Here is a 57,671-nt window from a genome sequence, read left to right on the forward strand (position 1 = left end):
CAACCTGTACCGTGATGGCGTGAAGCTGAACAGCACGCCAATTACAGGCAGCACGAACTATGCGGATGCGAGCGGAAGCAGCAGCTCCACGTATTATGTGAGGGCCATTACAGGTGGAGTGGAGCAGCCGCAATCGGAATCGGTTGACGTATGGGATACGAACTATTTGAATATTCCGCTTGAGAGGCCGGAAGGCGGCGTAACGCCAGATGGCGTAGCTTATACGTATTCGGCGAATGATGCTTCCGTTGGCGATTTGGACGGAGACGGGCAATACGAAATAATTATGAGCTGGATGCCAAGCAATGCGAAGGACAATTCGCAGGCTGGGTATACAGGCAATGTGTATGTTGATGCTTATAAGCTTGACGGCACACGTCTGTGGCGAATGGATTTAGGCAAAAATATGCGCGCAGGCGCCCACTATCTCGATATAATGGTCTACGATCTGGATGGTGACGGCAAAGCCGAGGTGACGTTCCGCACGGCGGATGGCACGATTGATGGAAGCGGCGTTGTCATTGGCGATGCCAATGCGGATCACCGCAACGCCAGCGGATATATTTTGACCGGACCGGAGTTCCATACGGTGTTTGAAGGCGCGACAGGCAAAGCGCTGGCAACGGATGCTTATGAGCCGGAGCGAGGCAATGTTGCGGATTGGGGCGATGCTTACGGCAATCGCGTTGACCGTTTCCTAGCGGCGATTGCCTATCTCGATGGCGAGCGTCCAAGCATCGTCATGCAGCGTGGTTATTACACGCGGATGGTGCTTGTCGCGTACAACTATCGCGATGGTGAGCTGACGAAGGTGTGGACGTTCGATTCCAAAACGCCAGGCAATGAAGATTATTACGGCCAAGGCAATCACCAGCTAAGCGTTGCTGATGTGGATAATGATGGCCGGGATGAAATTATTACAGGCGCGGCAGCCATTGACGATAATGGAAAGGGGCTGTGGAGCTCCAAGCTCGGCCATGGCGATGCGATGCATCTGAGCAATCTTAATCCGGATCGACTGGGACTGGAATTGTTTGCGGTGCAAGAGGATACCGCCGTTAAATATTCCTACGATATGAAGGATGCGCGAACAGGCCGTGTATTATGGGGACAGCTGCAGCTCGGCATAGATGCTGGACGCGGTTTGTCAGCCGACATTGACCCAAGGCATAAAGGCGCGGAATCATGGGCAATCGATGGCGCATGGAACAGCTCGACAGGCGGCCTGTTTAATGCGAAAGGGGAAAAGCTGTCCGCGAGCATTCCAACGTCCAACTTTGCGATTTGGTGGGATGGCGACCTCAGCCGCGAGCTGCTTGATCATAATTGGCTCGGCGATCCTCGCGTAGGCGTGCCAAAAATCGACAAGTGGGATTATGAGAACGAGACGCTCGTTAACCTGGAAACATTTACAGGCACTTATTCCAATAATGATACGAAAGGCAATCCGAACCTGCAGGCTGATCTACTTGGAGACTGGCGCGAGGAGGTGGTGCTGCGGACGGAAGACAGCAACGCGCTGCGCATTTATACAACAACTGCTGTAACGGAGCATCGGATTCATACGCTTATGCATGATCCGGTGTACAGACTCGGCATCGCCTGGCAAAATACGGGCTACAACCAGCCGCCGCATACAAGCTTCTATCTAGGCACAGATATGGAGATGCCAGCAAGACCGAATATTCGTACGAACGCGATTGCAGCAACTGGTCTTAGCATTTCCGCTCCTTCGCAGGAGGTAACGGCTGGCCAGCAGCTGCAGCTTAGCCCGGTATTCTCGCCTGGCGGAGCGACGAACAAGTCGGTAACGTGGGCCGTTGCAAATGAAGATGGCTCAGCAACAACGCTTGCAACGATTCATGCAAATGGTTTGCTGTCGGCAGTGGCAGCAGGCAAAGTGAAGGTGACGGCGACTGCAAATGACGGCTCAGCGGTGAGCGGTGAGCTCGTTGTAACGATTAAGGCAGCCGGAACAGTAAATCCCGGATCAGGCTCCGGATCGGGCGGAGCGGGTTCAACGACTCTACCGACGTTAGCTCCGGCTCCTGCCCAGGTTGAGCTTAAGCCTGTCGTAACGGTAGATGCTGGGGGCAAAGCATCGGCAGAAGTGACTTCGGCTGAGCTGACGAAAGGACTGGACGAAGCAGCAGGCAAAAATCTTGCGATTACCGCTGTGCCAACCGGTGCAGCAAGCTCCGTTCAAGTAACGCTTCCAGCACAGGCGCTGAAAGCGGCTTCCGGCAAACAAGTGAGCCAATTAGAAGTGAATCTAGGGCTAGCGAGTTTTGTGCTGGATACAGCTTGGCTTTCCGGACAAATAGGGGCTGGTGCAGGGAAGCTGGAAATATCCGCCGCTGAGGCCGATATAAGCGATCTTTCCTCCGATGCGAAAGCTCAGCTCGGGAATGCAAAAGTGTATGATTTGACGTTGACGATTGATGGCAAAGCGATTTCTTCTTTCGGGGGCCATGTTAAAGTGGCCTTGGACTACAGCCTGAAAGCAGGAGAAAGTCCGAATAAAGTAGTCGTCTATTACATGGATGCTAATGGCGAATTGCAAATTGTGAAAAATAGCAAATATGATGCGGCGGCAGGCCACGTCACCTTTAGACCCGAGCATTTCAGCAAATATGCCGCAGCGTACGTCAACATTCAATTTAAAGATATTGACCGTGTAGCATGGGCGAAGGACAGCATTGAATCGCTTGCTGCCAGAGGCATTATTGATGGCATGGGCAATCAGGCCTTTAAGCCTGATCAGCAAGTAACGCGTGCGCAATTTCTGAAAATGCTGCTGCAAACGTTCGATTTGGAGCAGGCGGATGCAGCGAGCACGTTTAGCGATGTGCAGCCAGGCAGTTGGTATTACAGCTCCGTGGCGAGCGCGCAGGCGCTGGGAATTGTTGAAGGCAAAGCCAATGGCACCTTTGGCTTTAATGATGAGATTACGCGTGAGGATATGGCCGTTATGGCCCACCGCGTCATTCAGAAGCTTGAGCTGAAGCTGAATGCACAAGGTCAGCCAAGTGCTTTTAAAGACAGCTCGGCGATTTCCAGCTATGCGAAGCAGGCAGTAGATATGATGCAAAGCGCAGGCATCATTAAAGGAACAGGCAATGGCAGCTTGGAGCCAAAAAGTCATGCGACGAGGGCGCAAGCGGCGGTTGTCATTAACCTGCTGCTTGGGGCGAGCAATTAAGACTGCGGACAGGGAACAACAGGAAACAGGATATGGACTGTAGAAAGCAGATAAGGGGAAGAGGCGGCGCAGTGATGCGCAGCCTTTTCTCTTTATTTTCAAAATTGTTAAAATCGATTGAAGGAGAGGGGATGGGGAGATGAGCGTAGGATGCGGAACCCAACTGTTGATGGTGCTGGTTATTTTCGCTGCGCTGCTGATTTTGCTGTCTATATGAAGGCGGTGTGCGTTTATAAATGCTGACCAGCAATAGCATCGTGAACACAAAGCAGGCGCTCCATCTGACTTTACGGCCGGATGAGCGCCTGCTTTGTGTTTTTTTGGCATGTTGTTGTTATTGTTGAAGCTGCTCGTTGTGTTAGCGAATAGGTTAACGCTCCAACTGCTCGGCCTTCATGGGCAATTGCCAGTCAATTTCCTCGCTGCCGATGCTGCGAAGAAAGGCGTTGGCGCGGGAAAAGGGCTTGCTCCCGAAAAAACCACGATCCGCCGAATAAGGGCTGGGATGGGGAGAAGCAATGAGGTGATGCCGGGAACGGTCAATACGGGATGCTTTATCCTGAGCATGCTTGCCCCACAGTATAAATACGATGGGCTGCTCCCGCTCGTTCAGCACCCCAATGATTCGGTCGGTGAATCGCTCCCAGCCCATGCCTTGATGCGAGCCTGCGCTGCCGGCTCTTACGGTGAGCACGGCATTAAGCAGCAGTACACCCTGCTTGGCCCATGAGGCGAGATAGCCGTGGGCGGGAGGCGTGCAGCCAAGATCATTTGCCAGCTCCTCATAAATATTTTGCAGCGATGGGGGAATGCGCACACCGGGTTGGACGGAGAAGCTGAGGCCATGCGCCTGGTTAGTCCCATGATAAGGATCCTGTCCTAAAATGACGACCCGCGTATTTTCAAAAGAAGTATAATGAAGGGCATTAAAAATATGATGCATATTAGGATAAATGGTAGTGGTACGGTATTGCTGGGCGAGCTGTGAGCGCATTTCCCGGTAATAGGGCTCCGCAAGCTCGGCGTTCAGCAGCTCCGCCCAATCATTATGAAAAATAGTCGCCAAGGTAAAATCCTCCTTAATTGCGTATGACTCTTATTCTAGCATAAATGAATAGTTGCCTAAAAATAGCGATTAAGAGTGTGTAATTAAACCAGACCTGGCCTGATGCGCCTTACTCAGAAGTTAATTGAGGACCGTCTCATCTGATTGGAGCGGGCTCGCTTACATTTGCATACATGTCCTAACTGGGCATCTAGAAATTGGCGCATTACCTTTTTGATGATTTAGATTACTATAGTTAATTCTTTGTTGCGGAAAAATCGTCTACAATAGGTTTTGTAAGCACTTACAAAAAAGAATGGTTACAGGAGGTCAAGCATGATTAAAAACAAGATTGGTATCGTAATGGTCCTTTCCCTGTCGCTTATCTTTGGGGGATGCTCGGCAAAAGGAGGCAATGAGCAGCCGCAAGCCCAAGCAAGCACAGATAGCAGCAGCGGTAGCGGCAGCACCAGCAAGGTCGAATTGAGAATGACCTGGTGGGGCTCGCAAACCCGTCATGATTTGACCATCAAAGCGCTCGAGCTGTTCCAGCAAAAACACCCGGATATCGTCATTAAGCCGGAGTATTCCGGATGGGATGGGTATTTTGACAAGCTGTCTACGCAGGTGGCTGGAGCGAACGCGCCTGATCTCATTCAAATGGATTACGCTTTCCTGACTGATTATGCGAACCGCGATGCGCTTCTTGATTTGGATACGTATACGCAAAGCGGAGACCTGAAAATTGACAAGCATGATCCGAGCATGATTACAGCCGGTACGGTAAATGACAAGCTTTACGCAATCACGCTTGGGGTGAATGCGCCAGGTGTCGTATATAGCTCAAAGGTTTTTAAGGAACTGAATATTGCAGACCCTGATACAAGCTGGACGTGGGAGGACTTCGCGAAAATCGCACAGCAAATTAAAGACGCCAAGGGCGATGGTTACGTCGGGGCGGCTGACAATTCCGGCACTTTTAATATTTTTCAAATTATGGTTCGCCAGAACGGACGCGCTTTGTTTGAAGACGGCAAGTTCGGCGCGACGAAGGAGGATTTCACAAGCTGGTTCCAGCTATGGAACGATTTGCGGGCGGGCGGGGCTATTACTTCACCGGAAGCAACGGCAACCATGACGACGGCTTTGGAGACGCGGCCGCTGGCACTTGGCACGGGGGCAATGGATTTTACATGGTCCAATCAGTTAATCGCGTTCCAGAAAGCGATGAAGGATGCGGATGATGTGTTGAAAATTCAAGTGCTGCCGCATTTGAAGGGCGAGGTGAAAAGCGGAGAATACCTCAAGCCAGGCCAATTTATGTCCGGTTACTCCAAAACCCAGCACCCGAAAGAGGTAGCTATGGTTATTGATTTCCTGGTGAATGACCCTGAAGCGACGGCTATTCTTGGCTCGGAGCGCGGCGTTCCTGTCAACTCGGATATTCGGACACAGATGGCGTCCACGCTGTCGGAAACCGACCAAATGATTTTCAACTTCGTCGATACGGTAGCAAAGGATAAAAGCGACATTGACCCGCCTTATCCGCAAGGCTTCTCGGAAGTGGATAAAAGCTTTAGAACGCTTAGCGAGCAGATTGCCTTCGGCCAAGGCGAGCTCAGCAGCAACATCGACGAGTTTATGACCAGCTCCAATGCGGTGCTCAGCAAAGCTAAATAACAAGTAAATGAAGCGATCACGCAAAGTAGCAGCAGCCGAGAGGGCCGCCCGCAAAAGAGGCGGCCTTTCCTTGGATATAAAAGCCATTATAGGATTCATGCCCGATAAGCGGCATATCTTTCACCGCGGAACGTATGTTTGCCGCCCAGCGATGGCGATAGCCGTTTACGCATGAAGCAAGGGAAGAGGGGAAACGCGATGACAGCAACATCGATGACGAAGCCGCAAAAACGCAGCAAACGAGCTAAAAAATCGGCAGCCAGCCAAAATAACCGCGCCGCCTTATTTTTTCTCGCGCCATGGCTGATCGGCCTCATTTGTCTGACGCTCGGCCCTGTGCTGGCGTCGCTCTATTTTTCACTGACGGATTACAGCATTCTAGCAAGCCCCAATTGGGTGGGACTCAGCAATTATACGGAAATGCTTACGACTGATAAGCTGTTTGGAACGTCGCTCAAGGTTACTTTCACATATGTATTCGCATCGGTGCCGCTTAAGCTGATTTTCGCACTCGGCGTGGCGCTGCTGCTTAACAAAGGAATCAAAGGTTTGGGCATCTACCGGACCATCTATTATATCCCGTCCTTGCTGGGGGGCAGCATTGCAATTTCCATGTTATGGCGGAAAATGCTTGGCGGCGACGGCCTGGTGAATCAGGTGCTGCTTAAGGTAGGCATTCACGCACCGGATTGGGTCGCGAACCCGAAATATGCGCTTTATTCAATCGTGCTGCTCTCGGTATGGCAGTTTGGCTCCTCGATGATTATTTTTCTATCGGGACTTAAGCAAATTCCGACCGATTATTACGAGGCTTCTTCGGTCGATGGAGCGGGAAAAATCCGTCAGTTTTGGAGCATTACGCTGCCCATTTTGACGCCGGTTATTTTCTTCAATTTGGTCATGCAAATTATTACGTCGTTCCAATCGTTTACGCAGGCATTCGTCATCAGCAACGGCTCTGGCGGCCCGCTGAATTCGACGCTCATGTATTCGCTCTATTTGTACAAAAAAGGCTTCGCTTTTTTTCAAATGGGCTACGCATCGGCGATGGCCTGGGTGCTGCTGCTCATTATCGGCTGCTTCACTTTCATTATATTTCGCTCCAGCAGAGGCTGGGTGCATTACGAGGACGGGGGGAAATAAGCGATGGCAGAGACGCTGCGCAATACGGTATGGCTCAAGCATTTGGCGATTATGCTGATCGCCTTCGTCATGTTATATCCGGTATTATGGATGGTCGGCAGCTCGTTTAAGCCCAATAATGTGATTTTCACGGAAATCGGCATTTGGCCTCAGCAGTGGCAATGGAGCAATTATTTAGCGGGCTGGAGCGGCATTCAGGGCAATCCATTCTCGCGCTTTCTCGGCAACTCGATGATCGTCTCCATTGGGGCGGTTCTTGGAAATGTCCTGTCCTGCTCCATGGCGGCCTATGCGTTCGCCCGCCTAAGCTTCCGATTTAAGGCGGCCGCTTTCGGGCTGATGCTGCTGACCATTATGCTGCCGCATCATGTGACGCTCATTCCGCAATATATTTTGTTTAATCAGCTTGGCTGGGTCAACAGCTTCCTGCCGCTGATTGCGCCAAAATGGCTGGCGACCGATGGCTTCTTTATTTTTCTGACGGTGCAATTTATTCGCGGCTTGCCGAAGGAGCTCGATGAAGCGGCGACGATTGACGGCTGCGGGCTCATTCAAATTTACTGGCGCATTGTGCTGCCGCTCGCAGTACCGGCACTCATTACGACGACCATTTTCACCTTCCTTTGGACGTGGGATGACTTTTTCAGCCAATTGATTTATTTGAGTGATGTGACGAAGTTCACGGTTCCGCTCGGCCTGCGGCTGTTCCTTGATTCCAGCTCGCAATCTGACTGGGGTCCGATGTTTGCGATGTCGGTGCTGTCGCTGCTGCCTTGCTTTATCATTTTCATCATCTGTCAAAAATACTTTGTTGAAGGTATTGCCACCTCCGGCATTAAAGGGTAAGCTTCATTTACTCCAAACGGTCAGGGTGATGACATTACGATGCGTACGATAGATTTTTCATTAAGGCAATCGATTTTGCGGAGAAGCAAGCTGTCCACTTTGATGGTCGCTTGCTTCGTGCTGTTGAACCTATTGTTTTTACTTGTGATTATTTGGCTGTCCTACCGTTCCTTCTCGGATGTGACCTTTAGCGAAATTAGCAAGGCGCGGCTGGCTTTGCTTAATGAAAGCACGAATCGCGGCTTCGATTTCATGACCGATATGACGAATACGGCCTATTCCGTCGTCAGCAACAAGGATGTGAAGGAAATGCTGGAGGCTGGCGCCATATCCAAATACGATATGCTCGTCAAACGGCGGGCCATTTCGGATTTGCTGCATCATACGCTGGTCGTCAATTCCGGCATCAGCTCGATTGAAATTTACACGGATAAATTTAATGATGTTCCGTATAGCTCAACGGATTTAGTGTTTCCCGTCAGCAAAATCGCTGATCAAAACTGGTTTTCTGCCTTGGAGAAGGCGGACGCTATTTGGATTCCTGAAGAAGAAAACGCTTCCTCGAAATCATTGATCGGGTATGCCCAGCATATGTTCGACAGCAAAGGGCGGACGATGGGCTATCTGATCATCAGCATGTCGCAGCAGGATGTATTGCGTAATTTTGCCGATGTGCCGATGGTGCTGGAGGGGCAGGTGCTGGTCGTGGATACAGCGGGCAATATTATTGTGAAGGTGAACGACTCGCAGGTGAAGGGCGAGGAGGTCATCCTCGATGCCGAATGGCTGGGTGACCGCTCGAAAACGCTCAGTGATGGATATGAGCTGCTGCGCAGGGACGATCAATCGTATTTGGTCGTGTTCTCCAAGCCAAGCTCAGTACAGTGGCGGCTCGTACAGACGATCCCGACCAGAACGCTGCTGAAGGCGACCTATCAGGCGGGCTGGTATGTGCTAGGCATCGGAATATTAAGCTTATTGCTTTCCGCTATTTTGACCTATTGGTTTGTGAAAAGCATCATCAAGCCGCTGCGCCGATTGATGGCGGAGATGAAGCGGCTGGAGCGCGGCGACTTCCATGCGAAAGCGACAAGCGCCTTCACCGAGGAATATGTGCAGCTTTCCTACAGCTTCAACCATATGGTGTCGCGACTGAAAGAGTCGATGGACGATGTGAAGACGGAGAGCAAGGCGAAGCGAGATGCGCAGACAAGCTTGCTGGAAGCGCAAATTAAGCCGCATTTTCTGTATAATACGCTCGATATGATTCATTGGCGGGCGCTTGATTATAAAGCTGAGGATATCAGCTTTATGATTACCCAGCTCGGCAAGCTGCTGCGCATTGGCCTGAGCGGCGGCAAGCTGTTCATCCGCGTGCGCGATGAGCTGGAGCATGCCCGCTGCTACCTAAGCATTCAGAAGGAGCGGATGACGTTTCCCATCGCTTATACCGAGCAGATCATGGACCCGCAAATACGCGGCTATTATATTCCGAAAATTATTTTGCAGCCGCTAATTGAGAACGCGGTCATTCATGGCAGCCCAGCGGACAGCTCGTCGGAGCTGGCGCTGGCACTGGATATTCGCGAGCAGCATGTGCCCGGGCAAGCGCCTTATTTGGAGATTAGCCTGACCGACAATGGGCGGGGCTTGCCAGAGGATTGGCATATGGACAAGGCGACAGGCATCGGCATTCGCAATGTGCATACGCGCTTGCAGCTTTATTGCGGGCCATGGTATGGCTTGCAGCTCGCAAATAGCGAGCAGGGAGGCGTGAAGGTGACAGTGAAGCTGCCGATCATTGAAACGGAAGCCCAATTAAAACGGTTGCTGGACGGTGAAAAAGGATGAAATCAGTGCTTCTTGTAGACGATGAGCCGCATATTATAGCGGCGCTGACGCGGCATGTAGGCTGGGAGAAGCTGGGGCTGCGCATTGCAGGAACCGCCGCGAATGGCGTGCAGGCGCTGGCGAGCTTCCGCGAGCTTCAACCGGATCTCGTCATTACCGATGTGAATATGCCGCAGATGAACGGACTTGCGCTTGTCGAAGCGCTGCGGCAGGCGGATGCGGGCTTGCCGATCGTTATTTTGAGCGGCTTCGATGAGTTTGAAAATGCGCGGCAGGCGATGCGCTGGGGCGTGCATCATTTTTTGTTGAAGCCGGCTGCTGTGGCGGAAATCGAAGGCGTGCTCGCTGAAATTATGTGCGAGCTGGATTTGCAGGCGGAGAAGCTGCGGCTGGAGGAGCATTACAAGCTGGAGCTTGACCGGCTGCTGCCATATTTGCGCGAGCGCTTGTTCACCGAGCTGCTGACGACGCGCTATCAGCCGCATGAGCTGCATGAGGAGCGGCTTGCTTATTTGAACATTCCTTCGCCAAAGCACGTGGCGGCGGTGAGCTTGCAAATGACGCGCCCTGCGCTGCTAACGAAGCTGAAGGAGCGAGACTGGCAGCTGCTCAAATTCGGCGCGAACAACATCATTCGCGAAATGCTGGCGGGCAAATTGGGCGGCTCGTCCATCCACGGCTACGCGATTGATTATTCTGATCGGCTGTTCGTGCTCATCCTGTTATCGGAGCAAGTGCAGGAGGGGGAGCTGTACCAGGCATGTGAGGAGCTGGCTTACAGCGTGACGGAAAAAATAACAGCGCTGCTCAAGCTGGAGGCTACCGCAGGCATCGGTTCGGTACGCAGCAGCTTGCATGAGCTGATCGATTCGTATTTGGAAAGCCGCGTGGCGCTGGAGGCAGCGGAATTTCAAGGGACGAGCCAGGTGTACCCTTATGCGGAATGGGCACAGCTGGATACGACGTATGACCAATATGCACCGCTGCTCAAGCAGTGGAATGTGGCGCTGACGGACAAGGATTTGGAGCGGGCAGCCCAGCAGTGGAATGCGATTTATAATCAGCTGCAAAAGGAAGCGAGCGGCTCGCTCACGGATATTCAGACGATTTGCGTCGGCTTGTTCAGCTCGCTGACTTTTTTCTGGAATGAGGCGTTCGCCCAGCATCAGCCGCCGCGTACGCTGTCGCAATTTTTGCAGGGCATCCAGCAGCATTTGACGCTTGGCGACCTGGCGCGGTGGATGAATGAGCTGGTAGGGGAATGGCTGCAAAGCGCGGCGCAGGAAATTTCCGGCCGGAAAAGCAATCGGCTTGTCGATAGCGTGAAGCAGTATGTGGCAGCGAATTTCAGCCAGGAAATCAGCTTTGCGGCCATTGCCAAGGAGCTGTTCGTGCACCCGAAATATTTAAGCCAGCTGTTCAAGCGGGTTACGGGGCAAAACTTTGTGCATTATTTGAATGATTATCGCATTCATAAAGCGATCGACTATTTGCAGTCGGGCCATCATATGGTGTACGAGGTCAGCGAGATGGTCGGCTTCAATAATCCGACCTATTTCAGCCAAGTGTTCAAAATGAGCACGGGCAAAAGCCCTTCGGATTATTTTCGGATGTGAGGGGTTAGGGTGTGTGACCTAAAGAGAGCAGATTTTTTGATGATTCGATTGATTCGTTGAACGAATGAATAGCAGCAGTACAATGCATAAAGAGAAATTTGGCGGACACAGCAGCAGCTATTTCAACCGAATTACGGGTTAAGGGAGATGTGCGGACTCAGAAGCCGCTATTACGCTGCAATAAGCCATTTTGACGAGCTGATGAGGGAAATAACGGATTTCCTGTCCGCTTACGGCCTAAAATCGGGTAAATAGCCAGAATAGCGGAATCTCAGTCCTCAAAAAAAGAGTGAGCATCCCGAACTCCGTCGTCTGAGCCGCAGTGGTCTGTCTCGGCAACAATCACATGACGCTAGTGAGTGGGCTTCCATTCATAACGCTAAAGAGCCCTCGACAATGAATGGAAGAAATAATGGATGTAATCCTTACGTAATATTCCCCACAATGGCCTGCACCTTTATAGGCTGTGCCAAGTCCTTTTTCCCCCGAAAAAAATCATCATATTTCTTCTTTTCCCTGTTAATGCTAAACTAAGGTCTGATTAGCGGCAATCGGTTGTTGCAAAGGCCGCTCCACAACTTATGACATAGCAAAGGCGGTCTACTCATGCGCCATATTTGGCATATTTATAAAGCAGATTGGCTTCATATTTTACGTGTGCCCACCGGCATTTTTCTTATTTTAGCGATTATATTGCTCCCCGGGTTGTACGATTGGGTCAATATTAAATCGGTGTGGGACCCTTACAGCAACACGCAGGGCATTAAAATTGCCGTCACGAGTCTCGATGCGGGAGCGAGCGTTCAAGGCAAGATCGTTAATATCGGTGAGGACCTAGTGGCAAGCCTGCAAACGAACGAGAAGCTGGGCTGGACGTTTGTAAGTGGGCAGGAAGCGATGGATGGTGTTGAAAAAGGCACCTATTATGCAAGCCTGCTTATACCAGCCGACTTTTCTGCCAAAATAACCGGCATTATCGAAGGCAAAATCGAGCGGCCAGAAGTCATTTATACGGTCAATGAAAAGGTGAATGCTATTGCGCCGAAAATAACCGGCTCCGGCGTTTCCGCCATCACGAAGCAAATTAATGAAGGCTTCACAGAAGCTGTAAGCGAAGCCGTGCTGACGAAATTGAAAGAGGCGGGCGTAGAAATTGAAGCGGAGCTGCCGACCATTCGCAAAGTCGAGAACGGTATTTTCAGTTTGGAAAGCCATTTGCCTGAAATCGAAGCGGCTGGGCAGAAGGTGCTGGAAATCGAAGCCAAGCTGCCAGAAATAAATGAGAAGGCGCAAAAAATAATCGAGCTTCAGCAAAAGCTGCCGGAAATAAATGCAGCCGCGCAATATGTGCTAAAGCTCCAGCAATATTGGCCGAAAATCAGCGAAGCCGCTTCGGAGGTTCTTATCATTCAGGAGAAGCTGCCTGAAATCCAGAAGGCGGCGCAGCGCATTCAGGAGGTCGATGCTAATTTCGACCGCGTGAGCGAGGTGGTCGACACGGCGCTGGATAAAACGAATACAGCGCTTGGCATTGTGACGGCGGCTGAGGAGCAGCTGCCGAAGCTTGAGGCGCTGGGAGGAGACGCGATCGCTTTCGCGGATGGACTGAACGATTTTCTAGCGTCGAGCCAAGAGGCCTTTAAGACGATTAGCCCGACGCTTAAGCAAAATTTGCTGCTGGTCAAGCAAATCGCTGATGCTGCCGAGCTGCTGACAGCAAGGCTGCAGGAGGCTGATCTTACCAAGCTGCCGACCGCGGCGGAAGTGCAGGCGCTCATTGATCGGCTCAGTACAGCAGCAGGCTTAATCGGCAGCATAACCAATGTGCTGTCGACGATTAACAGCCATTTGCCGGATGGGCAGCTAAGCGGGACCATTCAGCGGCTGAGCGGTCTCACCGAAAAGCTGAATACGCAAATTCAGCTGCTCGGCATTATTAAGGATGCGATGGACCGGGGAACCGCGCCGCCAGAGGAGATTGTAGCGCGGCTGCATGAGGTAACGGAGCAGGTGAGCAGCGAGCTTGGCTACGTGCTGAACCATTACGACAGCGATATCGTTCCTGCGATTACCGAAGGCTTGAGCAAATTGCAGCAGCTTGGAGCAGCATCGTCCGATGTGCTGCAAACGGCGAAGAGCAAGCTGCCGGATATCGCCGAGCTGCTCAAGGCCGCGCGTGAAGGGCTGACGTTTGGGCAGCAGGAGCTGACCCGCATACAGGCCGAGCTGCCGGAAATTCGCACGAAGGTGCATGAAATAGCGACGACTTTGCAAAGCAAGACGGACGCCTTCGTGAATGCGATTAACACGGCAGCACCGTTTATCCGCAATGACCTGCCAGCCATCGGCAAAAAAATCGACGCAGCCGCAGCTTTTGTTCAGAACGATTTGCCTGAGGCGGAAAAAGAGCTGGCTAAGCTGGCGGATTTCGTCCAATACCAGCTCCCGGAGCTTACGGACAGCGTGAAACGCGTTGCTGGCCTTGTCCGCGACGACTTGCCGCAGCTGGAGGAAGCGATTCGTAAAGCGGCCGACAAACTGCGCGAAGTAAAGGCTGATAACAGCTTTGCCGAGCTTGCGAAGCTGCTGCGCGGCGATATTGAGAAGGAAAGCGAGTTTTTGGCGAGCCCCGTGCTTATTAAGGAAAACCAGCTGTATGCGATTCCTAATTATGGCTCGGCGATGTCGCCATTTTACGGTGTGCTGTCGCTTTGGGTAGGCGCCACGCTGCTCATTTCAATGCTGCGCTCAGAGGCAGACAATCCCAGTGGAAGCTATCGCGGCTACCAGCTGTATTTGGGGCGCCTCGGCACCTTTTTAACGATTGGACTATTGCAGGCATTATGCGTAACGCTGGGAGACTTTTTTATATTAGGCGCCTATGTTGCAGATAAGCTGTGGTTTGTTTTATTCGCGATGCTCGTCAGCATCGTATTTGTCACCATTACGTACACGCTGCTGTCTGTATTCGGCAATGCAGGCAAGGGGATTGCGATTGTTTTCATGGTGTTTCAATTTTCCAGCTCAGGCGGTACCTTTCCGATCAGCATGACGTCGCCTTTTTTTCAGGCGCTGAATCCGTTTATGCCATTTACGTATGCGATTAGCTTGCTGCGCGAAGCGGTTGGCGGCATTTTATGGGAAACGGTGCTGAAGGATATGCTGTTCCTGCTCGGGTTTATTGCCATTAGCCTTTTCATTGCCCTCGTGCTCAAACGCCCGCTTAGCGGCATCATTAAGCGCTCGTCCGACAATGCGAAGAAGACCAAAATTATAGCATAGAGATAAAGGGGAAACGTATGAAAACGTATGAACAGTTCGTGGGAGAAATCATTGCGGCGGCGCAGGCTGCGGGGCTGCATATATATCAAAATAAAAACCGGCTGGAGACAAGGTCGCTGGATCGCGAGTTTTCGTTTTTTTGTACGCCGAGGTCTCACCAGCAGCCGTATCAGACGAGCGCCTATATGTATTTTGAATGGAGCAGCGTGCTGACGGCGGAATCGCTGCGTGAGCGGGAGGAGGAGGCGTTATCTCCGGTGCTCAGCATATCTCGTAACGCTGAGGAGGCCGCAGTGGATGAGCCTTGTACGCAGCTGCATATTCAATATGAGTTCGAGGTAGCGGAAAATTTTCAAACGATGACGGATGAAATCAATCAGCAGTTGCTGACGATCTTTCGCAAGTCTATGGGCCACACCAACGTTCCGGTTATAAAATGGGAGCTGATCATTCAAGCCAGCGGCGAAAATCATATTTCTAAAATATCGGCGCAGCAGCATTGGAGCATTCCTCTGTTGTCGGATTCCGGTGTTGGCCCGATTATGGCTGAGGTTAATGATGTGTTGATCGCAATAGGCGAGCTGCCGTTTATCAAAAAGGATGCACAGTAGCGTGAGTTCCAACGGGTTTATTTATTCTAATTCCTTGTACATGCACATATAGGCCCCCGCCTACATAGAATGTAAAATTGATGTTGGTGCACGCTGAGGCTGATTAGGATGCCCGGTAATACAGCATAGGGGGCCAGATGATGGGATTATTTGCTGCAATCGCGTTGTTTATTAAACAGTTAACACTACTTGTATCGTATGTGAAAAATAACGCTTTTCCACAGCCGCTTCGCGAAGAAGAAGAAGCGAAGCATCTCGCACTAATGGCCGAAGGCAATACGCATTCCCGCAATTTACTTATTGAACATAATTTGCGCCTTGTTGCACATATCGTCAAAAAATTTGATAACACCGGCGAAGATTTGGAGGACTTGATTTCTATTGGTACAATCGGGCTGATTAAAGCTATTGAGAGCTTCCAGACGGGTAAAGGCACGAAGCTGGCGACATTTGCTGCCCGTTGTATTGAAAACGAGATTTTAATGCATCTACGCTCCTTGAAAAAAACGCGCAAGGACGTATCACTGCATGATCCAATCGGCACCGACAAAGAAGGCAATGAAATTACGCTCGTCGATATTCTGGGAAGCGATCCAAATGAAATTGTGGAAACCGTACAGCTAAAAATGGAAAAAAGTAAAATTTATAAAAATTTAGTCATTCTTGATGAACGTGAAAAGGAAGTCATCATGGGCAGATTTGGCTTGGAGCATGGCGGGGAAGAACGAACCCAGCGAGAGATCGCTAAGGAGCTCGGAATTAGCCGCAGTTATGTATCGAGGATTGAGAAAAGGGCGCTGATGAAACTTTATCATGAGTTTTATAAGGTGAAGAAATAGGTGCCTTCCATAAGGCTTTGTGATTCCGTAATGGATTTTCAACATTATAACTTCTCGCGATTTGCGGGATGTCGCACATGGCTGATACCTCGTATTTATTATGGCTGCTGTGGATGATAGCTACTTTCGTCCGATTATCGATGTGGCTGGCGTATTAGAAGCACAGCAGAATGATTGGAGAAGCTTTTGACAAACAAATTTAAGGTACGTATTGCACGAAAGGGCTGGAGACGATTTTTGTCTCCAGCCCTTTCGAATTTGACCCATAACTCTAGGTTTCATCTTGGTTCTGAAGTACAATAGCTTTCATAGTAATTGTAAATTTGAATCATGGATAGTAAGGAAAGGAGATTTACGAAATGAATCGTTCTTTGCAAATAAACCGATGGGGCAGCATACACTCCATTAGGATGAAGATGATAGCAGGCTTGTTTCTAATCGTGTTGCCGCTGATTGGATTCCTGATTTATATGAATGGATATGCAATTGACGTCGTCCGCAATCAGGTGGCTGCCTCAAGCAAGGACTTATTAACGCTGTATCGTGATCAGGTGGACGCACGCCTTGTCGAAGCAGATAATTACTTAATCGGGCTCATGCAGGACCCGGATCTCTCGAACATCGATTTTTCCCCGCAGCCCGAGGATCGCATTTTCGCGTCGCAGCGTATCGCATCGAACTTAACAAACTCCATCCTTCGGTACCCCGTTTTGGACGGGTTATTCGTCTATATACCCTCAGATGACCAATACTTATATTCCTTCCGCGACCGTTCCACCATGATCGACCGCATGTACATTAAATCCTATATATCGGATAACGTAAGTAAGAATTCTGACTTGAGGATGATCACCCAAAAAAGGATGTGGTATGTTCAAAAGAATGGCGACCGCGTTTACCTTCTCCGCTTCTTTGTGCTAGACAACGACTCCATCGTCGGTGCGTGGACTAACGCGGAGTCGCTTCAGACACCGCTTGATTTGCTAGGCATCGGCGAAGAAGGAGCGGCGCTGCTAGGCGACGGGCGCGGCAACGCGATTGTCAATCAAGGTTTTGTCAGTGAACACGGCATTACGATTGAGCCGCAAGCGGAAAGCTATTATCTCACTGGCTCGACGGAGAAATTCCTGGCAGTTGGCGAAGATTCCCGCGAAGGAGAGTTCAGCCTACATGCGTTCATCCCGGAGGATTTGATGCTCCAGCATCTCTCCACATATAAGCTAATTTCCTACTCCCTTCCGTTCGTTGCGGTCCTGATTCTGGCAGCGGCGCTGCTCTTGCTTCGGAAGACGCTCTTACTTCCGCTCAATCGCTTGCTCAAGGTTATGAACCGAATTCAGCAAGGCAATCTCGACACTCAGATCAAGGATTATCCAACTTCTTTGGAGTTCCAGATCGTTAATGATACGTTCAACAACATGATGGAGCAGATCAAGCATTTGCGAATCAGCGTGTATGAAGAGCAGCTGAATAAGCAGAAAGCGGAGCTTCAGCATCTGCAGTTGCAGATTAGACCGCATTTTTTTATTAATACCCTTAACATGATGTATATGCTAGCCCGTACGAAGGACGTAACGCGCATGGAGGAAATGTCACTGTGTCTGGTAAGGTACTTCAGGTACATGTTCCAAAGCAATCTGAGCTTCGTTACACTCAAAGACGAATTGCAGCATATTCGCAATTACTTGCGAATACAAGAACTGCGGTATCCCGACCAGTTGACATACGAAATAGAAGCCCCTTCTTTTCTGTTGTCTACACCGGTTCCGCCCCTGATTGTGCATACCTTTGTTGAGAATGCCATCAAACATGCCATGACAATGGATGAACAGTTGTCCTTATCAGTAACAATTGAGATGCTTGAGACGCCACAAGCTGCTCTGCATATTGAAATAAGGGATAACGGTCCCGGCTTCAGTCCTGCTGTGGTGGAGAGTATAGATCGTGGTGAGCGAATCGTGGACGACGAAGGGGATCATATCGGCATTTGGAACGTGAAGAGGCGGCTGCAATTGATATATGGAGAGAGGACGCAGGTTGTCTTAAGAGACGGGGAGCGGTGTGGCGCCGTAGTGGATGTGACGATTCCGCTCTCGCCCCGAAATGACAAAGAGAAGGACAAGCTTGACCCAGGAGGTATGGACTAATGCTAACGCTGATCATCGTAGATGACGAGAAGCTGCTTACAGATTCATTGAAAGGTGACATAGATTGGGCGTCTCTCGGATTCGATAAAGTATTCACTGCTTATAATTCGCGCCAAGCAAAAGAGATCTTCGATCGGGAAAGCATCCATCTTATGGTATGTGATATCGAGATGCCTCAGGGAAGCGGACTAGAGCTTCTAGCTTGGGTGCGCGAGCATCATCCCGATACAGAGACCGTATTCATGACCTGCCATGCCGAGTTTAAACTGGCACAGCGAGCGATGCAACTGGGGAGCTTCGACTATTTGCTGAAACCGGTTCCGCCGGACGAATTGCTGAGCGTAGGAGAAAAGGTAGTTGCGAAGATTATGAAGGAGAGCGAGGAGAAGCAATACAGTCGGATTGGGCAATTCTGGTCGCGCAGGCAACCGCTAATTGCTGAACAATTCTGGTTAGACCTGCTTCACCATGTTATCCCCTCGAATCCAGATTCCATTAAGCGGGAGGCAGGAGAGAGAGGTATTCCATTCGATGAGAAGCTGCAGTTGTTGCCATTGTTAATCTCTGTGAAGCGTTATCACAAGGATTTCTCTCCTCGAGATCAGAAGGTTTTGGAATATGCGCTAAAGAACAGTGGGGAGGAGACGCTTGGGCTGGAAGGTCAGGGGCTTCTGTTTACAACTACAGACCGCGAATTGATGGCACTCATTCCGATCGAAGGAGATGCGGCCCTGCTGCGGGAGCAGTTCAAGGAGAAGGCACGGCCGTTAATCGATTATGCGTCTGAGTATTTCTATTGCGACATTGCTATTTATATCGGAAATGCCGTTCAAGGTCATGAGTTGAATGGTATGGTAGGAAGGCTGCGGGAGCTAGACAAGGAAAATATCGCACTTGCAAAAGACGTATTTCTCTACGATAGTGCTCGTAAGACGCGGGAAACGATCACGTTTCCCGACATGCATGCCTGGTCGATTATGCTTAAGGAAGGACATGGAGGCCGCGTACTCGTTGAGGCTAAGGCATTCCTGTGGACAGCGACAGCGAGTATGGACGTGGATTCGCTGTACCGATTCCATCATAACTTTCTCCAAATGGTGTTCTACGTTCTGAAGATAGAGGGAATTGATGCGCAGCTTTTGTTCGGTGATGATAAGTCTGCCGACCTATTCCGCAACGCGTCCCGATCCGTTCCCGACATGGTGGGCTGGATGACGCATATAATCGGCAGGTCAATGGATCAGGTCCGGAACATAAGGGAATCGCCTTCCATCCTGGACAAGGTCGAGCAATACGTGAACGCACGGCTGGATTCGGAGCAGCTTTCGCGGGAAGACGTTGCTGCCTACATGTTCTTAAATCCTGATTATTTGGACAGGCTGCTGAAGAAGCAGACGGGTCATTCCGTCACAGAGTTAATTATAACCAAGCGGATGGCGCTTGCGCTGGAGCTTCTGCTCAAGACGGAGCTTCCCGTTGGCACCATAGCGGTGCAATCGGGTTATTCCAACCTTGCCCATTTCTCACGGAGGTTCAAAAGGTTTGCGGGACTCAGTCCCCATGAGTACCGTAAAAAATACGTTGCCAATTCCGAATAGATGGCTTCCATGCTAGATGAACGAATGAGTCGATAATAGTCAACTGGCATGTCGATTTTGGAGTAGTGACTCTTCTGCCTTGACCGTACAATGGGATCAGGCTCGCAAACATAAGAGTCCACGACACTAGATACGGGGGATGACACATGAACAAAAAGATGGGTTGGACAGGCGGGCTAGTTGCCTTGACGATGCTGCTGTCCGCATGCTCGGGCGGCGGCAGTAACGCTGGAAATGCTTCGAACGGAGCGACTTCTGCAGGGAGTAGCGAGGAGAAGCCTTATGAAATTGTATACGCATACCCAACATTTGACAACGTACCTGTGGACATTCAGCTCGTCCAAGACGAGGTTAATAAGATCGCCAAAGAGAAGATTAATGTCACAGTCAAGCTGCTGCCAATCAGCAACAGCGCCTACACGAACCAGATCAACTTGATGATGTCGAGCGGAGAGAAGCTGGACATGATCGCCATGCTGGGCAACTATAGCACACAGGTTACGCGCGGTGTGCTATATCCTCTCGGTGATATCATGGAGGAAAACGCGCAAGGCATTATCGACGCGCTTGGTGAGGACTATTACAATGCGACCAAGGTCGGCGGCATTAGCTACGGTGTGCCGAGCATTCGGGACTTGGCACAAAATTTCGGGTTCGTCATGCGCAAGGATCTCGTGGACCAATACGATATCGAGTTAGGAACGATTAAGAACTTCGAGGAATTCGGCAAGGCGTTCAAGACGTTGAAGGAGAATGAACCTGATATGGTTAGTGCGACAAATCTCGCAGGTGGCACGATACTTGGCACTTACCGTACCTACGATCCGTTGGGCAACGAGCTTGGCGTCCTTTTGAATAGCGGACTTGCAGACTTGAACGTCGTAAACTGGTTTGCGACGGAAGAATACGAGAAAATGGTGCGTCAACTTCGTGAATGGTATTTAGCAGGTTACATTCTCAAGGACGCCGCGACGAATCCCGAATCAAACCATGCCATCGTGAAGTCCGGCAAAGCGGCAGGTTATTTCACCCAGATGAAGCCTGGCTTTGATGCCCAGGAAAGCCGTATGACCAGCCATCCCATGGTGTCGGTGCAGACGGTTGAGCCTGTAGCGAAGACCGATACGGTCACGAACGTGGCCATTGGTGTGGCAGCCAAGTCGCAGAATCCGGCGAAGACTCTACAATTCCTGAATCTGATGTATACCGACAAGGAGATTGTTAACCTGATTGACTGGGGGATTGAAGGCAAGCATTACGTGAAGATGGAAGGCCAGGATAATATGATTAAATATCCCGATGGTGTAACAGGCGATAACGTGGGGTACAAGAACTATGGCTGGATGCACGGTAACCAATTTCTGTCCTACGTATTTGAAGGTGACGAACCCGACGTCTACGTCAAAATGGAGGCATTCAACCACAACGCTGCTAAATCCAAGGCGCTTGGTTTCTCGTTCAACGGCGACAACGTGAAGAATGAAATTGCCGCTAGTAACGCAGTCTTATTACAATACAAAGGCGTTCTTGAGAGTGGCTCCGTTGATGTTGACAAGGTGTTGCCTGAATTCCTTAAGAAGCTTGAGGAATCAGGCATCAACAAGATTATTGCAGAGAAGCAGAGCCAACTGAATGAGTGGGCGTCTACAAACGGCACATAGGATGAGAACGTACAACGATCCAACCGGACGTCAGAGCCGATTGGATCGTTTCTTAAAGAAGAGACCTTTCGGGAAAGGGACGAGATAGGAATGGAATATACAAAAAAGAGACACCGTACGTTCTTTAAATATTTACCGCTTACACTGCTCATGCTTCCGGGTCTTGCTTACCTGCTGATCAATAACTACTTACCGCTGCTTGGCATGTTCATTGCATTCAAGAACATCAATTACTCTCAGGGTATTTTCGCGAGCGACTGGGTAGGTTTTAGCAATTTCGTGTATCTGTTCAAGACGAGTGACGCCTTTATTATTACAAGAAATACGATTTTGTATAATGCTGTTTTCATTATTCTCGGCACGGTTCTCGCCATCGCGTTCGCCATTCTGCTAAATGAAGTGAGGAGAAAGGTACTGTCGCGCTTCTATCAGAGCGTCATCGTTCTGCCGCATCTCATTTCATTCGTAGTCGTTGGCTATCTGGCTTACGCCGCGTTCAGCATGGAGACGGGCTTCATGAACAAGACGATACTGCCGCTTCTGGGCATTGACGAAATATCTTGGTACACAGAGCCCAAGTATTGGCCATATATTCTGACCATCGTGCATTTATGGAAGTCGGTAGGATTCTCTTGTATCATTTATCTGGCTTCTATTATCAGCATCGATACTGAATATTACGAGGCGGCAACACTCGATGGGGCGAGTAAGTGGCAGCAGATCCGTGCGATCACCATCCCCCTTATTACGCCAGTCATCGTGATGTTGATGCTTCTTGGCATCGGACGTATTTTTTATTCCGACTTCGGCCTGTTTTATCAGGTACCAATGAATGCTGGAGCGATCGCCGATACGACCAATGTCATCGACACCTACGTTTACCGCGGTCTTATGGTGCTGGGCGACATTGGCATGGCATCCGCCGCAGGCGTCTACCAGTCGCTCGTCGGATTCGTGCTTGTATTGGGCGCGAACTATATCGTCCGGAAAATCAACAGGGAGAACGCCTTGTTCTAGGGCGAGTGGAGGAGCATAACAACCATGGCTATCGAAAATAAAGCTATAAACTGGATCGCTAATGTAACGCTGTCGGTGTTCGCCTTGGCCTGTATCATACCATTCGCGCTATTGATCATGGCATCGCTTAGCAGCGAAGCAAGCATTATTCGGAACGGCTATACATTCTTTCCGGAGCAATTCAGTTTGTCTGCTTACGAATACTTGTGGACACATCATCTTGAGCTGGGCCGAGCATACGGCATTACCGTGTTCATCACAGTTGTCGGTACGGCGGTTAGTCTTGCGATTACCTCTGCGCTTGCCTATCCGTTATCGCGAAGGGATATGCCGTTGCGCAACTTCTGGACGTTTCTCGTGTTCTTTACTATGTTATTTAATGGTGGGCTGGTACCGACTTATCTGGTATACACTCAACTCTTCGATATCAAGAACACCATATTCGGACTGTTACTGCCGGGGTTGCTCATGAGCGGCTTCAACGTCCTGCTTGTCCGTACATTCTTCATGACGTCCATTCCACCTGCCTTGATCGAAGCAGCAAGCATTGACGGTGCGGGTGAGATCAAAACGTTCTATCGGATTGTGCTTCCGCTGTCGCTGCCCATCATGGCGACGATCGGGCTGTTCCAAGCTATTAACTATTGGAATGATTGGTTTAACGGTCTTATCTACCTGACCGATTCACGTCTGTTCGGTATACAAACTATTTTGACAAAGATGATCACGGACATCCAGTTTCTGACGAGCAACAGTAATGCGGCCGGCACGGGCGCGAGCCAAGCGATCTCTGAGCTGCCAAGCACCTCCGTGCGAATGGCGATTGCGGCGGTCGGCGTGCTTCCGATCCTCATTGCGTACCCATTCTTTCAGAAATATTTTGTCAAGGGCATTACGATCGGAGCTGTCAAATAAACCTGGCGGGGCCGTCAATATCAGCTATTCGGACTATAGGAGTTGAAGACAATGAAATTCTCCAATCCCGTCTTGAGCGGTTGTTATCCCGATCCCAGCATATGCAGGGTCGGAAACGATTATTATTTAGTCAACAGCTCATTCAACTATTACCCCGGCATTCCGATCTTTCACAGCAGCGACTTGGTCAATTGGACTCAGATCGGGCATGTGCTGACTAGGGAAAGCCAATTGCCTCTAGGGACTAAAACTAGCGGCGGCGGGGCCTTTAGCTTCACGGGAATCTATGCACCTACTTTGCGTTATCGCGGCGGGCGCTTTTATTTAATCACCACGAACGTACAGCATGGTGGGAACTTCATTGTGACAGCAGATCGGCCGGAAGGGCCTTGGTCAGAGCCCGTTTGGTTGGAGTGGGGCGGTATTGATCCTTCTCTCATGTTCGATGAAGATGGAAAGGTATACGTGACTGGTACCGGAGGAGGAGATGAGCTTCCGGGCATCTATCAGGCGGAGATAGATCCAGACACTGGAGCCATTCTTACAGAGCGCAGGCTGATCTGGGAGGGAACGGGCGGCAGCTATCCCGAGGGTCCGCATTTGTATCGTATAGCCGATTGGTATTACTTGCTTATTGCGGAAGGTGGTACTGAGTTCGGTCATATGGTGACAATTGCAAGAAGCATGGAGCCTTACGGTCCATTCCAACCTTGTCCAAGCAATCCTATATTGAGTAACCGCAGTACCGGCTTGCCAATTCAGGCAACGGGTCATGCCGATTTCGTCGAAGCGCATGATGGAAGCTGGTGGGCAGTCTACCTGGGTATCCGTCCTCTTGGTTATCCGTTCTATCATCATTTAGGTAGGGAAACGTTTTTAATTCAAATTACGTGGTCGGATGATGGCTGGCCTGTTATCGGATATGATGGCAAGGCTCAATTAGAAATTGAGGGCCCATCCTTTTATGAAGGAAATCCGGGAAAATTTGAAGGCATTTGTCGTGATGATTTTAACAGCGAGTCGCTCAACCTGCATTGGAATTACCTACGCAATCCAGTGCCAGAGGCGTATTCACTCACGCGCCGTCCAGGTTGGCTAACGCTCCTCGGTATGGAACAGGGACTTGATGGGATCGAGCGTCAGACTTTCGTCGGCCAGCGGCAGCGTCATTTGGAATGTCAGGTTTCTGCCTTGCTGGATTTCGAGCCTTCACGAGATGGAGAGGAAGCTGGCTTAACCATTTATATGAATGAGAAGGGGCATTATGAGATTGCTGTAGCTCGCATTGACGGGGTTAAGACGGTACTGTTTCGCCGGAGAATAGGCTCCTTGTGGAAAGTGGAGCGGGAGGAGACCATTCCCGTAGGTCCCATCCTTCTAAGCATCGCAGCAGATGCGACTACTTATGTCTTTGCCTTTGCATTGAACGGTAAGGAGGAGACGGAGCTCGGACGGGGAGAATGTTTCTATCTGTCAAGCGAAGTGGCCGGTGGTTTTACAGGAGTCTACGTTGGCTTGTATGCTACCGGCAATGGGAAACCAAGTGATTCGCTGGCACAGTTCGATTATTTTGAATATAGAACTGATTAATTTTCAGGAGTAATTTTCAATTCTGTACAATCAAGATTGGACGTAGGCCGCTAATTGATTAGCGGTCTTTTTCATTTATATATCGCGTTTTGCTGAAAATGGGTAATTTTTTACATCATTTCGTGTTCACTACCACTTAAAGATAATAAGCCAAGCTTGCTTTGCTTCATCTATCGTTGAGAGAACGGGTACAGCCCGCTGCAAAAGAAAATTTTGTTGAGGTCAATTTAGCTCGTTAATGAATGAAGAGAGAAAATATCAATATATTCGGTCTGCAAGCTCCATTTTTCGAACGGATTCAAAAAAGTGCAATTGCAGGAAAAAAGAGATTGACCTAAGGTGGAGTAATCCCATTGAAAAGAGGCGATCTATTTGGATGCTGTAAACACCGCTCATATCCTTCCGCTTCGCAAGCCGATCATTGAGGTCAATTCGTACCACGCCTTTTCCCAGGCCATTGTGCTGACGAATGAAGCATTATCTCTGCCTTGGCTTTTTAGCCACTATATCCATCTGTTTGGCGTTCCTGAATTTGATAAGGGCAACTTTATTCATTTCGCGTCCTCTTCTTATTTTCACGAACTGCCCTATACCTTTGTGTCAAAGCTGCATACGGATCAATTGAGGTCGTGGTTTGATGACCCGTTAGCCTTCTTCATCGATTGTCTCTACAAAAATCAATATTTAGCTATCGCGCTTGATGAATATTATATTCCTGGCACCTCCTCTTACCAAACCAAGCAGCAGGTGCATCATTTGCTTATTCACGGCGTCGATGTTTCGCAGCAGCTGTTCTATGTTGCAGGCTACTTTTCGAATCCACCAGTCTATGACTCTGGTAGACCGGTCAGCTTCGAGCTGCTGCGAGAATCGCTCCGGCATGCTGGGCCCATCAAGCAGCGAATCAGCCAGACCTTGGAGATTATCGAGTATCCATACCGGGATTTAAGCACGCAAGCTTTTGAGCTTGACGTTCAATTTATCGCAAGGTCACTGGAGGAATTTTTGCTGTCTAAGCCGTTGGCTGAAAAAAATCCGCAAAGGATTCATTTCTGGTTTGGCCTGCGCGTGTATGATCTGCTCGAGCAATTCCTTGAAAGGGAGCTGGAATCAGACCAGCCAATCATTCATATGAAAGCACTCCAGACGCTCGTCAATCATAAGCAATGGATGATGAAAAGAGTCGAATACTTGCATGCTCACAAGCTGATTTCCGATAATGGCCTGCTTGCGATGGGGCAGGATGTGCTTAAGCAAACCGTAATTGTTCATCAATGGTGTGTGAAGCAGCGGGTCAAAAGGGACCCAAGCAACATCATAAATGCCATTCGCTGCACGCAGCAATGTAAACGTAGTGAAGCGCTATTTTTGGAGAGATGCTTGAATCAATTGGTTATTCCTTAACGAATTCTAGAAAGTGCAAATATTTAAAAAAAGTGCAATAGAAGGAAATAAGGCTTATTCAAAGCAAGAAACCGTTCATCAAAAAAGTCTTATTGCACAGCGAATAGCAATGTCTATAAAGTTGAAGTAGGCCATTGACTCACAGAAGCTACATCACCCCATGTTGTAGATGAGAGGAGTTGTTCACCCGCTTGGCAATGAAGACAACGCTTACAACCTCACCGATTCAGCATCAGGTCAGTCGACACACAAGTCCGCTTGGCGTTATGCTGCTGCGATTCATGTACCTCATGTATTACGCCTTGCTGTATCCGCCTTATTATTTCTGGAATAAACGCGACTTTAAAAAGCAAACGAAAAAAAATCCCTTCTACGTCAGTAAACTCGTGCGATTGGTAGAAAAGCATCCCCGGCTGTATGAGCTGTCGATGTTTGTGCTGAACTTTCCAAGACCGACAGCGGTTTATCATTTTTTGCCTGAATTACAAGGAAGCGTGCTGCAGGTTGGCTGTGGAACGGGGCTTCTGAACAAGCATGCAAAGCGTTGGAGGGATGTAGAGTTTTTTAATCTCGATATTAATGAAAAATACCTTCAATTCGGCATGAAGAAGGGCCGACTGCACAATTGCCTCCATTCTGGCATTTATCAGGTGGAGAAGGCGGACGAAAGCTTTGACAAAATCGTCTTCGCCAGATGCTTCCATCACATTAGGCATCATAAAAAAGCGTTTAAGGAATGTGCAAGGCTGCTAAATAAAGGAGGGGAATTGTGGATTCTGGACCCTGTCATTTTGGAGGAGCAGGGCTCAGGCAAACAAATGAGCGAGGGATATATGGCCAATTCGTCTATTGATGGCGTCATTTGGCGTTTTACGAAAGAAGCGTTTGTTGCGCATGTGCTGGCTTCGCTCCCAAAGGATCTGGAGCTCGTTTCAATCACGGAAAATCGGCAGCCGCATTTAACCAATTATAATTTAAAATACCCGCAAACCGATATTTTGGCGGTTATTCGAAAACGAAATGAAGGGGAGAACAAGTAATGCTGCAGACGCAAATTATTACGATTATTTCCGAAGTCAAGAACGAGCCTGAACTAGCGGCTACGCTGACGGGGGCCTCCGATATGCTAAGCGATGTGGGGCTGGACTCGCTCCAGTTGATTAATTTCATACTGCGAATCGAAGACGAATTCGAAATCGAAATCGATTTTGACCAATTTGATATGGAGCATCTCCAGTCGATCGATATATTCTGCGACTTTATTCAAGCGAAAAGCGCATGAGGCGGGCTGGGGGCGTAACGACGATCCATTGCGGCGCCTTCGATGCGGAGACGCTGTGGCGGGATGAAACGCTGGCGAAGCTGCCTTCCCTGCCCGATCCGCAGGCAAAGGCGATCGTTGGCGCTATGGACGAGCTGTTATTTTTATTTTGCGAAAGCTCGGATGTGCTGCTTACCCGGGGTCCCGTGTCCCCGGCGCAGCTTCGCTATTTGAGCAGCATTGGCTTGACGTTCAGGACGAGCGACGAGCCACTTGAGGGTTGTTACAGCGGAGCTCAGGAGGAAAATCCCTTCCAGCTCATGCTGAATAAGGGGGTAGTGCGCCAGTATGAGGAACTGCTTCCGCCAGGCGGCTTTGTTGAGCCGTTTGCCGTACTGGACGGCTTGCAGGAGCTGTCATCGCTTTACCAGCTTGGTGGGCGTTATCCGGATATGGATACGATTAGGCGCGTGAATTCCAAGCTGTATTCGACAGAGCTCAGAGAAAGTCTGGGATATGGCCCACCAACGAGGACTGTGAGGAATCATATGGAGCTGAGGCGCACCGCCGAAGCGATGCTGGGTGCCGGTCCCGTGCTTATTAAGGATACGTTTGGCGTATCCGGCAAAGGGAATCTGCTGATCCAAAGCATGGCGACGCTGGAGCGTATAGCCGGGTATGTTGCTGCCCAGGAGCAGAAGGGAAAATCAGTTTTATTTCTGCTCGAGCCACTGCTGGACAAGGAGACCGATTTTTCATGCCAATTCCACATTGCTGCGGACGGCGGCTATGAGCTGATTTCCGTACAGCAGGTCATAAACGCCGAGTTTGCCTATCTGGGAACGTTTAGTGCAAGCGAGGCGCTCCTAGAAAAGCTGGAGCGTGAAGGCTATTTTAAGCTCATGCGGAAAACGGGCGATCTGCTTTATGAAAGCGGTTACTACGGACATGTTTGTGTCGATTCAATGCTGCTGGCGGACGGCGGTCTCGTGCCAATCGTTGAAATTAACGCGCGCAAGTCGATGAGCCTGATTAAAAAACGGCTGGACGATTATTTGGCCGAATTTTCGCTTCAAGGGAACCTCACCTATTTATCCGTCATCTGCCTTGGAATCGTGGAGTACGCAGATTTGCTTGCGGCAATGGAGCGCGAAGGGCTGCTCTTCCGGCCTGATCGGGGAGAGGGAATCCTCCCGCTTAGTGCGGGTACGTTCACGATCAATCAGGCGGACGGATTAAAGCGCAAGGGAAGGCTCTATTTGTCCGCTGTAGCGGGGCGGATAGAACGCTGCGGCGAGCTGCTTGCCCGCATGCGGGCCCTCTTGAAGTCTCGTGGTATTGCCGTAACCAATTAAGCGCCTAAGGGATGGAGGAGGAAAATAAGATGGGCAATGGGAGGAATCGGGACAATCGCTTCACCACAATTCTTTGCTCAGGCTTCGGGCTCGGCTTCTATAACCCTGGTTTAATCGTGAACTATCAATTGAGACAGCGCGGCATACCGACCGAGGTGCTGGTATTCGAAAGATACATGCAAAAGGAAAAGCAAGCAAAAATCGTAGACAGCCGAAAGGCTTATCATGATAATTTTGCGCTTGCGAAAATCGCCACGAAGCTGCCCAAGGATATTCGGGACAGCTTCGATCCTGAACAAATCTTTGACCTGCTAAACAGCTGGGCGGCGGAGGGACGAAGGAGGTTTATTTCCTTGTCTGGTCATTGGGTGTACATCCTGGAGCTTTACAGAGAGAAGCTAGGTGCCGATGCCGCCGAGTTGGAGGTCGATCTGCTTTATGTGGATTCGGATTTATCGCCCTCTTGGAAAAGCCTCAAAAAATATATGCCCGATTATCCAGCTCGTTACCGAGAGGTTTGGCTGTATGCGTCGTCAACGTTGTCTATTCATCTGCAAATTCTTGTCGGCGACGGAGAGCCGCTGCCATTCGCAGGCAGAGCGACCCGGTATGTGATTCACGGCGGAGGCTGGGGGATGGGGACGTATCAAGGGAAAATACCGAAGCTTGTGCAGCAGGGTCTTGCCCTCGATGTCGTGGCTTATGAACCGGCGGAGGCCGAGCGGCAGAAGCCGGGCAATCGTTATTACATGAATGATCCCGGGTGGATGGCTTGGATGAAAGGGGAGTCCGGGGAGCATGAATTTCCAAGGTTCGGCGAGATTAGGCCGGATACTGCACCGTCATTTTCCAATCTGCCATCCCATCATGGCCTCTATGATGTCATTCGTCAGGCTAAGGGCATCATTAGCAAGCCTGGGGCGGGGACGCTGATGGATTCGCTGGCCTCGGCCACACCGGTCATTATGCTTGAGCCGTTCGGCGAGCATGAGAAGAAAAACTTGGAGGTATGGCTGGAGCACGGGCTTGGAATTACCTATGAGGATTGGGAGCGGGAGGGGTTTGCAGAGGGGGTGCTAGAGACGATTCATGAACGGCTGCTCGCAAAACGAGCAGCTACGAGATCGTATACGGACGACTATGTGGAACGATTGGGTTGAGGTAAAGGACGGTATCCTCAGGAAGGAGGGCGAGATGATGGCGATCAAAACGGAGTCCGCGCCTATCGCGGCGCAAGCGTTAGACCTGCACAGTCCCAAGTGGATTTTTCTGCAGCTGATCGAATCGTGCAATTTACGCTGCAAGATGTGCTTCGAGTGGGGAGATAACGGCTCTTACAAGGAGAAGCCAGAGCTAAGGAAGCTCGATATCGGCGTGGTAAAACAGATTATTGAGGATTGCAAGGAGACACGTCCCTATTATGAGCTTTACGGGGGAGAGCCGCTGCTTTACCCATGGATCGACGAGGTATTGGAGCTCATTCATAGAGCGGGCAGCAAAGTCCATTTTCCTACCAACGGCACTTTGCTGGAGCGGCATGCAGAGATGATTATGGCCTTTCCGCCAGAGCGCATTTGGGTGTCGCTTGATGGTCCCGAGGAAATTAATGACGCACAGCGGGGAGCAGGCGTCTTCCGCAAAGCAATGAAAGGCATCCGCAAGCTTTATGAGCTTCGGGAAGCAAGGGGCAGCGAATACCCGAAAATTGGCATCAGTACGACTGTCACGCCGACGAATTATAGACATTTGGAGCGATTCTATTTTGAAAGTGTAGACCTTACAATGCTGGACTGCATTAGCGTCGAGCTCCAGCAATATGTCACCCGGGAGCGTTACGATCACTATGCAGGCGTGCTGCGGGAGCATTTCGATATTGCCGCCGCACCAATTGCCAGAGGCTTTATCGCCGACCCTGCACAGTTCGCGGAAGTCGATGCGGCGGAGCTGTGCCGGCAGTTGAAGCGGATCGAGCGCCACTGCGCGGAGCATGGCATGTACTTCAATGCATATCCGAAGGTAATCAGCGAGGAGAATATCCGCCATTATTTTAATGCGGAATGGTCCAAGGTTACCAATATGAAGAAGCGCTGCGTTTTCCCATGGATTAGCACGGAGGTGAGTGCTAGAGGCGAGGTAACCTCCTGCCACAATTTCTACGATCTGTCGCTCGGGAACGTCAATGAGCTCAGCTTAAAGGAGATTTGGAACGGCACAAAATACAAGCAGTACAGGGACTATTTGCGCAAGCAGCTGTTTTCCATTTGCCCGGGCTGCTGCTTGTATTATAACGAGAAGCCGCGTATCACTTAGGAATCTATGCTGAGCTTAAGGGGAGGGAAGTAAGCGTGCAGCCTAAAACAAATATCCGAATGGATGAGAAGTCGTTCGAAATTTTGAAGCGAACGATCCGAAACGCAGCGATCCCGATGAGGCAAAAGCGGGAAAACCCGAAGTACAAGACGGAGCTTCCCGAGGTGGTTGCTATTAAGCTGACCAACCGCTGTAATTTGCGCTGCAAGCATTGCTATCAATGGAACGAGGATGGCTACCATCATCAGATGGAGGCGGCTGAACAAAATTTGGATATCGACGTTGCCCTTGTGAAACGGTTGTTCGAGGATACGAAGCAGGCGAAATCCCGCTTGTATTTGTGGGGCGGCGAGCCGATGTTCCACCGGCGGTTCGGCGAGATTTTGACGATGCTGGAGGAGGATCCTCGTGAGGTCACGATTTGCTCCAACGGATTGCTCTTCGACCAATATATGGAGCAAATGCTGCGTATTTCTGAGCAGCTGGAGCTGCTTATCGCCGTGGAAGGGTTCGAGAAGGACCATGATCTCATCCGGGGAAAAGGCTCTTACAGCAAGGTGATGAAAGGCATCGACCAGCTGCTGGCGCTTCGATCAGAGGGGCGGTTTCATGGACGGATTTCGGTTCATTGCGTCATCAATAACGCTAACATCAATTATTTATACGATCTGATGGAGAGCTTCGAGCAGCGGGGAATTGATCTCGTGCTGCTGACGTTCCCTTGGTACATCGCTCAGGATACGTCGCTTGCGATGGACGATTATTTTCGCGAGCACTTCGACTGGCTGCGCCATTTGGAGGAGGGAGAGAAGAGCAGCTGGCACGCCTTCAAGTACCGGATTGAGCCGCAGCATCTTCCCTCCCTGCTGGAGCAGCTTCGCAAAATGAACGAACGTGTCTGGGAAACTCGTCTGCGCTACCAGCCGGGGCTCGAATTTGATGAAATTGAGCGTTTCGTCACAGGCGAGGTTATGACCAGTCGCTGTGCGACCGATTGTTTGGCGCTGGCTACACGCATTGACGTAACGCCTACCGGAAACATTTCGGCCTGTAAATTTTTCTCCGAGTTTACGGTAGGCAATCTAAAAGAAAAAAGCCTTGAGGAGATATGGAATTCCGCAGAATACGATCGCATACGGGAGACCATCAATAACGGCTTGACCCCGGCATGCTCCAAGTGCAATGTACTGTATCTGCATGGCGTCTCGGCGCTTAAGCACATATAGGAGCTGCTGCTGACATGAGAACTTTAGGTCTAGGCATCATCGGCTGTGCGTCTATCGTGCGCAGGGCAGTATTCCAGCCGCTTCCGTTCGTCGAAGGCATTAGGGTGGTGGGCATTGCTAACCGTACAAGATCGCGGGCGGAGGCGCTGGCTGCGGAATTCGGTGTACCGCACGTATTTGAGCGGCTTGAGGATGTATTGACAAGCCCGGATGTTGACGCCGTGTATATCGCGCTGAGCAATGACCTTCATGCCGAATGGGTGCTGCGCGCCGCCCAGGCGGGCAAGCATGTGCTGGTGGAGAAGCCGATTGCGATGAATGCGGCGGAGTGTGCGAAGCTTGCGGAGCAGCTTGCAGACCAGCCAGTGATTGTGCTGGAAGGGTTGATGATCCAGCATCACCCGTGGCAGAGCGCCTTGCAGGAGCTCATTCAAGGGCAGCGTTATGGCAAGCTGCTGCAGATGCGGACGGAGCTGCATATATCGATGCGTGATCTGCCAATGACGAGCTACCGCTGCGATCCAGGCAGAGGAGGAGGCGTCTTCGCCGACCTTGGCTGTTACTGGCTGCAAATGCTGCAGCAGCTGCCAGGCATTGAGGCAACCAAGCCTTTGATGCTGAAGGCGGAATCAGCGTTTGATGGTCCGAGGGGCTGCGACTGGACGTTCGACGCATCGCTCGCCTATGCCAGCGGGTTCGCTGCGGAGCTGTCGGCTTCCTTCGAACGCCCTTACCGTACGCGGCATGTGCTGAGACTGGAGCATGCCGACCTCGTAGTGAACGATTTTTTTCGCGCCAACGTTGGGAGATATAAAATCACGATCAAGATCGAGGAGCCGGGAACCGGCCGTTCGCTTGACCGCAAAAGCTTTGAGCCGATGCATTATTACGAAAATCAGCTGGCGTATTTCCGCGACAGCGTCTGGACGGGGACTGGCATTGGCAAAGGAAGTCGCGAGCTTCTTCGTGAATCGCTGGAGCGGGTCAGGCTTCAGGAGCGGATTCATACGGCGGCTGTATGCCGCAAGCGCCATGTCGAGGAACGTACGCAGTAAAGGAGACAACAGGCATGATCATTGAGGTTGACGGCTTATCCAAATCCTTCGCTTACCATAAGAAGGAGCTGGGACTTAAAAGCTCGATCAAAAATCTGTTCCGCCGTGAGATGCAAACCAAACATGCGGTGTCGGATATTTCCTTCAGCATAGAGGAGGGCGAGGTCGTCGGATTCCTCGGGCCCAATGGTGCTGGCAAGACGACGACGCTCAAGATGCTGTCGGGCATTTTGCATCCGACGAGCGGCAGCGCCAAAGTGTTCGGCTACACGCCATGGGAGCGGAAAAACGAATTTAAACGGCAATTTTCCATCGTCATGGGACAGAAAAATCAGCTGTGGTGGGACTTGCCTGCGAATGAGTCGCTATACCTGAACAAATGCATCTACGAAGTGGACGATGTGGAGTATGCGCGTACGCTGGGAGAGTTGACCGAGCTGCTGGACGTGAAGGAGCTGCTTAAGGTGCAGGTGCGCAGATTGTCGCTAGGTGAACGGATGAAGATGGAGCTGATTGCGGCTCTCATTCATAAGCCGAGAATCCTTCTTCTTGATGAGCCAACCATCGGTCTCGATATTATTTCGCAGCGCAAAATAAGGGAGTTTTTCAAATATTACAACCGCGACAAAAAAACGACAATCGTTCTAACCAGCCACTACATGAACGATATTGAGGAACTGTGCGATCGGACTATTATCATCAACCATGGAAGGATCGTATTTGACGGAGGGCTGAATGAGGTCAATGAAAGGCTCGGGCATAAAAAGATAATGAAGCTGGTGCTTTCCGAGCCCGTTGAAGAATGGGTGCTGAATCAAGTCGGAGAGGTCAAGGAATTCAAGGATACGCATGTGAAGTTCGTGTTCGAGCAGTCGGAAATTAAAAAAATGTCGCGCTGGGTGCTGGATCACCTTCCCGTAATCGACTTCACCATCGAGGATATTCCGATTGAGGAGGGCATCGCCCTGCTGTACCAAAGTGGCGGTGAAAAGCATGAGACTGCATAGCATGTACTCGAAAACCTTCTCGCTCGGCGTGCAAAATTCGCTGGAATACCGGACGAACTTCTTTCTGAACCTGTTTGGCGCGGTATTTCCGATTTTAATTCAGTATTTCTACTGGAGAGCGGTGTTTACCAGCTCGGGCCAACAAATGGTGTTCGGATTTTCGTATAACCAGATGATCGCCTATTCCATTCTGGCCGTCTTGATGTCTAAGCTGATCGGCACCACATTCCAATACGAAATTGCCCGGGACATAAAGGACGGCGGTTTGAATAAGTACCTCGTCAAGCCGATCGGGTATTTATTATACCGGATTTTCTGTTTTCTAGGGGAGAAAAGCGTGCAAATGATCGTTGTACTCGCCCTTTCGGTGATCGTCATGCTGCTGCTGCAAGCGTGGCTGGACTTTCCGGTCAACCTGTCCCATATTTTGCTGTTTCTATGCGTCGTGCCCAGCGCCTTAATGCTGAACTTCTTCATCTACTATAGCTTAAGTGCCGTCGCTTTCTGGTTTACGGAAGCGAATGGCGCGTTTCGGACGTTTGCGCTGCTCGCCAATATTGCGGGCGGGGGTTTGTTTCCGCTGGATATTTACGGCCCGCTTACCAAGGCTATTCTGCTGGCGCTGCCATTCAATTATGTGATTTATTTTCCCATCCGCCTGCTCAGCGGCATGTTGACCGGCCCGGAAATTGTTGCCGGGGCAATGATGCAGCTAGTCTGGATTGGGGTGTTCGCCGCGCTCTCGACCTTGCTGTGGAGGCAGGGTCTCACGAAGTATATTGCGGTGGGAGGGTAGCCGCCTTGTTAAAGACATTAAAAAAATACGCATTGATCTACAAGGTTTTCGTCAAAAACTGCTTCATCGCCCAGATGGAATACCGGATCAATTTTTTGTTCGCGAACACGATTGAAATCGCTTATTTATTTATCAAGCTGCTTTATGTGATGGTTGCCTTCCGCGTCGGGGTCGTCATTAATGGCTATACGCCGGATATGATGATGATGTTTGTCGGGTCCTTTACGATGATGACGGGCTTTTATTGTCTTTTCTTTTATTCGAACTTCATGAATTTGAGCAATCATGTTCGAAACGGAACGCTTGATTTGCTCATCACTAAGCCGGTTTCGTTGCAGTTTATTGCGACGCTGCGCAATGTGGACTTCGGCTTTTCGTTTACAAACATAGTGGCCGGAGCAGGGATGATTATCCTTGCCTGGGCTCGCATGGGCATTCCGGTCACACCCTCGCGGGTATTGGTGTTCATGCTGTTCATCTTCCTTGGCATTGTGCTCAAATATGCGATTTTCCTGATGCCATCCTTGATGTCGTTCTGGACGGTGCAGACGGCGGCGGTCAATCAAATGTCTACCGCGATATGGGATATGAACCATGTGCCCATGCATATATATGGCCGCTCGGTTCGGCATGTAGGCACGTTTTTGTTCCCGGTGTTTGTCATTACTAATTTTCCGCCGCTGTTCGTGCTAGACCGGCTGACCTGGGTACATATGGTCTGGTTCCTGATCGCCCCGCTGCTATTTTTATTCTTCTCGCGGAAGCTGTGGAACGTAGCTATCCGCAATTACTCCAGCGCAAGCAGCTAGGGGGGCGATGCTGAGCCTGGTACGCCCATTGACGAACTGAGAATGGCCGGAAACCGCCTTGGCAGCGGGCCCATTAGCATTGCGATTAGATGGTAGTCGTTCATAACAGAGGAGCGCCTAAGATGGAGAAAACAAAGGTTGTCTTATTGTCCGGCGGCTTCGGTACTCGTCTGGGTGAAGAAACGATGCTGCGGCCGAAGCCGATGGTAGAGATCGGAGGCATGCCGATTTTATGCCATATTATGAATATTTACGATGCTTGCGGCTTTAATGAGTTTATTATCGCTCTAGGATACAAGAAGGAAATGATCAAGCAATATTTTCTCAATTATATGTATTTGCAAAACGATTTCTGCATCCAGATGAGCCAAGCGACCGTCGATATTGTGAGGCACAGGCAGCCGGATTGGACGGTGCATCTGCTCGATACGGGATTGAACACCATGACGGGCGGGCGGCTGCACAGACTTCGGAATCAGCTCTGCGGCAATACATTCATGACGACCTATGGGGATGGAGTGGGGGACATCGATGTCAAGCGATTGCTTGATTACCACAAATCCCATGGAAAATTAGCCACGGTCACGCTCGTCAAGCCTCGTGCCCGCTTCGGTACGGTGGACCTAATGGGCGATCAGGTCGTCTGCTTCAAGGAAAAGGCCGATACCGGAGGCTGGATTAACGGCGGTTTTTTTGTCTTTGAGCCAGGCGTGCTTGATTATATCGGTCACGATACGGATGTGCTTGAGCGCGATGTCCTTCCCCGGCTGGCTGAGGAGGGACAGCTGATGGCTTACAGACACGATGGGTTCTGGGACTGCATGGATACGATGCGCGACAAGCAGTATCTTGAAAGCCTTTGGGCTTCCGGGGAAGCCCCTTGGAAGTGCTGGCGCGAGGATTAAGGGAGGTGCTGAAATGCCTATGGATGCAATGAATAATTCGATCTTACAGGAGGATATGGCGTATATCCAAGATAAAATGGCCAACCCCGCCTGCTTCGTCGGAATGAAGATTTTGATTACCGGCTGCGGCGGCTTTATCGGGTTTTACCTGACTCACTTGTTCGTCCATCTGAAGCGGCAGGGCCATGCCTATGATAAGCTGCTGCTGCTCGATACCTTTCGTTCCGGTATCCCAAGGTGGCTTTCCCGCCTAATGCGGGAGCATCAGGATATTGAGGTGCACACGTTCGATATTGCCAGAGACAGCCTTGAGCTTGTGCAGGATGCCGAGTCTGCTGATTACGTCTTTCATATGGCTTCCATCGCCTCACCCACGTTTTATCGGCAGTTTCCAGTCGAAACGATCGAAGCGAATGTCATGGGGCTGCAGCGGCTGCTTGACTTCTATAAGCATCGCTCGCTGAAGGGGCTTCTGTTCTTTTCCAGCAGCGAAATATACGGCGATCCGGACCCGAATTTTATACCGACCGCTGAGTCGTACTGGGGACATGTGGCGAGCATCGGCCCGCGCGCATGCTACGATGAGTCGAAACGAATGGGCGAGACGCTCTGCTACGTCTATCATCACACATTCGGCATGCCGGTCCGTGTTGTGCGGCCGTTCAACAATTTCGGTCCGGGCATGTCGCTCACGGATCGAAGGCTGCCCGCCGACTTTGCGCTAGCCGTTCTCCAGAATGAACCGATTGTCATCCACTCGGACGGCAAGCCGACTCGGACGTTTTGCTACATTGCCGACGCGATTGACGGCTATCTCCGCGTCCTTCTGCATGACGAATTCGACTTCTTTAATATCGGCATGGACGGCGGCGAGCTGTCCGTTGAGCAGTTGGCTGTCATATATCGTGAGGCTGCCGCCGAGCTGCAAGGCTACACGGGAGACATCCGCTACACGGCATCCCCAGAAAAGGATTATTTGCTGCATAACCCGTCTAGGCGCTGTCCAGACCTTTCAAAGGCTCGAGTTGTGCTCGGTTATCGGCCCGAGATTGAAGTGTCCGAGGGAGTCAGACGTTATTTAACGTTTCTGCAAGAGGAGTTGATTTCCGTATGATCGCGGTAATCGGACTAGGCTTTGTCGGTTTGACAACCGGGCTTGGACTTGCCCATCGTCTCGGCTGTACCATATTTGCATACGATTGCGATCCGAAAAAAAGGGAGCTGTACCAAACCGGAAGCATACCGTTTCACGAGCCACAGCTGCAAGAGCAGCTTGGGCGCTATCTGGGCAACCGATTCGTGGTTTGCGATACGCCCGAAGAAGCCTTGCGTAGTGCGGAATATATCTTTTACTGCGTAGGCACTCCCGCTCATGCCGATGGCAGCGCAGATCTGAACGCCCTGCTGGATGGGTTCAAGGAAAGCAGCAAGGTGCTGCTCGACGGTCGGTTCCGCGTGCTGGTCATAAAGTCCACCGTACCGCCGGGTACGACATCGCGCGTAATAGCTCCTCTGCTCGAGCAGCTGGGATTACGCCTTGGAGAGCATTACGTCTTGGCAGCAAACCCGGAGTTTCTAAGGGAAGGCACGGCGTGGCGCGATGTGATGGAGCCGGACCGAATCGTCATTGGGGAGACTGAGCCTATCGGCGGACGGATGCTTGCCGAGCTGTATGCCCTAGGCTATGATGCTCCCGTCCACCGCGTATCGGCCACAACCGCCGAATTTGTTAAATATATGTCCAATTCACTGCTCGCCACGCTGATCAGCTTTGCGAATGAGATGGCACTGATTGCGGAGCAGACTGGCGACATTGAGATTCCTCGGGCGTTTCGCTTGCTTCACGAGGACAAGCGCTGGCACGGCACGCCAGCCAAGATGACCGATTACGTATACCCAGGCTGCGGTTTCGGCGGATATTGCTTGCCTAAGGACATTGCGTCTATGATTCATCACGCTTCTGTCATTGGCGAACATGCCGGCCTGCTGCAGGCTGCGGTCCTCGTGAACCAAAAGGCGCAGCTGCGAATGGCGGAGCGGATTGCCGCTGCTGCCGGAGACCAGAAGAGCCGTAAGATTGGCATTCTTGGGCTTTCATTTAAGCCAGGCAGCGACGATGTGCGCGGCGCCGTTTCCTTTGAAATCATTCGTCAATTGCTCGGAATGGGATATCTGAACATCGCTGCCTATGACCCGCTATCGATGAATGCGTTCGATTCAGCTTATGGTCTGCCCATTTCATATGCACAAACGATGGAGGAGCTGGCTTCGGGGAGCGAAGTTATCGCCCTGATTACCAGCTGGGAGGAATTTGCAGAGAATAGCCATCTGCTCTCGGGCAAGCTCGTCATCGACGGCAGATATACAGAGGCGCAAAGCGGGGTGATTGTTCATGCTGGACAATAAGGAACATATCGTGAATATTTTGGCGAAGCAGCTGAACCTAGAGCCGGAGCTGCTGGTGGCGCTTGGAGAGGATGCGGATTTAACGGAGCAGTATCTAAGCTCTGTTCTTGTGGTCGAGCTTGTGGTAGAGCTGGAGCAATATTTTGACCTGATGATCGATGATGAAGATTTATTGACGGAAAACGTCTCTACGATGCGAAAAATCGGGGAGCTGATCTCAAAATATAAGGAGATGCAGCCTTCGAAGGAGTGAGCGAAATGGCTTTTTGCTGGATGCTTCCGCACGGTGACCTTCAGCGGATAACGGAGCAGGCTAGAGCGGCCGAAGGGTACGGCTTTGATTCCGTATTGTTGATCAACGCGAACGAATACATGGACCCTTGGCTTGCTGCCGCATATTTGGCCGAGCGGACCGGGAAGCTGCGATTTCTGATCGCGCAAAATACGAGCTATATTCTGCCAACGGCAGCAGCAAAAGCGCTAAGCACATTAAACCTGTTAACTGGCGGCCGAGCGGATATAAATGTGGTAACCGGCAGCTCGGCCATTGAGATGGGACGCATGACGAAAACGCTTAGCCACGAGCAGCGTTATGAGCGGACGAAGGAATTTGTAGAGCTGTTTCACCGGCTGCAAGAAGGCGGAACTGTTCACTTTAAAGGCTCTTGGTTCGAGGTGAATCAAGGAGAGCTGTATCCGAAGCCGCCTGCTCGCGGCAGCGTGTTCATTTCCGGCAGCTCCCCAGAGGCCATGCGAATCGCGACTGCCAGCGGGCACCATTATTTAACGTACGGACATGATTATCCGGTTGTCAGCAAGCGGCTTGAAACGTTTCGCGGATATATCCCGAAGGCAAGTCTGCATCGTTCCAAGTGCGGCATTATGATCGATATTATTGCCAGGGAGACGACAGAATCGGCTTGGGCCGCAGCGGAGCGTTTTCTTGGAGGAACGAGCGCTTTAGAGAAGCGCACGAACAGGCTGTTCCGCAATAATTGCGATGCTGAAGGGATTCAGAGCTACAAAGCGCATTATGCAGACCCGATGGCAAAAGTATCCGAGCACTTATGGGCAGGACTCGTGCAGCTGAATACATCAAACGGGTTTTCCATCGTCGGGTCGTACGAGGAGGTGCGGCAGTCAATTCGGAAGTTCCAGCAGCTAGGCGTAGACTATTTTATTCTAAGCGGGCTCGCGGGGCCCGATGAGCAGCTGCGCATCGGCGAGTACATTCTCCCCTATGTAAGAAGAAATGGGGAACCGGAAGGACTCTCGCCGGCGGTAAAGGAGGCCACAACCCATGGAAATGGACATTAAGCATAAAAAACCGTTTGCCATACGCGCGGGCCTGCACTGCTTGTTCTCCGGTTTGTACCACATCCTTGAGCAAGAGCGGCCGGAGGCGGCAGCGGAGAGCGATGAAGCGGATATATATTTTGAGACGAACGGGCTGAATTTGGAGTACTACGGAGATCTGAACAGGGTTTGGCTTGCGTCTCAGGAGGACATTGTAGAACGATTCGCCCGAATTTACGGACTCCAGCTGCATGCCTCATTCGAGGTGGAGCTTGATCCGGATTCCGCGCTGCTGCAATTGCGGGAGGCTGTGCTTCAAGGCCGCATGCCGCTGCTGTTTATACGTACGACATCGCTCGACTATCATGAAGTATTCAGAGACGGAGAAGAACGAAATCACCTTGTGCTTCTGCTTGGCTGGGACGATGGCGACGATTCGGTTCTAATCGGTGACAGTTCTTTTCTCGATCAGGCGGGGCACGTCACTACCTATGAAGGAGCGCTAACGGTTGATGCGCTGCGAAGGGGATTATGGGGCTACGCGTGGTTCAAGGCAGATGCGGAGCAGAAGCCGTCCACAAGAATAGGACGATTTAATGCGGTTCTCCAAAACATCCGCACATTTAATCAAGGCTTAGAGCTGCCTGACCAAAGGTACCAAGGCATTCTTGCCTACCGTATGTATGTAAGGGACTATACGAAGCTGCTTGCGTTAGACGCTCCGGCTTTCGCTGCTGTGTGCCGGAATGTGTATTATTGCTTCCGGGTCGGGGGAATGCTTCATCAGCTTGAATATCTTGCTGCATATATAGGGCGCTATCACGGGCGTTGGCCGCAAGAGGGGCAGGAGCTTCTACACCGCGTGGAAGGATTGCGGGAGCAATGGCGCAAAGCGCTGATGCAGTTGTACAAGGTCGGTCTATCCTGCCAGCGCGGTAAGATCGGCCTTGTGCAGGACCGTTTCACTCTGCTTCTTGATGAGCACGAAAAATTACTGGTTGCGCTGCTGAGTGCGGTGGATGAGGAACAAGGAACCGCCAGCCGATGAATACTAACCTACATGTACAAGACGACAACGGAATCGTTCAAGAAGCCATCGGACGCTTCGCTCTAGAACGAGTAGTATTCGTTGCGCTGGAGAGCTTTGAGAGTGGAGTGTACGCATGGGAAATGGAAGGGCGCAAATTTATTTTAAAACTGACCCGGAAGAGCCGTAGGAGCCGGGAACAGCTGATGGGAGAAATCGATTTTATTCAATTTGTCTCTTCTAATGGCGTTTCGGTTGCTAAGCCCATCGCTTCAAGGAGTGGTCAATACGTAGAAAATATCGTCGGTAGCATGGATGGTATGGAGGGCATGGTGGGCGGCGATGGGAGTGGAGTCAGCGCGGGATACTGGGCGTATGCTTTCGAGTGGGCGGAGGGCGAGCGAGTCTGCCCCGCCCACTATGGGCCCAAACTTTACAAAGCATGGGGGACCGCCATGGGACGGCTGCATAGCCTTTCCGAGCTGTATGTGCCAAAGCTGCCCGCATGGATTCGTCCCAGATGGGAGGAATCGGAGCTGCTGCCAACGCTCGACGTATGTGCCCACAGCTCGTTTCCGGAGCTTCGGTCTGCGGCTGACACCTGGATGGCTAAAGTAAGGCGAATTCCTGAGCATACGGGAGAATTTGGTTTAATCCACAACGATATGCATCCTCGCAATTTTCATTGGACCGGGGAAGGCATCGTCATGTTCGATTTCGACGGATTGACTCAGCATCATTATGCGAGCGACATTGCGGTCGCAATGTATTACGGTTTGGTGGAACATAGCCGGGCAAGTGAGAGCAGTTGGTCTCCTGAGCAATTCCTGCATGGTTTTTTGGAAGGATATTCGGTTTGCCGGACTGTCTCAGCAGAGCTGCAGCGCCATATCCCCGATTGGATGATGTTTCGTCATATCCAGCTTTATATGTTATATTTCCGGTCTTGGGGGGAGCGGCCCGCTGGTGTCACGGAGAGATGGATCTTGAGCCGTTACCGGAAAGATATTATAGGAGGCACGCTGTTCGGCAGGAAACCTGGGGATTTGGCATGAACAAGCTAATCACATTCTAAGCCTGGAAAGGAGCTCCATCATGAATCGTACGAAATGGACCAAGGAACATATTGCGGGTTATGTGCTGTCGCAGATCAAGGGACAGCTTCAATTGGAGGAGGATGTCGCGCCAGATGATGAGCTGGCAAGCTACGGTATGGACTCATTTACTTCAATGAGTCTTGTTGTAGCGTTCGAAACGAACTTCAATATCGTCTTTGAAGACGAGGAGCTGCTTTTCGAAAATTTTGTCACCTTGCAGGATATGGTCGAAGCCATTTACGGAAAGCTGCAGCCATGAAACGGGAGTGGGTTGATTGCTCGATCGACAAGCTGCTAACCCTCTTCCCAGGCATTCATCCTTATGCGGCAATGATAGACCGCTGGGCGTTCAAGCCGGTATGGGACGAGGAAGGTGAAGAGGTGGATTTGAGCCGGGTGCTGGCTACGGAGGAGCAGCTTCTTATGCACTATGGCATTAAGCGGAGTTATGAAAACGACTGGATCGATGAGGCAATGCGAAGCGGGCATTTGGTGCTGCTCCCTTGCGATCTGTTCTACATGCCGCATGCCAAGGTGTTTTACGGTAAAGAGCATGCAGGGCACTTCATTATTGTGCGTGAGCTTCTGAGAGATGGGCGTTACTTGATCTTCGACGATCATCCCGCGTTTTGCGGGGTGATGGAACGGGGTGAATTAAAGGCGGCCCATGAGGCGCTCAGCTTGCCCTATCAGAGGTTTTTGCCAGGTATGCAGCAGGTAGCGGACGCTTCCGCAATGGGCTATGTGTCTCGTATGCTCAAGTCGGATTCCTTTTACTTAAGCGACTTTGCACGGCGATTGCTGGTCTCGGAGGAGTCGATGCTGCGCAAATGTCAGCTCCTGATGGGAACGCGCCATTATTATCATCGGCTGTATGGGTTCATCCGAATGATGGACGCCGCGCCGCTGCCTTCAGGAGAAGGAGAGGCCGTGTCGGAGCTGCGGAGAAGCATTATTCAGTATGTGGACAGCTGGAGAGTTACGGTTAATCTAGCAACGAGGGTGCTGCTTCAGCCGGAGCAGCCGATGTGGGACCGAGTCCAGAAGCGGCTTGAGCACCACCTGGAGAGTGAGGCGCTGCTTCCGAATGCAGCCGCTCGTTTTCTTGAGCTGCTGCATTCGGAAGCTCAGCAACGAAGAAGATTAAGCTGATAAAACCTTCTATAAGGGAGGGGACAAATGTCGATGAATCTCACTATTAGGCATGATCGTGTACGATTAACGAATTTACGGCTGGCTTGGGGGCTGTTGCTGACGAAATATCATGAGCCCGGGCAGCTTCAACTGCATATGAATGAACAAGGTAACCCGCCAGTGTGGAGCTGCAAGCGAACCGGTGAGGCTCACGGCTACGGAAAATGGACTATTTTAAATCTAGGCTGCTCTGTGGAGGAAACTATTGAAAGCTGGCTGCACCGGCTTCAGACGGTGCTTGGCATTCCTTCAAAGGACGAGGTTATCGGAGCTTCTCCTCAGCGATGTTCCTCGGAATGGTGGGCTGAGCTTGAGGAAATCGTGTATGACGATGTTAGATGGAACGGGCATTTGCACAAAAATATTTCTATAGAACGATTCAAGTCCCATGTGGCTAGCTTGGAGGAGGCGCTGCTTCACAAGCAGAATCAGCTGCTTAGGGATGTGCCCATGCTGCTAGCCGATGAATATACTCAGCTCGTAAGGGACTTCAACCAGACAACGCTTGCGTTCCCACGGGAGAAGACAATACACGGACTATTCTCGGAGCGCGCGGCGTCGCATTCGGGACGTATAGCGATCGTTTCAAACGCTGGCAATTTGTCCTACGGGGAGCTGGAGAGAGATTCCAGCAGACTGGCTGCATCGCTGCGCAAGAGAGGGGTAGGCAAGGGACAAATGGTTGCCATTACGGCTGACCGCACGCCGGAAATGCTGATCGGTTTATTGGCGATTTTGAAAACGGGCGCCGCCTACATCCCCATCGATCACCGCTCCCCGGAAGCGCATAACCGCATCATTTTGGAGGACTGCGGAGCTCAAATCGCGATCTCCCGCATGCGACTGCCGGGACTTCAGACGCTTAATCCCTATGAGGACTCGTCTTACTCGGAGGAGTCCGAGCTTGAGATGAGCGCTCTCATGTCGAACGATTCAGAACTGCTGGCGTATGTCATCTATACATCGGGAACGACGGGAGCCCCTAAGGGAGTTAGGATTCGTCATCGGAGCGTCATCAATTATGCAGCTTGGTTTAACGCTCAATACGGCAGCGAGGAGCCGCTTCGTGTGCTTCTATCTGCCAATTTGACGTTTGACGCATCGGTAGAGTCGATCTTTTGCACCCTGCTAGGGGGCGGCAGCGTCGTTTTGATTCAAACCGAGCTGTTGACGCATCAGCGTGCATTTCGGCAATTCATTGACAAGCATCAGGTACAGGTCATTCATCTCGTTCCTACGCTGCTGAATCGCCTGCTGTTGGAAGGAGAGCGGCTTGCTAGTGTGCAAATTGTAATTTCCGGAGGAGAGGTCCTTGAGCAAGGGTTGAAGGATCGTCTGCTGCATAAAGGATATCGGGTTTATAATCACTACGGCCCGACGGAGGCGACGGTCGTGTCCGTAACCGCCGAGATGCAGGTAGGTTTACCAGTAACGATTGGCAAGCCGATTGGAAATACGAGTGTATACATCGTTAATTCACACATGCAGCTATGCCCGATTGGTGTGATTGGGGAAATCTGCATCGCCGGAGAAGGTTTGGCTATGGGATATCTGCAGCGCGAGGAACTGACGAAGCAAAGGTTTGTTCCGAATCCATTCGAATCAGGAGCTATGCTATACCGCACCGGGGACTTTGGAAAATGGCTGCCAGAGGGGCTTGTCGAGTATGTCGGAAGAGTCGACGAGCAATTGAAAATAAATGGCATACTGGTTCATCCTGAAACGATTCGAACTGCGGTTGAGGCTCATCCAGCGATTCAAGCTGCCGTTGTTATTTTTTCACCGGACGATGAAGGAGGCAAGCTGATTGTTTATTATCGCTTGGAGCAGATGGGTGCGATAACGGTATCGGTAACGGAACTGCGAGGTTTTTTGCTTCAGCTGCTGCCGCCCTCGATCATCCCTAAGCAGTTCGTGGAGATGCAGGATTTTCCGCTTAATTTTAATGGGAAGGTGGATAAGAAACGACTGCTTGCCATGCAGCAGGAGAGCGTATAAGCACAATAATGGGATGTGTCGAGAATTGAGATAAGGATGGATATCGTACTGCATTGATATCGACCACGCCGCCTGTGAGACATCCTGCTCTGTCCTCTAATCGGATTGATATCCTAGGTACGCCTAGGTATGTAAGCCTCATTATGTGTTTTAAAAAGGGGAGCGGCAGCTTCAGTAAACAAGCTGATAGGCGGGCAAAAGCCTGAACTCAGCTTGTTTTTGTGAGCATTGCAGAAGCTTTACAGGGTGGGTATTAAAATGGGAAAAGCATTGGTGGCACCTCAGCGGTATTTATTCCTGCCTTTATACAGGAGAGCAACGTTTGTCACCGTATTGCACTGCCGAATATAACGTGCTAATATGTTAACGATAACATATGTGAATTTGGAGACTAAAGATGAATATTAAGATGTCGGATGTGGCTAAAGCAGCGGGCGTTTCACTTGCGACCGTGGGCAGAGTTTTGCATAACAACGGCTATGTGTCTGAGGATAAGCGCCGGGAGATTGAGCGGATCATTAAAGAAATGGGATATATTCCGAATCGCATTGCACAAGGCTTGAAAAGCAGTCGCAGCAACATTATTGGACACTTGACGCTTTTTAATACGAATATGCAGTTCAAGGAAATCAGCTCCGCAGTTAACACAGCAGCGGCAAGCAGCGGTTATCATGTGCTGACGCTAACGAGTCATATGGGCCTCGGCGAGGAAGAACAGCAAATTAACGATCTGATTGGTCATAGGGTGGACGGGGTCATTATCACTTCCTATCATTCTATTTCGAAAGACTTAATCGGCCGTTTAATTGAAAATCATATTCCTGTGGTGATGATCGAGCGTACCTATGACATGCCGATGGTAGACCGAATTGTCGTTAATGATCGGGCAAGTTCATTAGGTGCCGTTCAGCATATGCTGCAAAAAGGACATCGGCGAATTGGCTTTATCGGCTCCAAGCTGTCGCATCAGGTGGAAGAGGATCGCTATGCGGGTTATTTGGATGCGCTAAGCGAAGCAGGAATCACTCCTCATAAGGAGTGGATGCAGGTGATGCCCGAATATTCGATAGAGGCAGGCCGAATGGCGATCGACCAGCTGTTAAGGGCTGGGCAGCCGCCTACAGCGATTTTTATGACCTCTGATATTTACGCCTGCGGCGTTTTGCAGGTGTTGTATGAACGCGGTCTTCGCGTACCTGATGATCTGTCCCTGATCGGATACGACAATACGCTGTCGGCTTTGCTGTCACCGCCGATTACATCCGTTGGCTTGCCATTTAAGGAAATTGGCGATCATGCTTTGCAGCTGCTGTTGCAGCGAATGAATGATCAAGCGGCCCTCTCCAGCACAATCGGAATAGACCCGTTTCTGATGGATCGCCATACGGTACGAGAATGGACGGGCGATTAAGGAAAGGCAGCCTGACAAGGGGGCACCGCTGTGCCCACTACCTTTCCTTTGGCCTAGTTTTATAGCCAATGTGTTAACGTTAACACATTGGCTGCACACTACCCATTGCCTTATTTTTTCATCGTTATTCATCTTCATGATTTTAAAACCAATCGAAGGAGCGGAAAAAAGATGACTCAATCGCCACCTGTCATTACCCAGATCTGCCTTGTTGTACATGATGCGGAGCAGGCCAGCGCCAATTGGTCTAAGGTGCTCGGCGTCCCGCAGGCGCCTGTAGAAATACTCCCGACGGAAGGCTTGCTTCACTATACGTACGACAAAGCTGCTGAATACAACGGATGCAAGGTCGCCAAATATGAGCTGGGGCCTTTCATACTAGAGCTTATGCAGCCAGCGGAAACGCCGAGTCCGTGGAGAACCTTTTTGGATGATCATGGACAAGGCGTATTCCATTTCTGCCTGTTCGTAGATGACCGGAAGGCGATGTATGACACGCTTGCGAGCCTAGGAGCAAAGCAGCCGTATCATGTTGGCTATTTCGGCCAAGGCTCTTACAGCTATGTGAATACGAAAGCGCAGCTTGGTTTAGAGCTCAGCATTAACAACCTCGCTGACACGAGCAAGCTAATGGAGCTTCTTGTTCAGGGGCTCGTAAAGCCTTTAGACGAAGTGAAATAAGCGGACTAATCGCATTAGACTAGGAAAGCACAAGCCATTTTAAACTTCAGAGGGGGATTGGAAAATGGATATTCATACGCTAAGAGCTTTGATGAAGGAACGGGACAGCTACAGTATATTGGAAACGCTCGATATCGTTACGGGAGAACGGACGGTTTTACAGGAATTTGACTTCGTCATCGAAGCTCCCAATTGGACGCAGGACGGAAGATTTCTAGTTTATAACGGCAACGGCTGCATGTATTCCTACGAATTGGATACCCAAACGGTCAAGCAAATTGATACTGGATTTGCAATCGATTGCAACAATGATCATGTGCTTTCTCCCGATGGCACGAGGCTTGCGGTCAGCCATTTTACGTCAGGAGATGCAAGCTCCCGAATTTATGTGCTGCCACTCGAAGGAGGGACGCCGGAGCTGGTAACGCCGAATGCTCCAAGCTATTTGCATGGCTGGTCACCGGACGGCTCGACGCTTGCTTATTGTGCGGAGAGGAATGGTCAATACGATATTTATACGATTGCTGTGAGCGGCGGCGAGGAAGCACAACTGACCGATATTCCAGGAAGCTTGGATGATGGGCCTGAGTTTTCCCCCTGCGGTCAATGGATTTGGTTTAATTCGACGCGAAGCGGCCTGATGCAAATTTGGCGCATGGATGCTAATGGAGAAAATCAGCAGCAAATGACTTTTGACGAAGCCAACAGCTGGTTCCCGCATGTGTCTCCCGATGGCAAATGGGTGTCTTATGTGACCTATCGCAAGGAAGAGGTTGCTCCTGGCGAGCACCCGCCGAACAAGCAAGTGGAGCTGCGCCTAATGCCTGCCGAGGGCGGAGCGCCGCGGACGATTGCCCAGCTCTTCGGCGGTCAAGGCACAATCAATGTCAATTCATGGGCGCCGGACAGCCGCAGGCTTGCCTTCGTCTCGTATCGCTTGAAGGTTTAATGTTCTTATCCCGGATGAGGAGTGAAGATTCTCTCTTGCGGGACATGAGCTATTTTCTAACATATTGAAGGGGTTGAGCAGGATGACAGCATTAAAACCTGTAAAAGTAGCTACTATTGGATGTGGAGCGATTAGCGACGCCTATTTAAGCACGATGATTAACCAATTTAGTATATTGGATGTCGTTGGCTGCTACGACCGTAATCTGGACAAAACCGAGCGCACCGCTGAAAAATACAACATCAGAGCGCTCTCCATGGAACAAATTATTGCAGATGATTCCATTGAGCTTGTTGTTAATTTGACGGCTTCGACCGCACATTATAGTGTCGTCAAGCAGCTGCTGGAAGCTGGCAAGCATGTTTATACCGAAAAGGTGCTGGCGCTTGAGCTGGAGGAAGCGGCTGAGCTCGTGCGAATCGCGGATGAAAAAAATCTGTACCTGGGCGTCGCTCCGGATACATTCCTCGGAGCGAGCATTCAGACCGCCAGATATGTGGTCGAAAGCGGGATGATCGGAACGATTACCTCCGCTCACTGCGCCTTGAGCAGAGATGTTTCCCTGTTCGCGGAGCTGTCCCCAAATGCAATTAAGCCAGGAGCGGGTATTGGTTTTGATGTTGGCATTTATTATATTACGGCTTTGCTAAGCATTTTGGGACCTGTTGCAGAGGTTTCTGGAACTACGAAGACGCTGAACAAGGAACGGCAGCATTATTATATGGAAAAGCTCGGTGAGTCTTACGAAATTCAGTGTGAAAATCTGATGGCTGGCACGCTGCAATTTGAGAGCGGGGCAGTCGGCAGCCTGCTGTTTGACTCCAATTCCATACTGATTGTTCCAGAGAAGCCTACGCTTGTGCTGTACGGCACGGATGGCATTATGTATATGTCAGATCCCAACCTTTTTGGAGGGGAGGTTAAGGTTGTATTAAAGGGGAATACGGAGCCGATGGTGATGCAGCAATCCCATAGCTTCACGGGGGAGAGCAGAGGACTTGGCGTCGCAGAGATGGCATGGTCCATGCGCAAGGGCAGAGCAAACCGTGCCAGCAAGGAGCTGGGCTATCATGCGCTGGAGATTCTACACGGCATCGTAAAAAGCGGAGAGACGAAGCAGCACATTGCTCTGCAATCGACCTTTACGAAGATGCCTGCTTTGCCGAGAGGTTATGTGACTCATTCTCATTTTAAATTTCAGGAAGAGTCTGGACTTGCTTATTAAAGCAGCCGGGAGAATACAGGGCAAGAACGAAAGGCACCGCCGGATCCGATTCCAGCGGTGCCTTTCGCCATTGGGATTGTTCTATAGGGTTAGGTTCCTTTATCCTTAGCCGCGCAGCTGCTGCTGAACGCCTACATTTCTTGCTCGAAACTCTGTGGGTGTTGTCCCCATAATTTTTTTGAACATCCGATAGAAATAGGAAGTGTCATAATAACCTAAGTATTGGGAAATGTCTGAAAGCCCCATGTCCGTATGCAGTAGGAGCCGCCGTGCTTCCGCAATCCGTAATTGATGCATGAACTGAATGGGAGATTGCCCAGTCACGTTCTTGAATATGGAAGAGGTATAATTGTGCGAGCGGCTGATTAAATCAGCCAGATCGTCAATTTCCACCGGTTGACGAAAGTTGGCGACTAAGTAGTTTTCTATTTTTTTGGCTAGTGTTAGCTTGATTGGCGATATATTAACAAGCTCAGCTTCCCGGCTAACTAGCAGCAGGATTTCCTGTAGACCATTCAGTGTGATGAGCTGGTCAATGGAATCGGCACCTTTTTGCTCACGGTAAAGCTGTTCGAAGCGGGTAGTTAGATAATCAAAATGCCGTATTCGCATTTGATAAACGGTATTGCGGTCCAATACCGGAATATATTGCGGGTTGTTCTGCTCATAGTCAAACAAGACGGTAAATTTCTGATGCGGCCCGCTTTCATCATTTTCAGCCCCACGCAGCGTTCCTTTGGGAATGATTAGCATCTCCCCCTTACCTGCCACATACGGCTGCTCGTTCAAATGGTAAATGACTTTCCCTTGTGTCACAAGCACGAGCACATACATGGGAAGTATAGCTTCGCGGCTCCTCCAGGTTTGAATAAAATCATCAAAAAATACACCCATCACACGTAGCATTACATTATCCTCCAGTTGTTTTCTTATCCGGCTAATCCGTATTTTGTTGTTTGTTTTTACAAACGTTTTGTCCTTTCAATCGTAGAAATGTACATTGCTTAAAAAGACCCCGTCTTTTATTATACAACTAAGCCTAGTTAAATAGTAGGTTTTAATGAAAAGGGGAGAAGCAAGGATGCAAAATATGAAAAGCACGCTGCGTTTGTTGTCTGTCGGTTTATTGGCCTTGGCGGTAAGCGCATGCTCAGCTCAGCAGTCGGCAGTAAACGGTCAGGAGGGCGTCAATGCGGTTAACGATGGGGATACACAAGGTGGCGGCTCTGAACAGGTTGTGCTGCAGGTGATGGATTGGAGCGATAGCTCCAAAGCTATAAGAGAACAGTTTAATAAACAATTTGTTGAGAAATATCCAAATATTAAAGTTCAATATACGCAGCTAACCATTGACCAGTTCAACAATACGGTGTTGACGGCTATTCAAGCGGGAGAAGCGCCTGATTTGTTTCCCGTTCCGTCAACGATGAAGCTGTCCACGGCCGTTGCGCAGGGGTGGTTCCAGCCTCTGGATGATTACATCGACGAGGAATTTAAAAGTGCGTTTGTCGACGGGACCTTTACGGAAGGAACAACGGTGAAGGATGGCAAAATTTATTCCATACCTGAGGGGCAATCTCTGCCTACAACACTTGTCTTTTACAATAAAAAGCTGTTTAAGGAAGCTGGTCTTGATCCTGAAAATCCTCCGAAAACGTATACGGAGTTTCGCGAAGCGGCAAAGCGGATTACCGAAGCTGGAAAAGGCAGCTATTACGGCATAGTTGAGGGCGGAAAGCAGGCAGGACGATGGACGTCCGCTATTCAGGACGGGTCCTCGCTTGCAGGCAGCGGTTTGACGGCAAGCTCCCCGGTCAGCCTTGTTACGAATGAGACGAGCTATGACAGCAAGCCGGTTACGGAATTATTCCGTTTGTTCCAAGGCATCGCGGAGGACGGTAGCTATCATCCGCAAACGGCTGCGATTACGGCTCCCGAAGCGCGCGCGTTGTTCGCTCAAGGCCAAGCCGGCTTTATCGTACAAGGCGCATGGAATGTGGGCGTATGGAATAGCAATGCATCCGATCTGGATTACGGCGTTATGGCACCTCCGCTGCCGGATTCCGGGAGAGTGGGCTCGCTGCCGCTTTATGGATCGCAGCCATGGATCGGCCTCTCGGCCAAGTCCAAGCATCCTGCTGAAGCTGCACTTTATCTCAAGGAGCTGTACACAGGAGGGTATTATCAGGAGCAGTTCGTGGAGAAAGGAATCGGATTTTCGGTTGTTAAAGGCGTTAATGAAAACCATATAAAAATGCCGCAATTGGAGAAATACTATGAAATTGCCAAGGAATACGGACGGATCGTTCCAAATCCGATTGTTCGCAATGCGCAGACAGCAGAAGTATTTGCGGCTTTTAAGGATGTACATCCCAATGCGGGGGAGCTGTTGGCTGCCGTAGTTTCCGGCGCATTGAAGGATCCCGAGGCTTCGCTGTCCAAGCTGTCTGGGCAATTGGGCGAGGCATGGGGAGCCGCTATTAAAACGGCAAAAGCCAAAGGCACAAATGTATCAGCGGAAGACTTTATTTTCTCTAACTGGAAGCTGCTTGAGGATTACACAGCCGAGGATTATCAATCACTGCCATGAAAAAGCAAACTGCTAAAATCATGATGTGGTGTTGGATATTCCTTGCCCCCAATCTGATCTTTTACGCTTTATTTCAAGGCTGGCCGCTCCTTTTGAGCTTCTATTACTCCATGCTGGACTGGTCGGGGATAGGAAATGACAAAACTTTTGTTGGTCTGCAAAATTTCGCGGAGCTGATACGCGATGAGTATTTCTGGAATGCCTACCGGAACAGCTTTGTGTTTGCAGCGGGCTCGGTTCCCGTGATTGTGGTCGTTTCGCTATTGTTTGCCGTGCTTCTCAATCAGCCCATTAAGGGCGTAGCGACATACCGAACGGCAATCTTTCTGCCTGTTGTTACAATGGCATCGACAGTGGGCATTTTGATGGTGTTTCTGTTGGGAGCAGATGGTCCGCTAAACAGTTTGCTTCTGAAGCTGAGTCTGCTGAGAAAGCCTATTAATTGGCTGTCTGATGCAGACTGGGCATTGGTTACGACGATTCTGGTTTATTCCTGGAAGCATATGGGGATGAGCATGATTTATTGGCTGACGGCGCTTCAACTGGTGCCGAAGGATGTGCTGGAGGCCGCCCGCGTGGATGGGGCGGGCCGCTGGCAGAGCTTTATCCATATTACACTTCCGTATATTTTGCCGATTGGAGCCATTATCGCGCTGCTGGACATTGCATCGGCTCTGCGCGCATTCGATCTAATTATGACGATGACGGCAGGCGGTCCGTTTTTCAAAACGGATGTGGTGTCGACCTACATTTACCGTTACGCATTTTCCAGCGAAATGGGGTTGCCACGTCTTGGCTACTCTTCAGCTGCGGGCATCTTTTTCGGAATAACCATCATAGCGGTAGCGTTAGTGCAGCATGTTGCAACGCGCAAGCTTAAGCGCGCATAAGGGGGATTACCATGAAGTGGCTTCGTTTTTTTCCACATTTGGTGCTGGCTGCTGCAGCAATTTTGTGGATATATCCCATTTTTTGGATGTTGTCGGTTTCGGTGCAGCCCGAGGAGGCTTTTTTCGGTGGACAGTTGTGGCCTTCCAGCCTGGATTTATCCAGCTATGAGCGGGCATGGAACGCAGGACGCTTTGATCGTTATTTTATGAATTCCATCATAGTTACCTCATCCGTCATTCTGATTACTTTGTTTATAACAGCCATAAGCGGTTATGCCATAGGGCGGTATTCTTTTAAGGGAAAAGGGATCGTGGTGGCGATTCTGACGGCAAGCGTCTTTATACCTGCCGAATCGTCGATTATTCCAATTTTTCAACTAATCAAGGAGCTTGGACTGCTTAACTCGCTGGCGGGAGTTATTTTCGCGGAAGTCGGGGGCGGCAATATTTTGTTCGTGCTGTTGTTTGCGGGATATTTTCGCCAAATGCCGAAGGAGCTTCAGGAAGCGGCTACGATGGATGGCTGCGGCTATATCCGGACATTCGCAAGCGTAATGCTGCCTCTGGCTAAACCCGTCATCGTAACGGTCATCGTTATGCAGTTCATATGGAGCTGGAATTCATTTCTGATGCCACTGGTGCTGACGCTAGGCAAGCCGGAGCTGCGGACGGTCGCAGTAGGGCTATATGCGCTAAAAGGTGAAAATATTGTGGACTGGACTGGTATTGCGGCAGGGGCTGCGATTTCGCTAGTGCCTGTCATTGTCATATTTTTGTTCCTGCAGCGTTATTTTGTAAGCGGCTTGGCGGGAGCCGTCAAGGGCTAAAATCTAATTATTGCTTAGGGAGGACTGTTTTGTGAAAGTATTATTTTTAGATTTGGATTCCACGAATCCGCAGCATTTGGGCTGTTACGGCTATCATCGCGAGACATCACCGAATATAGACAAAATCGCAGCAGAGGGCGTTCGCTTCACCAATTATTATACCTCGGACGCACCTTGCGCCCCTTCGCGGACGGCGCTGATGAGCGGCCGTTTCGGTATTAGCAACGGGCTTGTGGGTCATGGAGGCACCGCCGGAGACATGAAGCTCGAAGGCGTTAATCGGGAATTAATGGGAAGGCTGTCCAGGGGAGGCTCGCTGCCTTCATTTCTTCAATTAACGGGCGGGCTGAAGACGGTATTAATCAGTCCGTTTGCGTACCGTCATTCCACCTTTGCCTTTTATGCGGGTTTTAATGAAATTCATGACACGGGCGGCTTTGGCATGGAATCCGCCCATCAGGTCACGCCCGTGGCGCTGGATTGGATTAAGCGCAATGCTGCCTCTGAACAAGACTGGTTCCTGTATATCAATTTCTGGGACCCGCATACGCCATACCGCGCTCCAGAAGAATACGGCAATCCCTTTGCCGAGCAGCAGCTACCTGAATGGCTGACCGCTGAGGTTCTGGAAGGGCACCGCCAGAAGGTCGGACCGCATAGCGCGCAGGAGCTCAATATTGATTTTGTCGAAAAAACCTACAACAACAAAACGTCTCCACTATATCCGCGCCACCCTGGCGAAATTCGCGACCTGGACGAGCTTCGCAGAGTGATTGACGGCTACGATACGGGCATTCGCTATATGGACGATCATATCGGGCAGCTGTTTGACAGTCTGGAGAGGGAAGGTGTGATGGAAGAACTCATTATTATTATCTCGGCTGATCATGGCGAAAATATGGGTCATCTCGGCATCTACGGCGAGCACTCCACAGCCAATCAGGGAACGTGCCGCTTGCCCATGATTATCCGGGGGCCGGGCATCGCGCAGGGAAGGGTAGATGATGGCTTGCATTACCATCTGGATCTGGCTCCGACCTTTGCGGAGCTGCTGGGCGAACGTCCCTCACCGTTATGGGACGGACTTAGCTATGCCCGAACGCTGACCCAAAGCGAGAATTGTGGACGGGAATACGTTGTAGTTTCGCAATGCGCGCATGTCGCCCAGCGCAGCGTCCGCTTCGGTGACTGGATCTATATTCGGACCTACCACGACGGCTTTCATCTGTTCGACAAGGAGATGCTGTTTAATCTACGAGTGGACCCCTATGAGCAGGTCAATGTAGCTGGTCAGCATAAGGATATCTGTAGGGAGGCCGTTTATTATCTCCAGGAGTGGCATGACGAGATGATGGCCAGAAGCGGAGATGATACCGATCCGCTGTGGACGGTAATCAAGGAGGGCGGGCCTGCCCATGCCAAAGGGTATTTGAAAAATTATATACTGCGGTTGCAGGAAACCGGTCGCGGTCATCATATTGAAGAGCTGAAGCGCAGGCATCCCGGTGAGTTTAAGGAGGAGATCGCGGCTACAAAGCAAGCCTTCCAGCAAGCGCTTAGGCAGAAGACATTTCTATCCAGCAAATGAGTCGGTGTTCAGCGTCTTCATAATAAGGAAGAGGAGGGAATCGCATGCAGGAGTCAACACCCCGCAACTGCTGCGCAGCCCGCCGAGTGCCTTCGCAAGCGCAAGGCACTCGGCGAGCTGCCGAAAATCGAACCGATTTGTGGCAAGAGAGCAGCGTTCAGCGTCACGTTCTGGCTCCAGACCTATCGCAGAGCGTACGTTTGGGCGGTACTGCTTTTCTGATGGGAACAAATGGAGCGGAGGGTTTTCCAGGGGATGGTGAAGGACCGGCGCGTGAAGTCTACGTGGCTCCATTTTATATGGATAAATATGTGGTGACGAATGAGCAATTTCGCCGGTTTGTAGCAGAAACGAGTTATGTAACAGAAGCGGAGCGATTCGGATGGTCTTTCGTTTTCCACCTGTTTGTTTCTGAGGAAATAAAGGCTCTTCACCCCCAATATGTCCTCCACACGCCATGGTGGCTCACCGTCAATGGCGCGTGCTGGAGTGCGCCGGAAGGGCCGGGAACAACGGTGGACGACAAGCTGAACCATCCCGTTATTCATGTGTCATGGAATGATGCCGAAGCTTATAGTCGATGGGCGGGCAAACGCTTGCCCACGGAAGCGGAGTGGGAGTACGCGGCACGCGGTGGCTTGCATGGACAAGTTTTCCCTTGGGGGAACGTGCTTCAGCCGAAGGGAGAAAATCTGAGCAATATTTGGCACGGCAAGTTTCCAGACGAAAACACGGCGCCGGACGGATACTTCGGTACATGCCCGGTGGATGCCTACCCGCCTAACGGTTACGGTTTATACAATGTGACCGGCAACGTATGGGAATGGTGCGATGACTGGTTTAGTCCTAACTATCATATTGCTAATGGTTCACGTAATTATGCTCGTGGCTCCTCCAAAACAATGAAAGGCGGCTCCTATCTGTGCCATGACTCCTATTGCAACCGGTATCGCGTTGCGGCACGCACCAGCAACACGCCCGATAGCTCAACTGGCAACATTGGATTTCGGTGCGCTGCTGATTCTTTTCTTGAGTGAGTGCGGTGACAGCTAAAGGCGGACTCGTCCCTGAATGTTATTGGACTGAGGCTGTTCAATTAATCAAAAAGGATTGCAGTCGGTGAATGATTACGTTACAATTATAGGATAATTATTACAAATAAGGATTCTATAAGGGGTGTTTTGCTGCGATTGTATCATCATCATGCGTCAGCTTCATCTAGAGTTTCTCAGGAAATAATTGTGACAAGCACTCAATTATAATGAGAAAGGAAGGATCGTTTGACAAAAAAGATGCTGCCTGTAACGATACCGATAGTTGT

At 50.5% G+C, this 57,671-nt stretch carries 47 protein-coding genes (1 of these 47 only partly in view); 45 read left to right on the forward strand and 2 right to left on the reverse strand.

The features are described 5' to 3' along the window. Positions 1-3,202, forward strand: partial view of an S-layer homology domain-containing protein gene (locus tag ABEW34_RS25540; protein WP_430162598.1) — the 3' portion only. 1,394 nt of this gene lie to the left of the window's left edge; the window shows 3,202 of its 4,596 coding nt (coding positions 1,395-4,596); its start codon lies off the left edge, out of view; it ends in the stop codon at positions 3,200-3,202. Between the two features lie 370 nt (positions 3,203-3,572). Here ABEW34_RS25540 and ABEW34_RS25545 read toward each other — a convergent pair whose 3' ends face one another. After that, positions 3,573-4,268 (reverse strand): uracil-DNA glycosylase, encoded by a 696-nt coding sequence (locus tag ABEW34_RS25545; RefSeq protein WP_430162600.1) that lies wholly within the window; start codon positions 4,266-4,268, stop codon positions 3,573-3,575. Positions 4,269-4,583: 315 nt separating this feature from the next. Between ABEW34_RS25545 and ABEW34_RS25550 the strand changes: the two genes are divergently transcribed. The 39 genes from ABEW34_RS25550 to ABEW34_RS25740 all read left to right on the forward strand — a co-directional run bounded on the left by ABEW34_RS25550 (position 4,584) and on the right by ABEW34_RS25740 (position 50,455). Beyond that, positions 4,584-5,927, forward strand: a complete 1,344-nt coding sequence (locus ABEW34_RS25550) for an ABC transporter substrate-binding protein (RefSeq protein ID WP_430162602.1) — start codon at positions 4,584-4,586, stop codon at positions 5,925-5,927. Between the two features lie 198 nt (positions 5,928-6,125). Continuing rightward, positions 6,126-7,070 carry a carbohydrate ABC transporter permease gene (locus ABEW34_RS25555; protein WP_430162604.1) on the forward strand — a complete coding sequence of 315 codons (945 nt, stop codon included), beginning with the start codon at positions 6,126-6,128 and terminating at the stop codon, positions 7,068-7,070. Positions 7,071-7,073: 3 nt separating this feature from the next. Further along, the gene (locus tag ABEW34_RS25560; RefSeq protein WP_430162606.1) at positions 7,074-7,916 is read left to right on the forward strand and encodes a carbohydrate ABC transporter permease; all 843 of its coding nucleotides are present in this window, start codon (positions 7,074-7,076) and stop codon (positions 7,914-7,916) included. Between the two features lie 39 nt (positions 7,917-7,955). Then, positions 7,956-9,767, forward strand: a complete 1,812-nt coding sequence (locus tag ABEW34_RS25565; RefSeq protein ID WP_430162608.1) for a sensor histidine kinase — start codon at positions 7,956-7,958, stop codon at positions 9,765-9,767. Then, the gene (locus ABEW34_RS25570) at positions 9,764-11,383 is read left to right on the forward strand and encodes a response regulator (protein WP_430162610.1); all 1,620 of its coding nucleotides are present in this window, start codon (positions 9,764-9,766) and stop codon (positions 11,381-11,383) included. Before ABEW34_RS25565 ends, ABEW34_RS25570 begins: the two co-directional genes overlap by 4 nt. A 606-nt stretch (positions 11,384-11,989) precedes the next feature. Then, positions 11,990-14,665, forward strand: coding sequence for a YhgE/Pip family protein (locus tag ABEW34_RS25575; protein WP_430162612.1), 2,676 nt, complete (start codon positions 11,990-11,992; stop codon positions 14,663-14,665). Between the two features lie 17 nt (positions 14,666-14,682). Further along, positions 14,683-15,276, forward strand: coding sequence for a hypothetical protein (locus ABEW34_RS25580; RefSeq protein ID WP_430162614.1), 594 nt, complete (start codon positions 14,683-14,685; stop codon positions 15,274-15,276). A 137-nt stretch (positions 15,277-15,413) separates the two neighbouring features. Then, on the forward strand, positions 15,414-16,115 hold the full coding sequence (gene sigK, locus ABEW34_RS25585; RefSeq protein WP_430162616.1) for an RNA polymerase sporulation sigma factor SigK: 702 nt from the start codon (positions 15,414-15,416) through the stop codon (positions 16,113-16,115). 359 nt (positions 16,116-16,474) lie between these two features. Further along, complete coding sequence (locus ABEW34_RS25590; RefSeq protein WP_430162618.1) at positions 16,475-18,262, forward strand: sensor histidine kinase; 1,788 nt, start codon at positions 16,475-16,477, stop codon at positions 18,260-18,262. Further along, a complete protein-coding gene (locus tag ABEW34_RS25595) occupies positions 18,262-19,860 on the forward strand; it encodes a response regulator transcription factor (protein WP_430162620.1) in 1,599 nt (532 codons plus the stop codon). Before ABEW34_RS25590 ends, ABEW34_RS25595 begins: the two co-directional genes overlap by 1 nt. Before the next feature lie 146 nt (positions 19,861-20,006). Further along, entirely contained in the window at positions 20,007-21,521 is a 1,515-nt protein-coding gene (locus ABEW34_RS25600; RefSeq protein WP_430162622.1) for an ABC transporter substrate-binding protein, read from the forward strand. A gap of 90 nt (positions 21,522-21,611) precedes the next feature. Then, positions 21,612-22,538: an ABC transporter permease gene (locus ABEW34_RS25605; protein ID WP_430162624.1), complete on the forward strand. Its 927-nt coding sequence runs from the start codon at positions 21,612-21,614 to the stop codon at positions 22,536-22,538. Positions 22,539-22,562: 24 nt separating this feature from the next. Further along, a complete protein-coding gene (locus ABEW34_RS25610; RefSeq protein WP_430162626.1) occupies positions 22,563-23,453 on the forward strand; it encodes a carbohydrate ABC transporter permease in 891 nt (296 codons plus the stop codon). A gap of 51 nt (positions 23,454-23,504) precedes the next feature. Continuing rightward, positions 23,505-25,043, forward strand: a complete 1,539-nt coding sequence (locus ABEW34_RS25615) for a glycoside hydrolase family 43 protein (RefSeq protein WP_430162628.1) — start codon at positions 23,505-23,507, stop codon at positions 25,041-25,043. Between the two features lie 372 nt (positions 25,044-25,415). Continuing rightward, complete coding sequence (locus ABEW34_RS25620) at positions 25,416-26,447, forward strand: hypothetical protein (RefSeq protein WP_430162630.1); 1,032 nt, start codon at positions 25,416-25,418, stop codon at positions 26,445-26,447. A gap of 197 nt (positions 26,448-26,644) precedes the next feature. After that, on the forward strand, positions 26,645-27,487 hold the full coding sequence (locus tag ABEW34_RS25625; protein WP_430163209.1) for a class I SAM-dependent methyltransferase: 843 nt from the start codon (positions 26,645-26,647) through the stop codon (positions 27,485-27,487). Next, positions 27,487-27,729 carry an acyl carrier protein gene (locus tag ABEW34_RS25630; protein ID WP_430162632.1) on the forward strand — a complete coding sequence of 81 codons (243 nt, stop codon included), beginning with the start codon at positions 27,487-27,489 and terminating at the stop codon, positions 27,727-27,729. Before ABEW34_RS25625 ends, ABEW34_RS25630 begins: the two co-directional genes overlap by 1 nt. Continuing rightward, a complete protein-coding gene (locus tag ABEW34_RS25635) occupies positions 27,726-29,063 on the forward strand; it encodes a hypothetical protein (protein ID WP_430162634.1) in 1,338 nt (445 codons plus the stop codon). The genes ABEW34_RS25630 and ABEW34_RS25635 overlap by 4 nt, the downstream gene beginning before the upstream one ends. A 29-nt stretch (positions 29,064-29,092) precedes the next feature. After that, a complete protein-coding gene (locus ABEW34_RS25640; protein WP_430162636.1) occupies positions 29,093-30,223 on the forward strand; it encodes a UDP-glucuronosyltransferase in 1,131 nt (376 codons plus the stop codon). 34 nt (positions 30,224-30,257) lie between these two features. Then, a complete protein-coding gene (locus ABEW34_RS25645) occupies positions 30,258-31,373 on the forward strand; it encodes a radical SAM/SPASM domain-containing protein (protein WP_430162638.1) in 1,116 nt (371 codons plus the stop codon). Between the two features lie 35 nt (positions 31,374-31,408). Next, positions 31,409-32,599 (forward strand): radical SAM protein, encoded by a 1,191-nt coding sequence (locus ABEW34_RS25650; RefSeq protein ID WP_430162640.1) that lies wholly within the window; start codon positions 31,409-31,411, stop codon positions 32,597-32,599. Between the two features lie 14 nt (positions 32,600-32,613). Next, positions 32,614-33,654 carry a Gfo/Idh/MocA family protein gene (locus tag ABEW34_RS25655; protein WP_430162642.1) on the forward strand — a complete coding sequence of 347 codons (1,041 nt, stop codon included), beginning with the start codon at positions 32,614-32,616 and terminating at the stop codon, positions 33,652-33,654. Between the two features lie 14 nt (positions 33,655-33,668). Beyond that, entirely contained in the window at positions 33,669-34,661 is a 993-nt protein-coding gene (locus ABEW34_RS25660; protein WP_430162644.1) for an ABC transporter ATP-binding protein, read from the forward strand. After that, on the forward strand, positions 34,648-35,457 hold the full coding sequence (locus ABEW34_RS25665; RefSeq protein WP_430162646.1) for an ABC transporter permease: 810 nt from the start codon (positions 34,648-34,650) through the stop codon (positions 35,455-35,457). Before ABEW34_RS25660 ends, ABEW34_RS25665 begins: the two co-directional genes overlap by 14 nt. Positions 35,458-35,462: 5 nt before the next feature. After that, the gene (locus ABEW34_RS25670) at positions 35,463-36,266 is read left to right on the forward strand and encodes an ABC transporter permease (RefSeq protein WP_430162648.1); all 804 of its coding nucleotides are present in this window, start codon (positions 35,463-35,465) and stop codon (positions 36,264-36,266) included. A 122-nt stretch (positions 36,267-36,388) separates the two neighbouring features. Next, a complete protein-coding gene (gene rfbF / locus ABEW34_RS25675) occupies positions 36,389-37,171 on the forward strand; it encodes a glucose-1-phosphate cytidylyltransferase (protein WP_430162650.1) in 783 nt (260 codons plus the stop codon). A gap of 13 nt (positions 37,172-37,184) precedes the next feature. Continuing rightward, positions 37,185-38,285 (forward strand): NAD-dependent epimerase/dehydratase family protein, encoded by a 1,101-nt coding sequence (locus ABEW34_RS25680; protein WP_430162652.1) that lies wholly within the window; start codon positions 37,185-37,187, stop codon positions 38,283-38,285. Then, a complete protein-coding gene (locus ABEW34_RS25685) occupies positions 38,282-39,577 on the forward strand; it encodes a UDP-glucose dehydrogenase family protein (protein ID WP_430162654.1) in 1,296 nt (431 codons plus the stop codon). The genes ABEW34_RS25680 and ABEW34_RS25685 overlap by 4 nt, the downstream gene beginning before the upstream one ends. After that, the gene (locus ABEW34_RS25690; RefSeq protein ID WP_430162656.1) at positions 39,564-39,830 is read left to right on the forward strand and encodes a phosphopantetheine-binding protein; all 267 of its coding nucleotides are present in this window, start codon (positions 39,564-39,566) and stop codon (positions 39,828-39,830) included. Before ABEW34_RS25685 ends, ABEW34_RS25690 begins: the two co-directional genes overlap by 14 nt. A 5-nt stretch (positions 39,831-39,835) precedes the next feature. Then, entirely contained in the window at positions 39,836-40,894 is a 1,059-nt protein-coding gene (locus tag ABEW34_RS25695) for an LLM class flavin-dependent oxidoreductase (RefSeq protein ID WP_430162658.1), read from the forward strand. Continuing rightward, positions 40,878-41,921 (forward strand): hypothetical protein, encoded by a 1,044-nt coding sequence (locus ABEW34_RS25700; protein ID WP_430162660.1) that lies wholly within the window; start codon positions 40,878-40,880, stop codon positions 41,919-41,921. Before ABEW34_RS25695 ends, ABEW34_RS25700 begins: the two co-directional genes overlap by 17 nt. Beyond that, positions 41,918-42,955, forward strand: coding sequence for a phosphotransferase enzyme family protein (locus ABEW34_RS25705; RefSeq protein WP_430162662.1), 1,038 nt, complete (start codon positions 41,918-41,920; stop codon positions 42,953-42,955). The genes ABEW34_RS25700 and ABEW34_RS25705 overlap by 4 nt, the downstream gene beginning before the upstream one ends. Positions 42,956-42,995: 40 nt before the next feature. Then, positions 42,996-43,256: an acyl carrier protein gene (locus ABEW34_RS25710; protein ID WP_430162664.1), complete on the forward strand. Its 261-nt coding sequence runs from the start codon at positions 42,996-42,998 to the stop codon at positions 43,254-43,256. Then, positions 43,253-44,149: a hypothetical protein gene (locus ABEW34_RS25715; protein WP_430162666.1), complete on the forward strand. Its 897-nt coding sequence runs from the start codon at positions 43,253-43,255 to the stop codon at positions 44,147-44,149. The genes ABEW34_RS25710 and ABEW34_RS25715 overlap by 4 nt, the downstream gene beginning before the upstream one ends. 27 nt (positions 44,150-44,176) lie before the next feature. Continuing rightward, positions 44,177-46,189 carry an amino acid adenylation domain-containing protein gene (locus ABEW34_RS25720; RefSeq protein ID WP_430162668.1) on the forward strand — a complete coding sequence of 671 codons (2,013 nt, stop codon included), beginning with the start codon at positions 44,177-44,179 and terminating at the stop codon, positions 46,187-46,189. Positions 46,190-46,586: 397 nt separating this feature from the next. Next, positions 46,587-47,600: a LacI family DNA-binding transcriptional regulator gene (locus ABEW34_RS25725; protein WP_430162670.1), complete on the forward strand. Its 1,014-nt coding sequence runs from the start codon at positions 46,587-46,589 to the stop codon at positions 47,598-47,600. 171 nt (positions 47,601-47,771) lie between these two features. After that, a complete protein-coding gene (locus ABEW34_RS25730; RefSeq protein WP_430162672.1) occupies positions 47,772-48,281 on the forward strand; it encodes a VOC family protein in 510 nt (169 codons plus the stop codon). A 64-nt stretch (positions 48,282-48,345) separates the two neighbouring features. Next, a complete protein-coding gene (locus ABEW34_RS25735) occupies positions 48,346-49,230 on the forward strand; it encodes a TolB family protein (protein WP_430162674.1) in 885 nt (294 codons plus the stop codon). 82 nt (positions 49,231-49,312) lie between these two features. Continuing rightward, positions 49,313-50,455, forward strand: coding sequence for a Gfo/Idh/MocA family protein (locus ABEW34_RS25740; protein ID WP_430162676.1), 1,143 nt, complete (start codon positions 49,313-49,315; stop codon positions 50,453-50,455). Positions 50,456-50,560: 105 nt separating this feature from the next. On the opposite strand, the gene ABEW34_RS25745 is transcribed toward ABEW34_RS25740, so the two are convergent. Beyond that, complete coding sequence (locus ABEW34_RS25745; RefSeq protein ID WP_430162678.1) at positions 50,561-51,361, reverse strand: helix-turn-helix domain-containing protein; 801 nt, start codon at positions 51,359-51,361, stop codon at positions 50,561-50,563. A gap of 175 nt (positions 51,362-51,536) precedes the next feature. Between ABEW34_RS25745 and ABEW34_RS25750 the strand changes: the two genes are divergently transcribed. Genes ABEW34_RS25750 through ABEW34_RS25770 form a run of 5 tightly spaced genes read left to right on the forward strand, consistent with a single transcriptional unit; the run spans position 51,537 to position 57,387 of the window. Next, positions 51,537-53,045 carry an ABC transporter substrate-binding protein gene (locus ABEW34_RS25750; protein ID WP_430162680.1) on the forward strand — a complete coding sequence of 503 codons (1,509 nt, stop codon included), beginning with the start codon at positions 51,537-51,539 and terminating at the stop codon, positions 53,043-53,045. After that, positions 53,042-53,935 carry a carbohydrate ABC transporter permease gene (locus ABEW34_RS25755; protein ID WP_430162682.1) on the forward strand — a complete coding sequence of 298 codons (894 nt, stop codon included), beginning with the start codon at positions 53,042-53,044 and terminating at the stop codon, positions 53,933-53,935. Before ABEW34_RS25750 ends, ABEW34_RS25755 begins: the two co-directional genes overlap by 4 nt. An 11-nt stretch (positions 53,936-53,946) precedes the next feature. Next, positions 53,947-54,762 (forward strand): carbohydrate ABC transporter permease, encoded by an 816-nt coding sequence (locus ABEW34_RS25760; RefSeq protein WP_430162684.1) that lies wholly within the window; start codon positions 53,947-53,949, stop codon positions 54,760-54,762. Between the two features lie 31 nt (positions 54,763-54,793). Further along, positions 54,794-56,350, forward strand: a complete 1,557-nt coding sequence (locus ABEW34_RS25765; protein WP_430162686.1) for a sulfatase family protein — start codon at positions 54,794-54,796, stop codon at positions 56,348-56,350. A 44-nt stretch (positions 56,351-56,394) separates the two neighbouring features. Then, a complete protein-coding gene (locus tag ABEW34_RS25770; RefSeq protein ID WP_430162689.1) occupies positions 56,395-57,387 on the forward strand; it encodes a formylglycine-generating enzyme family protein in 993 nt (330 codons plus the stop codon). The last annotated feature ends 284 nt before the right edge of the window (positions 57,388-57,671 follow it).

It is taken from the genome of Paenibacillus algorifonticola, from assembly GCF_050481745.1.
GTDB lineage: Bacteria > Bacillota > Bacilli > Paenibacillales > Paenibacillaceae > Pristimantibacillus > Pristimantibacillus algorifonticola_A.

What these genes read in the sequence shown, in the direction of transcription:
- ABEW34_RS25550 (WP_430162602.1), top strand. Translation starts at nt 4,584, where the DNA reads ATGATTAAAAACAAGATTGGTATCGTAATGGTCCTTTCCCTGTCGCTT.
- ABEW34_RS25555 (WP_430162604.1), top strand. Translation starts at nt 6,126, where the DNA reads ATGACAGCAACATCGATGACGAAGCCGCAAAAACGCAGCAAACGAGCT.
- ABEW34_RS25560 (WP_430162606.1), top strand. Translation starts at nt 7,074, where the DNA reads ATGGCAGAGACGCTGCGCAATACGGTATGGCTCAAGCATTTGGCGATT.
- ABEW34_RS25565 (WP_430162608.1), top strand. Translation starts at nt 7,956, where the DNA reads ATGCGTACGATAGATTTTTCATTAAGGCAATCGATTTTGCGGAGAAGC.
- ABEW34_RS25570 (WP_430162610.1), top strand. Translation starts at nt 9,764, where the DNA reads ATGAAATCAGTGCTTCTTGTAGACGATGAGCCGCATATTATAGCGGCG.
- ABEW34_RS25575 (WP_430162612.1), top strand. Translation starts at nt 11,990, where the DNA reads ATGCGCCATATTTGGCATATTTATAAAGCAGATTGGCTTCATATTTTA.
- ABEW34_RS25580 (WP_430162614.1), top strand. Translation starts at nt 14,683, where the DNA reads ATGAAAACGTATGAACAGTTCGTGGGAGAAATCATTGCGGCGGCGCAG.
- sigK (WP_430162616.1), top strand. Translation starts at nt 15,414, where the DNA reads ATGATGGGATTATTTGCTGCAATCGCGTTGTTTATTAAACAGTTAACA.
- ABEW34_RS25590 (WP_430162618.1), top strand. Translation starts at nt 16,475, where the DNA reads ATGAATCGTTCTTTGCAAATAAACCGATGGGGCAGCATACACTCCATT.
- ABEW34_RS25595 (WP_430162620.1), top strand. Translation starts at nt 18,262, where the DNA reads ATGCTAACGCTGATCATCGTAGATGACGAGAAGCTGCTTACAGATTCA.
- ABEW34_RS25600 (WP_430162622.1), top strand. Translation starts at nt 20,007, where the DNA reads ATGAACAAAAAGATGGGTTGGACAGGCGGGCTAGTTGCCTTGACGATG.
- ABEW34_RS25605 (WP_430162624.1), top strand. Translation starts at nt 21,612, where the DNA reads ATGGAATATACAAAAAAGAGACACCGTACGTTCTTTAAATATTTACCG.
- ABEW34_RS25610 (WP_430162626.1), top strand. Translation starts at nt 22,563, where the DNA reads ATGGCTATCGAAAATAAAGCTATAAACTGGATCGCTAATGTAACGCTG.
- ABEW34_RS25615 (WP_430162628.1), top strand. Translation starts at nt 23,505, where the DNA reads ATGAAATTCTCCAATCCCGTCTTGAGCGGTTGTTATCCCGATCCCAGC.
- ABEW34_RS25625 (WP_430163209.1), top strand. Translation starts at nt 26,645, where the DNA reads ATGAAGACAACGCTTACAACCTCACCGATTCAGCATCAGGTCAGTCGA.
- ABEW34_RS25630 (WP_430162632.1), top strand. Translation starts at nt 27,487, where the DNA reads ATGCTGCAGACGCAAATTATTACGATTATTTCCGAAGTCAAGAACGAG.
- ABEW34_RS25635 (WP_430162634.1), top strand. Translation starts at nt 27,726, where the DNA reads ATGAGGCGGGCTGGGGGCGTAACGACGATCCATTGCGGCGCCTTCGAT.
- ABEW34_RS25640 (WP_430162636.1), top strand. Translation starts at nt 29,093, where the DNA reads ATGGGCAATGGGAGGAATCGGGACAATCGCTTCACCACAATTCTTTGC.
- ABEW34_RS25645 (WP_430162638.1), top strand. Translation starts at nt 30,258, where the DNA reads ATGATGGCGATCAAAACGGAGTCCGCGCCTATCGCGGCGCAAGCGTTA.
- ABEW34_RS25655 (WP_430162642.1), top strand. Translation starts at nt 32,614, where the DNA reads ATGAGAACTTTAGGTCTAGGCATCATCGGCTGTGCGTCTATCGTGCGC.
- ABEW34_RS25660 (WP_430162644.1), top strand. Translation starts at nt 33,669, where the DNA reads ATGATCATTGAGGTTGACGGCTTATCCAAATCCTTCGCTTACCATAAG.
- ABEW34_RS25665 (WP_430162646.1), top strand. Translation starts at nt 34,648, where the DNA reads ATGAGACTGCATAGCATGTACTCGAAAACCTTCTCGCTCGGCGTGCAA.
- rfbF (WP_430162650.1), top strand. Translation starts at nt 36,389, where the DNA reads ATGGAGAAAACAAAGGTTGTCTTATTGTCCGGCGGCTTCGGTACTCGT.
- ABEW34_RS25680 (WP_430162652.1), top strand. Translation starts at nt 37,185, where the DNA reads ATGCCTATGGATGCAATGAATAATTCGATCTTACAGGAGGATATGGCG.
- ABEW34_RS25685 (WP_430162654.1), top strand. Translation starts at nt 38,282, where the DNA reads ATGATCGCGGTAATCGGACTAGGCTTTGTCGGTTTGACAACCGGGCTT.
- ABEW34_RS25690 (WP_430162656.1), top strand. Translation starts at nt 39,564, where the DNA reads ATGCTGGACAATAAGGAACATATCGTGAATATTTTGGCGAAGCAGCTG.
- ABEW34_RS25695 (WP_430162658.1), top strand. Translation starts at nt 39,836, where the DNA reads ATGGCTTTTTGCTGGATGCTTCCGCACGGTGACCTTCAGCGGATAACG.
- ABEW34_RS25700 (WP_430162660.1), top strand. Translation starts at nt 40,878, where the DNA reads ATGGAAATGGACATTAAGCATAAAAAACCGTTTGCCATACGCGCGGGC.
- ABEW34_RS25705 (WP_430162662.1), top strand. Translation starts at nt 41,918, where the DNA reads ATGAATACTAACCTACATGTACAAGACGACAACGGAATCGTTCAAGAA.
- ABEW34_RS25710 (WP_430162664.1), top strand. Translation starts at nt 42,996, where the DNA reads ATGAATCGTACGAAATGGACCAAGGAACATATTGCGGGTTATGTGCTG.
- ABEW34_RS25715 (WP_430162666.1), top strand. Translation starts at nt 43,253, where the DNA reads ATGAAACGGGAGTGGGTTGATTGCTCGATCGACAAGCTGCTAACCCTC.
- ABEW34_RS25720 (WP_430162668.1), top strand. Translation starts at nt 44,177, where the DNA reads ATGTCGATGAATCTCACTATTAGGCATGATCGTGTACGATTAACGAAT.
- ABEW34_RS25725 (WP_430162670.1), top strand. Translation starts at nt 46,587, where the DNA reads ATGAATATTAAGATGTCGGATGTGGCTAAAGCAGCGGGCGTTTCACTT.
- ABEW34_RS25730 (WP_430162672.1), top strand. Translation starts at nt 47,772, where the DNA reads ATGACTCAATCGCCACCTGTCATTACCCAGATCTGCCTTGTTGTACAT.
- ABEW34_RS25735 (WP_430162674.1), top strand. Translation starts at nt 48,346, where the DNA reads ATGGATATTCATACGCTAAGAGCTTTGATGAAGGAACGGGACAGCTAC.
- ABEW34_RS25740 (WP_430162676.1), top strand. Translation starts at nt 49,313, where the DNA reads ATGACAGCATTAAAACCTGTAAAAGTAGCTACTATTGGATGTGGAGCG.
- ABEW34_RS25745 (WP_430162678.1), bottom strand. Translation starts at nt 51,361, where the DNA reads ATGCTACGTGTGATGGGTGTATTTTTTGATGATTTTATTCAAACCTGG.
- ABEW34_RS25750 (WP_430162680.1), top strand. Translation starts at nt 51,537, where the DNA reads ATGCAAAATATGAAAAGCACGCTGCGTTTGTTGTCTGTCGGTTTATTG.
- ABEW34_RS25755 (WP_430162682.1), top strand. Translation starts at nt 53,042, where the DNA reads ATGAAAAAGCAAACTGCTAAAATCATGATGTGGTGTTGGATATTCCTT.
- ABEW34_RS25760 (WP_430162684.1), top strand. Translation starts at nt 53,947, where the DNA reads ATGAAGTGGCTTCGTTTTTTTCCACATTTGGTGCTGGCTGCTGCAGCA.
- ABEW34_RS25770 (WP_430162689.1), top strand. Translation starts at nt 56,395, where the DNA reads ATGCAGGAGTCAACACCCCGCAACTGCTGCGCAGCCCGCCGAGTGCCT.